The sequence below is a fragment of the Pseudomonas sp. JZ114 genome, from assembly GCF_051027705.1.
In the GTDB taxonomy this organism is placed as follows: domain Bacteria; phylum Pseudomonadota; class Gammaproteobacteria; order Pseudomonadales; family Pseudomonadaceae; genus Chryseomonas; species Chryseomonas luteola.
Map to the genome: position 1 here is coordinate 2,583,798 of NZ_CP069256.1, position 57,671 is coordinate 2,641,468.

Below are 57,671 nucleotides of genomic sequence, written 5' to 3' on the forward strand. Positions count from 1 at the left end.
TATTCCCGCATATGGCGTCCCCTAGGGGACTCGAACCCCTGTTACCGCCGTGAAAGGGCGGTGTCCTAGGCCACTAGACGAAGGGGACAAACCCTTGAAACATGCAAAGCATATTTCTATTAACACAAGCACCGCGCATGCCATGCTTTAAAACTTGGAGCGGGAAACGAGACTCGAACTCGCGACCCCGACCTTGGCAAGGTCGTGCTCTACCAACTGAGCTATTCCCGCATATGGCGTCCCCTAGGGGACTCGAACCCCTGTTACCGCCGTGAAAGGGCGGTGTCCTAGGCCACTAGACGAAGGGGACGCAGCCTTGGAGCTTTAACAGTTCCTACCTCTTTCGCTTCGCTTTCAGCTTTGCGTCTGAAGTGGCGCGCATTCTAGAGTGACTCCCGAGACCCGTCAACACCTATTTAAATTTTTTTAAATCAATGACTTTGCCATTAAAGAAGATGGCCGCGCTGCCAATATAGTAGTACTTGTTTTATTGACTCGCAGGCCAGCAGGAGGCCTTGATGTCTGTATCTATAATTGCCATTTTGGTTGTGACGGGAGCTGTGCTGTTGATTTTCATCAGCTTTCTCAACCAGAAGCTTGAAGCGCATCAGCTTGAAAAGACACGCTTGAAAGCGGAGCTGGTTAACCGCATCCGACGCTATGAGCAGCTGTCCGACACGTTACCGGGGCAATGGATGACCCCTGCCCTCAAGCTTTTACTATCAAGGCTTGAACTGACACTTCTTCAGCGCATGCCTAATAAGGAGAAGACTCCCGTATTGGCTGCACGCATGAATCATCTGGAAGCTGAGCTGGCCAAGGGTGATCAAATCGAGATCACAAACGCAGCCCAGGTTATCGCGAATGAAGCCAAGGCAAAGCAGGTTCGTGCGCAGCTTGAAAATTTACACGCACAAATCACCTACGCCATCCAGAATGGACTGATTGAGGCTAAAGAGGCTGGTTATTGGGACGAGGAAATAAGAGCGCTAATGACGCTACTTCACTTCGAATTCTTTGATCACCTGGGCCGTCAGTTTATTGATCAGGGACAACTGGCTCCTGCCAGACAGGCATTCGAGAAAGCCGCTCAATATATCCGCAAACAGCCTCACTCAGACAAGTTTAATGAACATCTTCAGTACCTTGATGAACAAGTCAGCGTCATCAAGGGAGAAATTGGTGCAGGGCAGCCGGTCCGCGAACCTACGCAACTATTAAAGGGGCTAGAGGAGATGGAGAAGGAAGATGCCCCTATGAAGTCACTCTACGACTAATAGCAATAAAAGCGCAGCCCCAAGGGCTGCGCTTTTATTATCAGCAATCACTTGCGGCTAGCAGTATTGCGGCCAATCGCTCGATACCTTTCTGATCATCCAGGCTGAACCTACCTAGCTTGGGGCTATCAAGATCCAGCACACCAATCAGACGTTCATTCTTTATCAATGGGATAACAAGTTCACTGTTTGACGCACTGTCACAAGCAATGTGCCCCGCGAATACATGTACATCCTCAACGCGCTGCGTCTCGCGCGTTTGCGCCGCTGTACCACAGACACCACGCCCAAAGGGTATGCGAACACAGGCAACCTTGCCCTGGAACGGACCAAGCACAAGCTCATTGTCTTTGCACAGATAAAAGCCCGCCCAGTTTAGGTCAGGCAACTCATGGAAAAGAAAGGCAGAACACTGCGAGGCGTTGGCGATGAAATCGTTTTCGCCAGAAAGAAGCGCTTCTAACTGTGCCGCTAGTAGCTCATAGCCACCCAAATCGTTTCCCACTTCACTCAAATCACGCATTTGCGACATCCAAAAGCTGTTTACCAACCCAATGACGGGCAAATTGATAGGCACAGCGGCCATTTCGATTACCTCGGCCGAGCGCCCAGCGAATAGCTTCCTTTTCAGTTTCCTCACTCCACTGCCACACAAGCTGCGCGCGGGTAGCCAATACCTCGACCCAGTGCTTGGTTACCTGAAGAAACTGATCCTGGGTAAAAGGATAAAAGGAAAGCCATAACCCAAATCGATCCGAGAGCGCGATCTTGTCTTCTACCGCCTCACTAGGGTGTAGCTCGCCATCCGCACTTCGCTCCCAGTCAGCGTTATCGCTTTGTCGCTCAGACACCAAATGCCGGCGATTTGAAGTTGCATAAAGCAGAACGTTATCAGGCGCCTGCTCAAGCGAGCCATCCAGTACGCTTTTCAGCACTCGATAGTCATCGTTGCTGGCATCAAACGACAAATCATCACAAAACAACACAAACCGCTGAGGCTGTTTACTGATTTGCGCAACCACACGTGGCAGATCTGTCAGATGATCACGCTCAATCTCTATTAGCCGCAATCCGCGCTGTGCATACTCAGCGAGCAATGCTCTGACCAGGGATGACTTGCCTGTACCGCGAGCGCCCCATAACAGAGCATGATTGGCGGGCATGCCGTCTACAAACTGCTGCGTATTCTGCCCAAGCAGGACCTGCTGTCTATCAACGCCCTGTAAATCAGATAATCGCAGATCCAGATTGACTTCAATAGGCTGCAGATAGCCTCCCTGCCCTTCACGACGCCAGCGAGCCGCAACGGTTTGAGACCAATCAATCGGCTCGCGCAGTGCTGGCAATAAAGGCTCCAAACGGGCCAGCACGCCTTCCGCACGTGCCAGAAATGTATCGAGTCTAGATTCCACGTACTTATCCTTACACAAAAACGGCGACTCACCTTTATATATAGCGAGAGCCGCAAGATTCAGCATGACATTCGAGTCACAGCGAGAGAAACCGCTCTACCTGTCCCTTTAGCGACGCAGGCTTCACTAGCGGCGCGAAGCGTTTGATCTTTTCACCATCACCACTAACCAGAAACTTTGTGAAGTTCCACTTTATACGCTGCGTACCTAGCACCCCCGGTGCCTTCGCCTTTAGTACCTCGAATAAAGGATGGGCATCGGCACCGTTGACCTCTATCTTTTGAGATACGTTAAAGGAGACACCAAAGCGGGCCTTGCAAAACTGTTCGATCTCACCATTGTCAGCAGGCTCCTGATGACCGAACTGATCACATGGAAAGGCCACAATTACTAGCCCTTGAGCCTTGTAAGCCTGCCACAACGTCTCAAGCCCCTCGTATTGAGGCGTGAATCCACAGCGACTGGCAGTGTTGACCAACAGATAGGCTTGCGCAGAAAGATCAGCCAGGCAGCACACTTTCCCATTCATCAATGTAAACGGAATCTGCAAAAGGCTTTTGCCTTCCGCAGCTTGAGCGTCTGTTTTATTCATCACGCGGGACAAGATCCAGCGCAACGGAGTTTATGCAGTAACGCAAACCCGTCGGTCGTGGACCATCCGGGAACACATGCCCCAGGTGCGCATCGCAACGCGAACAAAGCACCTCTATACGATGCATCCCATGACTAAAATCCTCTTCCTCTCGCAAAGCATCATTCGAGATAGGCTGATAAAAGCTGGGCCAGCCACAGCCTGAACTGTATTTGGTCTCCGAGTCGAAAAGCGCTTGCCCACAACAGACACACTGGTACACCCCAGGCGTCTTGGTATCACAGTACTTACCTGTATACGGCGCTTCCGTCGCCTTTAGTCTGCACACCCGAAACTGGTCATTATCCAGCTGGTCACGCCAAACATCTTCGGATTTGATGACTTTATCCATAGGATGAACACCTCCGCCATGGAAAAGGCCCCATCTGTCTCTTTTGAAAACGCAGGGGCAGTCGTATGATCTGCTTCCAGTCTGTCACTCGTTGAGGGCGCTGCCAAGCCGATAGGCACGCCTACCTACAGTCAGACATCGACCATGCACCTTTCGCAGGTCGCTCTTCGCTATTACCAACCGGGATCCGTTACACATGCAGGTCAGTAAATCGAACAAGCTAGCCAACGTCTGCTATGACATTCGTGGGCCAGTGTTAAAGCATGCCAAGCGTCTGGAGGAGGAAGGCCACCGCATCCTCAAACTCAACATTGGCAACCCCGCACCGTTCGGTTTCGAAGCACCTGAAGAAATCCTTCAGGATGTGATCCGCAACCTGCCTACCGCACAAGGTTACAGCGATTCCAAGGGCCTGTTCAGCGCGCGCAAGGCAGTCATGCAGTACTACCAGCAAAAGCAGGTAGAGGGCGTTGGCATTGAAGACATCTATTTGGGTAACGGTGTATCCGAGCTGATCGTCATGGCCATGCAGGCCCTGCTCAACAACGGTGATGAGGTTCTAATCCCGGCGCCAGATTATCCCCTCTGGACTGCAGCTGTCAGCCTGGCGGGCGGCAAACCTGTCCACTACCTATGCGATGAGCAGTCGGACTGGTTTCCGGACCTTTCAGACATGGCCAGCAAAATCACCTCCAATACCAAGGCCCTGGTGCTGATCAACCCGAACAATCCTACGGGTGCCGTGTACTCCAAAGAGGTGCTGGAAGATATCGTGGAGCTGGCGCGCCAGCATAACCTTGTCATTTTTTCGGACGAGATCTATGACAAGATCCTGTACGACGAAGCAGTGCATATTTCAACGGCTTCGCTTGCGCCCGATGTCCTGTGCCTGACGTTTAACGGCCTGTCGAAATCCTACCGCGTGGCAGGCTTCCGTTCGGGCTGGGTTGCCATTTCCGGTCCTAAACATAAAGCTCAGAGCTATATCGAAGGGCTTGATATCCTTGCCAACATGCGCCTATGTGCAAACGTGCCCAGCCAGCATGCCATTCAGACCGCCCTGGGCGGTTACCAGAGCATCAATGACCTGGTACTGCCCAACGGGCGCTTATTGGAACAGCGCAACCGTGCCTGGGCGCTATTGAACGACATCCCTGGCGTAAGCTGCGTAAAGCCTATGGGGGCGCTATATGCCTTCCCCAGGATCGATCCAAAGGTTTGCCCAATCCACAATGATGAAAAGTTTGTTCTGGATCTTCTGCTTTCGGAAAAACTGCTTATCGTTCAAGGCACCGCCTTCAACTGGCCTTGGCCTGACCACTTCCGTGTAGTGACCCTGCCACGCGTGGATGACCTTGAACAGGCTATTGGCCGAATTGGCAATTTCCTCAAACATTACCGGCAGTAGTCCCATGGACCTCCATATCGAAGACTTCTACAAGGATGCAGCGAAAGGCCTGCTGGCGCTTTATCAAAGCTTTCCACGCAAGGCGACGCTCTATGTCGAAGATCTGATTGGACGAGAGGAGCCCGACCAGTTCGGGCTTCCCAGTGTTAGACATCAGAGCTGCTTCAGCGCGCTGCTCTGGCTGGCTGAAGAGGACTATCTGCGCTACACCACTAACCTTGGTTATGATGCACTTGACCAAGCCATCCTGACCGAAAAAGCGTTTCTACGTCTTTCAGCGAGTCACGCCCATTTACTCAAGGAAGCAGAAGCGCTTCCGCCTAGCGTGAGACGCCAACGTTCTACCCTAGCCCAGCATCTACGGGACGCTCTGGCAGAAAGCGATAGCGAACGAGTGGTGCTGTTGACGCGTCTTTTACTCAGGCCTGCCAACAAAACGACATAGTTTGAAATAGTCGATTGATTGAAACCCTAACAACCGGACCTTATATACGCCGCTAGGAAATAGTCTTCCGGTTGTTAGGAGAAGCTTTACACCATGATGCGAATTCTGCTGTTCCTTGGCACCAACTTGGCCGTACTGCTGATCGCCAGCATTACGCTTAAAGTGCTGGGAGTAGATCGTTTTACAGGCCAGAACTACGGAAGTCTTCTGATTTTCTGTGCCGTCTTCGGTTTTGCCGGCTCGCTATTCTCGCTATTCATTTCCAAGTGGATGGCCAAGATGAGCACCGGAACCGAAATCATCAGTCAGCCCCGAACTCGTCACGAGCAATGGCTACTGCAAACTGTTGAGGATCTGTCTCGCGAGGCGGGCATCCGGATGCCTGAGGTCGGCATCTTTCCTGCCTATGAAGCGAATGCCTTTGCAACGGGCTGGAACAAGAATGATGCACTGGTTGCGGTAAGCCAGGGTTTGCTTGAGCGCTTCTCACCTGAAGAAGTGCGCGCCGTTCTGGCGCACGAGATTGGTCACGTAGCCAACGGCGACATGGTGACACTGAGCCTGATCCAAGGCGTCGTGAACACCTTCGTCATGTTCTTTGCTCGCATATTCGGCAATTTCATCGACAAGGCCGTCTTCAAGACAGAGGAAGGTCATGGGCCCGCCTATTACATTACCAGTATCGTCGCTGAACTGGTTCTGGGCATCCTGGCGACTATCATCGTCATGTGGTTCTCGCGATTTCGCGAATTCCGTGCCGACGAAGCAGGTGCACGCCTAGCAGGTACAAATGCAATGGTTTCTGCATTACAGCGCTTGCGTGCGGAACAGAACATTCAAGGACAAATGCCAGACACTCTGACCGCTTTTGGAATCAAGAGCAGCAAGGGCCATGGCTTTGCCGGTCTGTTCATGAGCCACCCTCCTCTGGAGGAGCGTATAGAGGCGCTACTGCGCCAACAGCGCTAAATCAAATAAAAAAGCCCCGACTTGCTCGGGGCTTTTTATTACGCAGCAGTTAAAAGACTTTATTCGTTTAAAAACTAATTTATTAAAACCAATGGATTAGCCAAGTCCCAAGCAGGAACTACGCTATTTCAAAGAGCCAATTGTTCAGAAAATAAACATTTGAAAGATAATCACTTCACTTATAAAGATTTGTGTAGTTATTCAAACAAACCTGGCAATGCGAAAGACCTCCCTAGCTGATATACTCCGTGACGATTTTTGGGCCCTAGAAGCCCGAGATCAATCCGGGACGGGTCCGGTGGGCCTGCCTCAGTGTGTGCAGGCTTGAAACCCGGCGCGTCGTTAACGGCAAACCTTTCTGGCCTGCTCAAGTGCCCGGAATTGTTCTCAAATCTCGCGTTTTCATCTGCGTCTACCGGTGCCTTGTCGGTGAACTAGCTGGTTCGGTGCCATTCAAATAGGCGCAATCGCTATGATACAGAGAGGTTAACGTAACAAATGTCTACAACGTCGAAGATCATCTATACGCTTACAGACGAAGCACCTGCCCTTGCCACCTATTCCCTGCTTCCTATCGTCAAAGCGTTTACCGAATCATCAGGCATTGCTGTTGAAACCCGCGACATCTCTCTAGCTGGCCGCATCATCGCTACTTTTCCTGAATATCTAAGCGAAGACCAAAAGATTTCTGACCACTTGGCTGAACTGGGCCAACTGGCTACTACTCCCGAAGCCAACATCATCAAGCTGCCTAACATCAGCGCCTCGGTTCCTCAGCTGAAAGCAGCTATCAAGGAACTTCAGGATCAAGGCTACACACTACCGAACTACCCGGACGAGCCAAAAGACGACACGGAAAAAGACGTCAAATCTCGCTACGACAAGATCAAAGGCAGCGCTGTTAACCCGGTTCTCCGCGAGGGTAACTCTGACCGCCGCGCACCTCTTTCCGTCAAGAACTACGCCAAAAAGCATCCCCATAAAATGGGTGCCTGGAGCGCAGACTCCAAGACCAAGGTCGCGCACATGAATGAGGGCGACTTCTACGGCAGCGAAAAGTCTGCGCTGATCGAAGCATCAGGCACGGTCAAGATCGAGCTGACCACTAACGATGGCAGCACGCAGGTACTGAAGGAAAAAACATCCGTAACAGCTGGCGAGCTGATCGATGCATCAGTCATGAGCAAGAAGGCTCTGGCCAGCTTTATCGAAGCCGCCATTGCTGACGCAAAGAACAGCGACGTTCTGTTGTCCCTGCACCTCAAGGCAACCATGATGAAGGTCTCTGACCCCATCATGTTTGGTCACGTAGTTTCGGTGTTTTATGCTGATGCGCTCAAAAAGCATGCTGACACACTGAGTCAGCTGGGTGTTGACTTAAACAATGGTATTGGTGATCTGTACGCCAAGATCAAAACCTTGCCGGAAGACAAGCAGGCAGAAATCGAAGCGGATATCAAAGCCGTTTACGAGCAGCGCCCCCAGTTGGCCATGGTGAACTCTGACAAGGGTATTACCAACCTGCACGTTCCAAGCGATGTGATTGTCGATGCCTCCATGCCCGCCATGATTCGTGAATCAGGCAAGATGTGGGGCGCCGATGGCAAGCTGTACGATACCCTGGCCATGATCCCTGATCGCTGCTATGCCGGTGTCTATCAAGCGGTTATCGAAGACTGCAAGCAAAACGGCGCTTTCGATCCGGCTACCATGGGTAGCGTACCTAACGTAGGTCTGATGGCTCAGAAGGCCGAGGAATACGGCTCCCACGACAAGACGTTCAAGATCCCCGCTGACGGCGTGGTTCGTGTTACTGACACCAACGGCAATGTTCTTCTTGAGCATACTGTCGAGGCAGGTGATATCTGGCGCATGTGCCAGACCAAGGATGCTCCGGTCCGCGACTGGGTAAAACTGGCAGTTAACCGCGCACGTGCCAGCAACACCCCGGCAGTGTTCTGGCTGGATCCTGCACGCGCCCATGATGCCCAATTGATCAAAAAGGTACAGACCTACCTGAAAGATCACGACACCGCTGGCCTGGACATCCAGATCCTCTCTCCGGTTAAGGCAACTCGCCTGTCCCTTGAGCGCATCCGTGCAGGCAAGGACACGATTTCCGTTACCGGTAACGTGTTGCGTGACTACCTGACCGACCTGTTCCCCATCATGGAGCTTGGTACCAGTGCCAAGATGCTGTCCATCGTTCCGCTCATGAACGGTGGCGGTCTGTTCGAGACTGGCGCGGGCGGCTCTGCACCCAAGCACGTTCAGCAGTTCGTACAGGAAAACCATCTCCGTTGGGACTCTCTAGGTGAGTTCCTGGCGCTCTCCGAATCGCTGGATCACTACGGCCATGCGACCAATAATGCCAAGGCCCGCCTGTTCGCTAAGACACTGGACCAGGCCAACGGTAAGTTCCTGGACAGCAACAAGTCACCTTCACGCAAGGTAGGCGAACTGGACAACCGTGGCAGCCACTTCTACCTAGCCCTTTACTGGGCTCAGGCACTGGCTGAGCAAACCGAGGATGGCGAACTGCAGGCGAAGTTTTCCAAGCTGGCCAAGCAGCTTGCCGACAATGAAGCCAAGATCGTTGCCGAATTGAACGAAGTACAGGGCAAGCCTGTGGATATTGGGGGTTATTACCACCCGAGCGCAGAACTTGCCAGCAAGGCAATGCGCCCAAGCGCGACCCTCAACGAAGCCCTGGCCACGCTGTCCTAATATGACACGCTAGTGCTTACAGAACCCCGGCCCAGTGCCGGGGTTCTGCTTTCAGCCTTTACCTCTATGCTTCACTGAAAACAGGGCCTCTTATGAAATGGGAACCCCATATCACCGTCGCAACCGTTATTGAAGATCAGGGACGTTTTTTGTTTACTGAAGAACTGATTGATGGCCAGCCACGTCTCAACCAGCCGGCCGGGCACCTTGAGGCCAATGAAAGCCTGCTCGACGCCGCCCGTAGAGAAACCCTCGAAGAAACCGGTTGGGAGGTTGAGCTTACAGGTGTCACAGGCATTTATTTGTATACCGCTCCCAGCAACGGCGTGACCTACCAGCGCGTCTGCTTTTCAGCACGCCCGCTTCGCCACCTACCCGAGCACCCACTCGACGAGGGCATTATCGGTCCTAAGTGGATGACACGAGAGGAGCTGATTGCAAATGAGGCCTCCTGGCGCAGTGAGTTGGTCCTGCGCTGCGTTGATGATTATCTCAGCACTGGCTCCTTCCCCTTGGAAGTGATCCGTCTCTAAGTCGCCGCGCCCTGCCCTACCCTGTTAAACTGTGCTTTTTCCTGAATACTTCTGCATATGCATACGCCCTCTTCAACACGCGTCATTGTCGGCATGTCAGGCGGAGTGGACTCCTCTGTTTCAGCGCTGCTCCTGAAGGAACAGGGATACCAGGTCGAAGGCCTCTTCATGAAAAACTGGGAAGAGGATGACGGCACTGAATACTGTACAGCCAAAGAAGACCTAGCTGACGCCCAGGCAGTGTGCGACCGGCTTGGTATCAAGCTGCACACGGCCAACTTCGCAGCCGAATATTGGGATAACGTCTTCGAACACTTCCTGGAAGAGTACAAGGCAGGCCGAACGCCCAATCCAGACATCCTGTGTAACCGGGAAATTAAGTTCAAGGCATTTCTTGACTACGCCTTAGTGCTGGGGGGCGATCTTATCGCCACGGGTCATTATGTTCGCCGTCGGGACGAAAACGACCAGACCCAGCTATTAAAAGGCCTGGATCCCAACAAGGACCAGAGCTATTTCCTCCACGCGGTGGGTGGCGAACAGCTGGCCAAGACATTGTTCCCCGTAGGCGAACTGGAAAAGCCCGAAGTTCGCGCGATTGCCGAAAAATACGGACTGGCCACAGCACGAAAAAAAGACTCTACCGGTATCTGCTTTATCGGCGAGCGCCGCTTTGCCGATTTCCTCAAGCAGTACCTGCCCGCTCAGCCCGGCAATATCGAAACCACCGAAGGCAAGATCATCGGCAAACATCATGGGCTGATGTATCACACCATTGGTCAGCGGCAGGGGCTGGGCATCGGTGGCATGAAGGATTCCGGAGATGACCCATGGTACGTCCTGAGCAAAGACCTGAAGCGTAACGTTCTGATCGTTGGTCAGGGTAACGAACACCCCTGGCTGTATTCTCAGGCGTTGACCGTCAACACTATTTACTGGGTCAACCCGGTCGATTTGACGTCCCCTCTCAAGCTGAAAGCCAAAGTACGGTATCGCCAGCAGGATCAGGCCTGCCGCCTTGAAAGAACAGCCACCGGTTATCGTGCTGTCTTTGAAGCGCCACAAAGGGCTGTCACCCCAGGTCAATCTGTCGTTTTCTATGATGGAGAGATTTGCCTGGGCGGTGGTGTTATCGAAGACGCTGAGCCTGCATATAGGGAGAGCCCTGCAGCATGACGTCGATACATGAGCAACTGGTAGCACTGGGTGCTGTCTTCGAGGCCGCGTTTCTAGTCGATCGCCTGGCCAAGACGGGACAGATCAGCGAGGCGCCACTGGCCTGCATGTTGGGCAGCCTGCTGGTTACAAACCCACAAACCACGCTTGAGGTCTATGGCGGGGACAGTATCGACCTGCGCGATGGCATGAGGGCGTTGTCCAGCGCCTTGGAGCGCAACCCCTCAAGCCTGCAGCGAGAGCCTCTTAAATACGCCTTGTCGATGATTGCTCTGGAACGACGGCTAGACCGGCGCGAAGATATGCTGGAACTGATTGGCAAGCGCCTTGATCAGGTGCAGCAGCAGGTTCAACACTTTGGTTTGACGCATGAAAACGTCATTGCCAGCTTTGGCAGTATCTATGAAGACACACTGAGTACATTTCGCCAGCGTATTCAGGTGCATGGCGAGATGCGTTACCTACAGATACCAGCCAACGCTGCCAAGGTTAGAGCATTGCTATTGGCCGGCATTCGTTCTGCCCGTCTCTGGCGACAACTCGGCGGACACCGCTGGCAGATGGTCTTTAGTCGACGCAAGATGCTTGATGAGCTCTATCCTCTCCTAAACAGCTGATCAGCCATCTCGCTCGCGCTCAGCCAAACATGGCGCTTTGGTGTATGCTATCGCGCCTTTTTCCTCTCATTGACTGTCGAGAATGCCCCATGCAGCTTTCCTCGCTTACCGCGGTTTCGCCTATTGACGGCCGCTATGCCAGCAAAACCCAAGCCCTGCGCCCGATTTTCAGCGAATACGGTCTGATCCGTTTCCGCGCCATGGTTGAAGTTCGCTGGCTCCAGCGTCTGGCCTCGCATGATGCCATCCCCGAAGTAGCACCTTTCTCCACGCAGGCCAATGAGATTCTGGAAAAGCTGGTAACCAGTTTTAGCCTGGAGCAGGCAGAACGGGTAAAGGAAATCGAGCGCACGACCAACCACGACGTCAAGGCTATTGAGTATCTGCTGAAAGAGCAGGCTGCAGCACTGCCTGAGCTCAATGCCGTCAGCGAATTCATCCACTTCGCCTGCACATCAGAAGATATCAATAACCTTTCTCATGCACTCATGCTTCGCGAAGGTCGTGATACCGTTCTATTACCACTGATGCGTAACATTTCGGGCGCCATCCGCGAGCTGGCACACCGTTTTGCCGACGTCCCGATGCTGTCGCGCACTCACGGACAGCCAGCCTCCCCTACTACACTGGGTAAGGAACTGGCCAACGTGGTGTATCGCCTGGATCGCCAGATCAAGCAGATTGCTGGTATCGAGCTGCTTGGCAAGATCAACGGCGCCGTAGGTAACTACAACGCACACCTGTCGGCCTATTCCCAAATCAATTGGGAGGCGAACGCACAAGCCTTCGTCGAGAATGACCTGGGTCTTACCTGGAACCCCTACACTACGCAAATCGAGCCGCATGACTATATTGCGGAACTGTTCGATGCCATTGCTCGCTTCAACACCATCCTGATCGATTTTGATCGGGATATCTGGGGCTATATTTCGCTAGGCTACTTCAAGCAGAAAACCGTTGCGGGCGAAATCGGTTCTTCGACCATGCCACATAAGGTCAATCCGATCGACTTCGAGAACTCCGAAGGCAACCTTGGTATTGCCAATGCGCTTCTGCAGCACCTTGCCAGCAAGTTGCCTATCTCTCGCTGGCAGCGCGACCTGACCGACTCGACGGTGCTTCGTAATCTGGGTGTCGGCTTCGCCCATAGTGTTATTGCCTATGAAGCCACGCTCAAGGGCATCAGCAAGCTGGAGCTGAATGCGCAGCGTATCGCTGACGATCTGGACAACTGCTGGGAAGTCTTGGCCGAGCCGGTTCAAACCGTCATGCGTCGTTACGGCGTAGCTAATCCGTATGAAAAGCTCAAGGAATTGACCCGCGGCAAAGGCATCAGCGCCGAAGCCCTGCAAACTTTTATTGAAGGGTTGGACATTCCTGCAGAGGCCAAGGCAGAACTCAAGGCGCTGACGCCTGCCAACTATATTGGTAATGCTATAGAGCAAGCCAAGCGTATTTGAATACCGAGCCTATTCTTATGCCCGGCTGCGCCGGGCTTTTTTATTTCAGAGACAGACATGAACGCAGACACTCCTTTGCAACTGTTGGGCGGCCTGACGGCTCGAGAATTCCTGCGCGACTATTGGCAGCGCAAACCCCTGTTGATCCGTCAGGCCATCCCGGATTTCGAAACACCGCTATCCCCTGACGAACTGGCTGGCCTCGCCCTTGAGGAAGAAGTTGAATCACGCATCATCGCGCCCGGAGAACAAGGCCTATGGCAGCTACGCCAAGGTCCCTTCAAGGAAGAAGACTTTTCTACCCTGCCTGAGCGTGAGTGGACACTGCTCGTTCAAGCGGTTGACCAGTTCGTTCCTGAAGTAGCCGAATTGGTCGAGCCATTCAAATTCCTGCCAAGCTGGCGCATCGACGACGTCATGATCAGCTATGCAGCACCAGGCGGCGGCGTTGGTCCCCACTACGACAACTACGATGTATTCCTTTTGCAAGGTTATGGTCGACGTCGCTGGAAGATCGGTCAGCGTTGCACCAGTGAAAGTCCTTTACAGGACAACCCGGACATCAAGATCCTGGCGGAATTTGAGCAGACCGATGAATGGGTGTTGGAACCCGGCGACATGTTGTATCTACCCCCTCAGCTTGCCCATGATGGCATTGCCGAGGATGAGTGCATGACCTATTCGATAGGTTTTCGCGCACCCAGTACCTCAGAGGTCTTGACGCACTTCACCGACTTTTTGACTCAGTTCATTCCGGAAGAAGAGCGCTATAGTGATGCAGGCACTGAACCTGTGCAGGCAGCAGACTCTGGCCAGATCAAGCAAGACGCTGTAGATCGCCTTAAAGCCCTTATACAAGAACACATCAATGATGAGCGGATGCTATTGGCCTGGTTTGGCCAATACATGACCGAGCCACGCTACCCTGAGCTGATCAGCGGCGAGTCTCTTCTAGAAGGTGATCTGGTCCAAGCTCTGGAAGATGGCGCCTGCCTTATACGCAACCCCAGCGCACGACTGGCCTGGTCACAAATGGGCGACGATGTGATGATTTTCGCGAGCGGTCAAAGCAGATTACTTTCCGGCCACCTTCAACCCTTGCTTGCGCTGGTATGCTCAGCTGACGCATTGCATCAAGAAAACCTGGGCAACTGGCTAAAGGATGAAGCCGGCCGGGAACTGATACGCGAACTCATTGAACAAGGCAGCCTGGTATTTGCTGATGAGTGATCTCTCTATCCGCGTCGCAGACTGGAAGCGTGACAACGAGGCCCTGAGACATATACGAGAAACCGTATTTGTCCAAGAGCAGGCTGTACCGCCAGAAATGGAATGGGACTCGGAAGATGAGCATGCCATACACTTTCTGGCTCAAGAGGGTCTTTATCCAGTAGGCACTGCTCGCCTACTGGAGGATGGCCGCATAGGTCGCGTTGCGGTTTTACGCGATTGGCGGGGCCTCAATGTTGGCTCAACCATCATGCATGCAGTGATATCCGAGGCCGAGCGACGCGGATTACATCGTCAGGTTTTGAGCGCACAAATCCAGGCCATTCCGTTTTATCAGCGCTTGGGGTTTACTGTCACCAGTGATGAATATCTGGAGGCGGGTATCGCCCATGTCGACATGACCAGACACTCTACGCTGGAGCAAACAGAGACCGTAGCAGCCGATGAAAAGCGTGAGATGCGCTTCGAGACTCCTGATGCTGCTGCTCTCCATATCGTTGAATTGCTTTCCCAGGCACGACGCAGCATCTGTATCTATAGTCCAGACTTTGAACCACAGCTATACAACCGCAGCGATGTAGAGCACGCCATTACACGTTTTTTACTGGCGCACCCTCGCAATCGCCTGCGTGTACTGCTCAAGGACTCAGGCCAAGCTGTACGTCAGAGCCATCGACTCATCAATCTGGCACGACGCCTGACCAGTAACTTTTTAATTCGCAGGCGCTCGCCTGATTATCCGGCAGACGACACCGCTTACGTACTGATAGACGATCAGGGCCTGGTGATTCGCAACAACCCACAGCTATATACCGGTACGGCCTATTACAACGCGAGAGCCACTGTTCGCTTGCAACAGAGCCGATTCGACAGCATCTGGCAAACCAGCCAATCGGACCCTAACGTGAGAAGCATGGTGTTATGAAGCCCTATCGCGCGTACTTGGCCTTATTTCTGTCCATGCTGATGACTGCTTTCGCAGCACAGGCGGCACCTCGTACTGAAGTGATTCCCCTTAATTACAGAACCGCCGATGAACTGCTGCCTATCGTGCAATCCACTTTGGGCTCAGAAGGCAAAGTCAGTACCTATGGCAATCAACTCATCGTTAATGCTGAGTCGAACAAAATCACTGAAATCAAAAGCCTGTTATCTCAATTGGATACAGAGCCGCATCGCCTTTTGATTACTGTCGATACACGCGATGCAGATGAGGGCGATGAGCAGGGTTACTCGGTTAACGGACGACTGGGTAATCATCCAGACACGCAGGTTCGCATCATCAGTAACAGCACCGGCACACAGCAAGACGGCACACAGCAGGTACAGGCAACGGAAGGCTCCCCTGCCTTGGTCAAGATTGGTCAAAGCGTGCCTATTTCCACCACTGAAATCGACCCTTACGGTCGCCCTTATACCCGTACTGAGTATCGCGATCTCAACCGTGGCTTTTACGTTACTGCCAGCCTTACAGGCAATCTTGTACATTTGACAATAGATGGCGGCAACAACAGCCTGGACAGAAATCAGCCCAACACTATCAATACTCAATCCACCAGCACCCGCGTCAGCGGCCGGCTAGGTGAATGGATTACGCTGAGCGGTTTTTCACAGAATGCTTCACGCTCTGAAGACGGAATTCTGTATGAATATTCAACTCGGGGCAGTCAGGATACTCAACTCAGGGTTAAGGTAGACCTTCTCGAATAAAAAACACCCTGGCGTATCAACCTTCAAGACGCACATATCTCATTAGCGTCCATGCGCTGACTGCACTTCACAACACGCTTCATCTGACATATTCGAATCCAGGTGATATCAATAAGATACTACCTGGACCCTTCATATTAAAACGCTCAACTTACGCAGCTTATTTATAAAGAACAATACTTCTAGCAATTGGGAGTGAGCCTGCTACGCTAATAACAAGAGCGATTTGCACGTATAAAACCAACTAAATCACTCAATTATTAGAGCGTCCAAACAGCGAATTTAGTTGAGAATAAATCTTAATAAACAAAGATTTAATCCACTTTACTTGAATACGATTGACGGAAATCATTTAAACAAATCTTTTTTCGTCAAAAATTTTACACACGCGTTATTCAGGAATAGAATTCCACCGCCGCTTGCGACGTCATGTCGCAGGATGAGGCAGGATTTTTACTAGCAAAAACGATAAGGACCATGAGCATGCCTGATACGACCGGTCTTCTAGCTCACAATTGGAGCTTTGCGATTTTCCTTTTGGGTGTAGTCGGTCTTATAGGATTCATGCTCGGCGTTTCCAGCCTGCTAGGCAGCCGTGCTGTTGGCCGTAGTAAAAACGATCCCTTCGAGTCGGGTATCGTTCCTACCGGTGGAGCGCGACTGCGCCTCTCCGCTAAATTCTATCTGGTCGCGATGCTGTTCGTGATCTTTGACGTCGAAGCGCTCTTTCTCTTCGCATGGTCCGTATCCGTCCGTGAGTCAGGATGGGCTGGATTCATCGAAGTTACAGTTTTCATAGCAATTCTGTTGGCGGGTCTTGTTTACCTATGGCGGATCGGGGCGCTCGACTGGGCTCCTGAAGGCCGCCGTAAGCGGCAGGCGAAGCTAAAACAATGAGGCTTTGGCGATGCAATACAAACTTACCAGGATCGATCCCGATGCGGTCGTAGAACGCTATCCGGCCGGGACACGGGAAACCGTTTCCGATCCGACTGAAGGGCAAGTCCATAAGAACATCTTTATGGGCAAACTCGATGACGTCCTGCACAACACCGTCAACTGGGGGCGCAAGAACTCCCTCTGGCCTTACAACTTCGGTCTTTCGTGCTGCTATGTGGAAATGACCACAGCGTTTACCGCGCCGCACGATATCGCCCGCTTTGGTGCTGAAGTTATCCGGGCCTCACCGCGCCAAGCGGATTTCATGGTGGTGGCAGGTACCTGCTTTATAAAGATGGCTCCGGTCATTCAGCGTCTGTACGAACAGATGCTCGAACCCAAGTGGGTCATCTCAATGGGCGCCTGCGCTAATTCCGGTGGTATGTACGACGTGTACTCGGTAGTCCAGGGCGTGGACAAGTTCCTGCCTGTAGACGTCTATATTCCGGGCTGCCCTCCTCGCCCCGAGGCATTCCTCCAAGGCTTGATGCTCTTGCAGGACTCGATTGGCGAAGAGCGTCGTCCACTCTCATGGGTTGTTGGTGAGCAAGGTATTTATCGTGCCGAAATGCCAGCCCAACGAGAGCAGCGACGCGAACAGCGTATTCAGGTAACCAACCTGCGCAGCCCCGACGAAGTGTGAGCCCTCAGGCTCACACGTGACGTTGACCGATAGCGACGGATAATCATGACTGCAGACACTGTTCTGTCCGCACCCCTGCACGCTGCCCAAGATGAAGGCGTGGTGGGTGAACTCAAGGCACGCTTTAGCGCGGATGCGCTAACTGTTCAAACCACTCGTACGGGCATGCCCGTAGTGTGGGTGCCCCGTGAAAAGCTTAAAGAAGTACTGACCTACCTGCGTAACCTGCCGCGTCCGTACGTCATGCTGTACGACCTGCACGGCATGGATGAACGGCTGCGTACCCAGCGCCGCGGCCTGCCGCCGGCCGACTTCACTGTGTTCTATCAGTTGATGTCCATCGAGCGGAATAGCGATGTGATGATCAAGGTCGCGCTGTCGATGAACGACCTGACCTTGCCCACCGTGACTGATATCTGGCCGAACGCTAACTGGTACGAGCGTGAAGTCTGGGACATGTTCGGCATCCGGTTCGACGGCCATCCCCTGCTCAAGCGGATGCTGATGCCTGACAGCTGGCAAGGCCACCCGCTGCGCAAGGACTATCCAGCCCGCGCGACGGAATTCGACCCCTACGCCCTGAATGCGGCGAAGCAGGATCTGGAGCAGGAAACCCTGCGCTTCAAGCCTGAAGAATGGGGCATGAAGCAGCAGAGCGACACGTCTGACTTCATGTTCCTGAACCTGGGTCCGAACCACCCGTCCGCCCACGGTGCCTTCCGTATCATTCTTCAGCTGGACGGCGAAGAAATTGTCGACTGCGTTCCCGAGATCGGCTATCACCACCGCGCAGCCGAGAAAACTGGCGAACGTCAATCCTGGCACAGTTACATTCCTTATACCGACCGGGTTGACTACCTGGGCGGTGTCATGAACAACCTCCCCTACGTACTGGCCGTTGAAAAGCTTGCCGGAATTACAGTCCCTGCACGGGTTGAGGTGATTCGAATCATGATGTGTGAATACTTCCGCATCATGAGTCATCTCCTGTTCCTGGGTACCTATATTCAGGACGTGGGCGCCATGACCCCGGTCTTCTTCGCCTTTACGGATCGTCAGCGCGCCTACAAGGTGGTAGAAGCCATTACCGGCTTCCGGATGCACCCAGCATGGTTCCGTATTGGCGGTGTGGCCCATGACCTGCCTCGAGGATGGGACAAGCTGGTCAAGGAGTTCGTTGACTGGCTACCCAAACGTCTGGATGAATACGAAAAATCAGCCATTCGGAACAGTATCCTAAAAGGTCGTACCGTAGGTGTAGCCCATTACAACACTGAAGAGGCGTTGCGCTGGGGCGTAACCGGTCCGAACTTGAGAGCCACCGGCCTGAACTTCGACATGCGCAAGGCACGGCCTTATTCGGGTTATCAGAACTTCGAATTCGAAGTCCCTATCGCGCACAACGGCGATGCCTATGATCGTTGCCTGGTCCGTATCGAAGAGATGCGTCAGAGCCTGCGCATTATCGATCAGTGTCTGAAGAACATGCCTGAAGGCCCCTTCAAGGCAGACCATCCGCTGACGACGCCGCCGCCTAAAGAGCGCACGCTGCAACACATCGAGACCCTGATCACTCACTTCCTGCAAGTTTCCTGGGGACCGGTCATGCCGGCCAACGAATCCATGCAGATAATCGAGGCGACCAAAGGGTTGAACAGTTATTACCTGACGAGCGATGGCAGCACCATGAGCTACCGGACTCGCATTCGTACGCCCAGCTTCCCGCATCTGCAACAGATCCCCTCGGTGATCCGAGGCAGCATGGTGGCGGACCTGATCGCCTACCTGGGCAGTATCGATTTCGTCATGGCCGATGTGGACCGCTGATCATGAGTACACTGATTCAAACTGATCGTTTCGAGCTGAGTGAAACCGAACGCTCTGCCATCGAACATGAAATGCATCACTACGAGGATGCCCGTGCGGCATCTATCGAAGCACTGAAAATCGTTCAAACGGAACGTGGCTGGGTCCCGGATGGCGCTATCTATGCCATCGGTGAAATCCTCGGCATTCCTGCAAGCGATGTGGAAGGCGTAGCTACCTTCTATAGCCAGATTTTTCGTCAGCCCGTCGGCCGTCATATCATCCGCGTCTGCGACAGCATGGTCTGCTATATCGGTGGCCATGAATCCGTACTGGGACAGATCCAGGAGCAATTAGGTATCGGCCTGGGCCAGACGACCGCTGATGGTCGCTTTACCCTGCTCCCGACATGCTGCCTTGGCAACTGCGACAAAGCCCCTGCCCTGATGATCGATGAGGACACTTACGGCAATATCCAGCCGTCCGGTGTCGCCAAATTGCTGGAGGGTTATGTATGACGCTTACCTCCGTGGGTCCTGCGAACAAAATCGCTCGTACACCTGAAACTCACCCGCTTACCTGGCGTCTGCGTGACGATGCCGCGCCGGTCTGGCTTGAGGAATATACGTCCAAAGACGGCTATAGCGCTGCGCGCAAGGCGCTGGCTGACATGGCATCTACGGATATCGTTCAGACTGTCAAGGACTCGGGCCTCAAGGGCCGCGGTGGTGCGGGTTTCCCGACTGGCGTCAAATGGGGCCTGATGCCTGCTGATGAAAGTCTGAACATTCGTTATCTGCTGTGCAATGCTGACGAAATGGAACCTAACACCTGGAAGGACCGCCTGCTCATGGAGCAGCTGCCGCACCTCCTGGTAGAAGGCATGATCATCAGCGCACGGGCCTTGAAGGCCTACCGCGGTTATATCTTTCTTCGTGGTGAGTATGTCGATGCCGCACGCAACCTGAATCGCGCCATCGAGGAAGCCAAGGCCGCTGGCTACCTTGGCAAAAACATCTTTGGCAGTGGCTTTGACTTCGAGCTGTTTGTTCACACCGGTGCAGGCCGCTACATCTGCGGTGAAGAAACCGCCCTGATCAATTCGCTTGAAGGCCGCCGGGCCAACCCACGTTCCAAACCGCCTTTCCCTGCTGCTGTTGGCGTCTGGGGCAAGCCAACTTGCGTAAATAATGTCGAAACCCTGTGCAACGTGCCAGCCATCGTCGCCAATGGCGTCGATTGGTACAAATCATTGGCGCGCGAGGGAAGCGAAGACATGGGTACAAAACTCATGGGCTTCTCCGGCAAGGTCAAGAATCCCGGGGTGTGGGAGTTGCCGTTTGGCATACCCGCTCAAGAGCTATTCGAAGACTATGCTGGTGGTATGCGCGAAGGCTATACCCTGAAGGCCTGGCAGCCAGGTGGTGCAGGCACGGGCTTTCTGCTGCCGGAGCATCTTTCGGCACCTATGTTTGCTGGCGGTATCGCCAAAGTGGGTACCCGTATGGGTACCGGCCTCGCCATGGCGGTAGACCATACCGTTAATATGGTTTCGCTGCTGCGCAACATGGAAGAGTTCTTTGCCCGTGAGTCCTGTGGCTGGTGTACGCCCTGCCGCGACGGTCTGCCATGGAGCGTCAAGCTCTTGCGCGCGCTGGAAAAAGGCGAAGGTCAAAGCGGCGATATCGAGACGCTACTGCAGCTATGCACCTTCCTTGGCCCAGGCAAAACGTTCTGTGCTCATGCCCCTGGTGCGGTCGAGCCACTGGCCAGCGCAATCAAGTATTTCCGCAGCGAATTCGAGGCGGGCGTGAAGAAGGCTCCCAGCGAGCCCCAGCCTTCCGTTGTAGAAACAGTCATTTGATTTGTGTGCCGGCTCGCTGAGCTGGCCACTGTCGCCGCCTGAACGCATGTGTAAAGACGGCGACACCGTGATTCCAATAGCCACGCCGCGGTAAGGCTATGGAGAGGCTAAAGCCTGTCCAGGTCCCCCGGCAAACGAAGACTGAAGAACCATGGCCACTATCCACGTAGACGGCAAAGAGTACGAAGTCGACGGTGCGGACAACCTCCTGGAGGCTTGCCTGTCCCTCGGTCTCGATATTCCCTATTTCTGCTGGCACCCGGCGCTCGGTAGCGTCGGTGCCTGCCGACAGTGTGCGGTCAAGCAGTTTGCTGATGAGAACGACACCCGTGGTCGCCTCGTCATGTCCTGCATGACGCCTTCGACGGACAAGACCTATATATCCATTGATGACCAGGAAGCCAAAGACTTCCGCAGTAGTGTCATTGAATGGCTGATGACCAACCATCCGCACGACTGCCCGGTTTGTGAGGAAGGCGGTCATTGCCACTTGCAAGACATGACCGTGATGACAGGTCATAACAAGCGCCGTTATCGCTTCACCAAGCGCACCCACCAGAACCAGGACCTGGGCCCGTTCATTTCCCATGAGATGAACCGCTGTATCGCCTGCTACCGCTGCGTGCGCTATTACAAGGATTACGCGGGCGGCACTGATCTGGGCGTTTATGGCGCCCACGACAATGTGTATTTTGGCCGCGTCGAGGAAGGCACGCTGGAAAGCGAGTTTTCCGGAAACCTAACTGAAGTCTGCCCAACCGGCGTCTTTACCGATAAGACCCACTCCGAGCGCTACAACCGCAAGTGGGACATGCAGTTTGCACCAAGCATCTGTCATGGCTGCTCGTCTGGTTGCAACATCAGCCCCGGTGAGCGCTATGGCGAGCTTCGTCGTATCGAGAACCGTTACAACGGCTCGGTTAACCATTATTTCCTGTGCGACCGTGGCCGCTTCGGGTATGGCTATGTGAACCGCAAGGATCGCCCTCGCCAGGCGCTGCTGCGTAACGGCTCGCTCAACGCAGGGGTAGATGCTGCACTGGATAAGGCTGCCGAGCTATTGCGTGGGCGCAGGGTAATCGGTATCGGCTCTCCCCGTGCCAGCCTGGAAAGCAACTATGCACTACGTGAACTGGTAGGTGCAGAAAACTATTACAGCGGCATGGCCAAGCATGAGCTTGAACATGTCCGCCTTGTATTGGATGTCTTGCGTAACAGCCCTCTTCCTGTACCCACCATCCGCGACATCGAGCACCATGACGCTGTGCTGGTGCTAGGCGAAGACCTGACCCAGACCGCAGCCCGTGTCGCCCTGGCAGTCCGTCAGGCAGCCAAAGGCAAGGCAACCGATATTGCAGCGGCAGCTCGTATTCCTGAGTGGCACAAGGCGGCTGTCCAGACCATCGGGCAGTCCAGCAAAAACCCCGTGTTTCTGGCCAGCCTGGCTGAGACACGTCTGGATGACATCGCTGCGCAGACTATCCACGGTGCGCCGGAAGATCTGGCTCGCTTCGGCTTTGCACTGGCCAACGCTCTCGACGCTTCCGCTCCGGCAGTAGAAGGTCTGAGCGATGAAGTAGCGCAGCAGGTCAAGTTGGTGGCCGACACCCTGCTCAATGCCAAGCGTCCGCTCATTATCTCGGGTACTTCACTGGGATCACGCGCGCTGATCGAGGCTGCTGCCAACATTGCCAAGGCACTGGCGCTGAAGGAAAAGAACGGCTCGCTGAGCCTTGTCGTTCCCGAAGCCAACAGCATGGGCCTGGCCATTTTTGGCGGCGAGTCGGTAGATGATGCGTTCGACGCGCTGACAGCGGGTAAAGCCGACGCGCTGGTCGTGCTGGAAAACGACCTGTTCCGTCGCGCCGACTCTGCACGCGTAGAAGAAGCACTCAAGGCAGCCAAAACGTTGATCGTACTGGACCATCAGCGTACAGCTACGGCAGAGCGTGCCGACCTGATCCTGCCAGCCGCAAGCTTTGCGGAAGGTGATGGCACCCTGGTAAGCCAGGAGGGCCGTGCCCAGCGTTTCTTCCAGGTGTACGAGCCTACTTATTACGATCCGAGCAGTCTGATTCGTGAAGGCTGGCGTTGGCTACATGCACTGCATAGCACCTTGCAGGGCAAGGCCGTGGACTGGACGCAGCTGGACCAGGTTACTGAAGCCTGTGCAGCAAGCCATCCAAGCCTGGCTGGCATTCGGGATGCAGCGCCCAGCGCGTCCTTCCGTATCAAGGGCCAGAAGCTTTCCCGTGAGCCTCACCGTTACAGCGGTCGTACTGCAATGCGCGCCAATATCAGCGTTCACGAGCCGCGTACGCCACAGGATATAGACTCTGCCTTCGCCTTCTCCATGGAAGGCTATTACGGCAGCGCCGAACCCCGTCAGCAGATCGCATTTGCCTGGTCTCCTGGCTGGAACTCGCCGCAAGCCTGGAACAAGTTCCAGGACGAGGTAGGCGGACATCTGCGTGCGGGCGATCCTGGTATTCGTCTGATTGAGTCTTCTGGCGATCGCCTGAGCTGGTTCAACGCCATTCCGGCAGCCTATTCCGCTCAGGCGAACCAGTGGAAAGCCGTACCGATCCATCATTTGTTCGGCAGTGAAGAGACCTCGGCTCGCTCGGAGACTTTCCAGGAGCGTATCCCCGAAGTTTACGTCGCGCTTGCAAAAGCTGATGCAGACCGTCTGGGCGTCAATCCTGGTGCCAAGGTCAGCGTTACGGTTGCTGGTCAGGCGCTGAGCCTGCCGCTGATGGTCAAACCTGGTCTGGCTGCTGGCTTGATCGGCTTGCCGGTGGGGTTTGAAGGCATCCCAGCCCGCCTGGCGGGTCTTACCATCGATCGCGTCCAGGAGGCTGCGCAATGAGTTGGTTAACCCCTTCCGTCATCGCCATTATCCTGGCCGTCGTGAAGGCCATCGTGATCCTGTTGGCCGTCGTTATCTGCGGCGCGCTGCTTAGCTGGGTCGAGCGCCGTCTGCTTGGCCTTTGGCAGGATCGTCACGGGCCAAACCGTGTCGGTCCTTTCGGTGCCTTCCAGCTGGGCGCCGACATGATCAAGATGTTCTTCAAGGAAGACTGGACGCCACCGTTCGCGGACAAGACGACGTTCATGCTGGCACCCGTCATTGCGATGAGCGCCTTGCTGATCGCGTTTGCCGTGGTACCGATCACACCTACCTGGGGTGTGGCGGACCTGAACATTGGTCTTCTATTCTTCTTTGCGATGGCTGGCCTTGCAGTCTATGCAGTGCTGTTCGCAGGCTGGTCTAGCAACAATAAGTTCGCCTTGCTGGGTAGCATGCGCGCTTCAGCCCAAACCGTCTCCTACGAGGTGTTCATGGGGCTTTCGCTCATGGGCGTCGTCGCGGTGACCGGCTCTTTCAACATGCGAGATATTGTTGAAGCGCAGCATCAGGGCTTGTGGTTCATCATCCCTCAGTTTTTCGGCTTTTGTACCTTCCTGATCGCAGGCGTTGCGGTGACTCACCGCCACCCCTTTGACCAGCCGGAGGCAGAACAGGAGCTGGCAGATGGTTACCACGTTGAATATGCCGGCATGAAGTGGGGCATGTTCTTCGTAGGCGAATACATTGGCATCGTGCTGGTGTCTGCCCTGCTCGTCACGCTGTTCTTTGGTGGCTGGCATGGTCCGCTGTTGCCACCTTTCATCTGGTTCGCCCTGAAGACTGCATTCTTCATCATGCTGTTCATTTTGCTGCGTGCGTCTATCCCACGTCCGCGCTATGACCAGGTGATGGCGTTCAGCTGGAAGGTGTGTCTGCCGCTGACCCTGATCAATCTGCTCGTTACCGGTGCGGTGGTTTTGTATAACGCCACCCCGGCCGTGGTTCACTGAGGAGAGCCGCCATGTTCAAAGAAATAGTCAATGTCGTGCATGGCACATGGACTCAGCTACGAAGCGTGCTGATGATCTTTTCCCATGCCTTTAGAAAGCGCGACACCCTGCAGTACCCCGAGGAGCCGGTTTATCTGCCGCCTCGTTATCGAGGCCGGATTGTCCTGACCCGTGATCCCGATGGGCAGGAGCGCTGCGTGGCGTGCAACCTGTGTGCGGTAGCGTGCCCGGTAGGCTGTATTTCCCTGCAGAAAACCGAAGCAGAAGACGGTCGCTGGTATCCGGAGTTCTTCCGTATCAACTTCTCCCGCTGCATTTTCTGCGGCATGTGTGAAGAGGCTTGTCCTACCACCGCTATCCAGCTGACACCGGACTTTGAGATGTGCGAGTACGAGCGTCAGAACCTGGTGTACGAGAAGGAGCATCTGCTCATCTCCGGACCCGGCAAGTACCCGGACTACAACTTCTATCGCGTCGCCGGTATGTCCATTGCGGGCAAACCTAAGGGTGCTGCGAAGAACGAGGCCGAGCCAATCAACGTCAAGAGCCTGCTGCCGTAAGGACGGAAAGATGGAATTTGCTTTCTATTTCGCTGCCGGTGTCGCCGTACTGGCCACGTTCAGGGTGATTACCAACCGTAATCCGGTACATGCCCTGCTCTACCTCATCATCTCGCTGCTAGCGGTCTCGATGACCTTCTTCAGCCTTGGCGCTCCATTCGCCGGTGCGCTTGAGGTCATCGTATACGCTGGCGCCATCATGGTGCTGTTCGTATTCGTCGTGATGATGCTCAACCTCGGCCCTGCCGTGGTTGAGCAGGAACGCAAGTGGTTAACGCCTGGCATCTGGGTTGGCCCTTCGATTCTTTCCATCGCGTTGCTGGTCGAGTTGCTGCTGGTGCTGGGCAGAATGCCCGGCGGTGCAAGCATCGGTCATACCACGGTTGATGCAAAAGCGGTTGGTATCAGCCTGTTCGGCCCCTATCTGCTAGCGGTCGAACTGGCGTCGATGCTGCTCCTGGCTGCGCTGGTTGCGGCCTATCACCTAGGCCGGCAACAAGACGTCAAAGGCGTCGGCGAGTAACTCGTTAAGGAATGGACCTATGAATGCGATACCTCTGGAACATGGTCTGGCACTTGCCGGCGCGTTGTTCGCCCTGGGTCTGGTTGGCCTGATGGTACGGCGCAACATCCTGTTCATATTGATGAGTCTGGAAATCATGATGAATGCTTCCGCCCTGGCTTTTGTGGTCGGTGGAAGCCGTTGGGGGCAACCGGATGGTCAAGTGATGTTCATTCTGGTACTGAGCCTTGCTGCTGCCGAGGCGAGTATTGGCTTGGCGATCCTGCTGCAACTGTATCGCCGTTTCCAAACCCTCGATGTCGATGCTGCCAGCGAGATGCGCGGATGAACCTGTTACCTCTTACCTTCGTCTTTCCCCTTATCGGGTTTGTGCTGCTGGCGTTTTCCCGTAGCCGCTGGTCCGAAAACCTATCTGCCCTGATTGGAGTAGGCTCGATCGGGCTATCTGCTCTTACAGCCGCCTGGGTTAGCTGGCAGTTCCTGTCCAGCCCGCCGCCTTCCGGCGCTGTCACCCAGGTGCTGTGGAACTGGATGACCGTTGATGGCTTTGCACCCAACATCGCGTTGTACCTGGATGGTCTCTCGGTAACCATGCTGTGTGTGGTCACCGGTGTAGGCTTTCTGATTCACCTGTTTGCCTCCTGGTACATGCGCGGTGAAGCAGGCTATGCACGCTTTTTTGCCTATACCAACCTGTTCGTGGCAAGCATGTTGTTCCTGGTACTGGGCGATAACCTGCTCTTCCTCTACTTTGGTTGGGAAGGTGTAGGCCTGTGCAGTTACCTACTGATCGGGTTCTACTACAGCGAACGTGCCAACGGTAACGCCGCACTCAAGGCCTTTATCGTAACCCGCGTGGGCGACGTGTTCATGGCCTTCGGTCTGTTTATCCTGTTCATGACACTGGGCACGCTGGATATCCAGGAACTGCTGACTCGTGCGCCAGATGTGTTCACGATGAACGATCCGCTGCTGATGCTGGCTACGCTGATGCTGCTGGGTGGTGCGGTAGGTAAATCTGCCCAGCTGCCTTTGCAAACCTGGCTGGCCGATGCGATGGCAGGCCCGACCCCAGTATCGGCGCTGATCCACGCAGCGACCATGGTGACTGCCGGCGTATACCTGATCGCCCGTTGTCATGGATTGTTCGAGCTGACGCCTTCGATTTTGCATCTAGTGGGTATCGTGGGTGCGGTTACGCTGGTACTGGCAGGCTTTGCTGCACTGGTACAAACCGACATCAAGCGTATCCTCGCGTACTCCACCATGAGCCAGATCGGCTACATGTTCCTGGCCCTGGGTGTAGGCGCCTGGAGCGGTGCGATCTTCCATCTGATGACCCATGCGTTCTTCAAGGCACTTCTGTTCCTTGCGTCCGGCTCTGTCATCCTGGCTTGTCATCACGAGCAGAACATCTTCAAGATGGGCGGTCTTTGGAAAAAGATTCCGCTGGCCTATGCAAGCTTCCTGGTTGGTGGCTCAGCGCTGGCAGCGCTACCGCTGATTACGGCTGGCTTCTACTCAAAAGACGAGATCCTCTGGGAAGCCTTTGCCAGTGGCCATCAGAATCTGCTGATTGCAGGCCTAATAGGTGCCTTCCTGACCTCGATCTACACCTTCCGCCTGATCTTTATCGTGTTCCACGGTGAAGCCAAGACTGAGGCCCATGGTGGTCATGGGATCGCACATCACTTGCCACTAATCGTACTGATCGTATTGTCCACCTTTATCGGCGCCTGGATCACACCACCGCTGGCGGGTGTACTGCCTCAGTCGGCTGGCCATGCAGGTGGCGAAGCCAAGCACAGTCTGGAAATTGCCTCAGGCGCCATTGCATTGGCCGGCATCCTGTTGGCGGCCCTGCTCTTCCTGGGCAAGCGTCGCTTTGTCAGTGCACTTGCCAAGAGTGCTCCGGGTCGATTCTTTGGTACCTGGTGGTATCACGCCTGGGGCTTCGACTGGCTCTACAACTGGATCTTCGTGAAGCCTTACCTGGCGATTACCCGACTGCTGCGTAGCGATCCGATCGACAAGGCGATCCTGATTGTCCCGATCCTCGCGCGTGCCGGTAACCTCACGCTGAGCCTTACAGAGAACGGCCGCCTGCGTTGGTATGCTGCCTCCATCGTGGGTGGTGCAGTGCTGCTTCTGGCCGCCCTGCTTCTGGCCTGACTTGAATCTACGAAAGGAATTGAGCCCGTCATGATTCTGCCTTGGCTAATCCTGATCCCCTTCATAGGCGGTCTGCTGTGCTGGCTGGGAGATCGCTCCGGCAATCTCCTGCCACGCTGGATTGCTTTATTAACCATGCTATTGGAGCTGGTGCTTGGCCTATGGGTCTGGTGGCACGGTGACTTCAGCCTGGCCCCCGCTCCGGGTAGCGAGCAGAACTGGACCGTTGAATTCCAGTATCCCTGGATTGAACGCTTTGGTATCAGCCTGCACTTCGCCATGGACGGCCTATCGCTGCTCATGGTGTTGCTGACCGGCCTGCTAGGCCTTCTGGCCGTCATCTGCTCCTGGCGCGAGATCCAGAAGCACGTTGGCTTCTTCCACCTGAACCTGCTATGGATTCTAGGTGGTGTGGTTGGTGTGTTCCTGGCTGTCGACCTGTTCCTGTTCTTCTTCTTCTGGGAGATGATGCTGGTGCCGATGTATTTCCTCATCGCACTCTGGGGTCATAGCTCTGCCGACGGCAAGAAGAGCCGAATTACCGCTGCTACCAAGTTCTTCATTTTCACCCAGGCCAGCGGCCTGATCATGCTGGTGGCCATCGTGGCCCTGGTGCTGGTGCACTATAGTGCAACCGGCGTGCTGACATTTGAATATGAAGACCTGCTGAAAACGCAGATGGATCCAACGACTGAATACCTGCTGATGCTGGGCTTCTTCATTGCCTTTGCCGTGAAGCTGCCTGCCGTGCCGGTTCACTCCTGGCTTCCCGATGCACACGCACAGGCACCAACAGCCGGTTCCGTAGACCTTGCCGGTATTCTGTTGAAAACAGCCGCTTACGGTCTTCTACGCTTTGCCGTACCGCTGTTTCCCAATGCCTCGGCCGAGTTTGCGCCCATTGCCATGTGGCTCGGGATCATCGGAATCTTCTACGGTGCGTTCCTGTCCTTCGCACAGACTGACATCAAGCGTCTTGTGGCCTATTCCAGCGTTTCGCACATGGGCTTCGTCTTAATCGGTATCTACTCCGGCAGCCAGCATGCACTGCAGGGTGTCGTGGTACAGATGATCGCCCATGGTCTTTCGGCAGCAGGCTTGTTCATTCTGTGCGGTCAGCTCTATGAGCGTCTGCATACACGCGACATGCGTGAGATGGGTGGACTCTGGGGTCGCCTCCCCTACCTGCCGGCCCTCAGCCTGTTCTTCGCTTCGGCGTCTCTGGGCCTGCCGGGTACCGGTAACTTCGTAGGCGAGTTCCTGATTCTAATGGGTGCGTTCCCGATGGTGCCGCTGACCGTTGTGATAGCTACATTCGGTCTGGTTGCGGCTTCGGTGTACTCATTGATCATGATCCACCGTGCGTACTTCGGTCCTGCGAAGTCTGAAGGGGAATTGCCGGGGCTCAATGCACGCGAGCTGTCCATGGTACTGCTTCTGGTCGGTCTGCTGATCCTCCTGGGTGTTTATCCGCAGCCCATTCTGGATACGTCGGCAGCCAGCATGAGTGGTGTACACCAGTGGCTGGGTACAGCTTTCTCTTCCATTGTTTCTGCCCGGTAGTAGCGCCATGACCTTTACAACGGAACATCTCATCGCACTTCTGCCGCTCCTCATCACCGGTCTGACCGCCGTTGTGGTGATGCTGGCGATAGCCTGGCGGCGCAACCACACCGTGATTCCGACACTGTCGGTAATCGGTTTGAACCTGGCCCTGCTGTCCATTGTGTACTCGATGCGGGTCGTCGATATCGACGTCACCAGCCTCATGCGCATGGATGGCTACACCTACTTCTATACCGCACTGATCCTGATTACCACATTGGCATGCATGACGCTGTCGCATGCTTACATGGAGGGATACTCCAGCAATCGTGAAGAGCTTTACCTACTGCTTTTACTGTCCTGTACGGGCGGTATCGTGTTGGTAAGCTCGCAGCACCTGGCTTCGCTGTTCATTGGCCTTGAGCTGCTGTCCGTACCGGTGTATGGCCTGGTGGCCTATTCCTACTTCAATCGCCGCTCCCTTGAGGCTGGCATGAAGTATCTGGTGCTATCTGCTGCTGGCTCGGCCATTCTGCTGTTTGGCATGGCCCTGCTGTATGCACAGTCCGGCACCCTGAGCTTTAGCGGAATCGGTGCGCAGCTGACTCAGCAAGCCTCGGCCGGCCTGCTGCTGGAACTCGGTATCGGCATGATGATCGTAGGTCTGGGCTTCAAACTGTCGCTGGTACCCTTCCATTTGTGGACGCCAGATGTCTATGAAGGCGCACCGGCACCGGTGGGCGCTTATCTGGCTACTGCGAGCAAGGTTGCCGTTTTCGCTGTCGTGGTTCGTCTGTTCCAGACCATGCCCGCTGCGCTGAACGATACATGGTTGCATAACCTGATCGCTTTCATCGCCATCATCTCCATTCTGGTCGGCAACCTCTTGGCCCTGATGCAGAGCAACCTCAAGCGTCTGCTGGGCTACTCTTCCATCTCACACTTTGGATACCTGCTCGTAGCCCTCGCTGCCAGCAATGGTATTGCGGTAGAGGCGATTGGGGTGTACTTGGCGACTTATGTCGTTACCAGCCTGGGAGCCTTTGGCGTGATCGTGCTCATGTCCAGCCCAAGCAATGGCACACGCGATGCCGATGCGCTGTTTGAGTACCGCGGACTGTTCTGGAGACGCCCGTATCTGACCGCCGTTCTAACAGTGATGATGCTGTCGCTTGCAGGTATTCCGCTGACAGCGGGCTTTATCGGCAAGTTCTACATTATTACGGTGGGTGTCGAGTCCCATCTGTGGTGGCAGACCGCGGCGGTCGTTATTGGTAGCGCCATCGGCCTGTTCTATTACCTGCGTGTCATGGTAACGATGTATCTGGTACAACCAGGTCTTAGCCGTCACGATGCACCCATGAACTGGGGTGAGCGTGCCGGCGGTATCATGCTTATCGCCATTGCAGCCCTGACGCTGCTGTTGGGTGTTTACCCGCAGCCCTTGTTGCAAGTGCTTCAACATACAGGCCTGTAAGGGCCTCTCATAAAAAAGCCCCAGTGATGGGGCTTTTTTATTGCTTGAACTTTTTATTCCTCCTCACGGTGCATGAAGAGGTCCCATACCGACATGAAGAGCGCCGCCACCAATGGGCCAATGACGAACCCATTGAGACCAAACAGTGCCATTCCGCCTAGTGTGGAAATCAGTACCACGTAGTCGGGTAGCTTGGTGTCCTTGCCCACCAAGATAGGACGCAGAATGTTATCCACCAGGCCGATGACAATAACGCCGAACAGGATCAGTACAACCCCTTGCCATATCGAGCCTGTCAGCAGGAAGTAAACCGCAACCGGCCCCCAGATCAGCCCAGCGCCTACCGCTGGCAACAATGACAGGAACGCCATTATCACGCCCCAGAGGACGGCAGCCTCGACACCGAGCACCCCCAGGATGAAGCCTCCCAGAGCGCCCTGAACAATCGCTACAATAATGTTGCCCTTGACGGTGGCCCGGATAACAGCCGTGAACTTGCGTAGCAGGCTGCGCTTGTGAATCTCGCTTAAGGGAATGGCTTTGCGGATCAGCCCTACGAGGTATTGCCCGTCTCGAAGCAGGAAAAACAGCAGGTACAGCATGATGCCAAAGCTGATGACCAACTGAAACGTCCCCTGCCCTACCAACAAGGCCCTGCTTGCCAATGCCTGACTACCTTGGGCAACGCTTTGCGTCAGACGCTCGCGAATACTTTCTGGGTCAGTGATATCGAATCGGTGCAGTACACTTTTGATACCGTTCGGTAGTGCCTGCCACATATGCTGAAAATATTCGCCGAAATTTAGCTGGCCGCTGTTGATTCGCTGATACAGCGCACTGCCTTCCTGAACAAGAGAAATACTAATCGCCGTGACCGGCAGAATCACGATGAGTAAACAAACACCCAAGCTGCTCAGCGCGGCAAGGTTTTTACGATTGTTGTAGCGCCTGAGAAACCAGCGCTGCATAGGGGCGAAAATAATCGCCAGGATCGCTCCCCAAAAAACCGCGCCGTAATAGGGCAACAGAATCCAGGCAAATGCGATCGAGACAATAATCAGAAGAAAGATAAATGTTCTATTTTCAAGTCGCGTGCTTTTCATCAGGGTTCCAAAGTCCATTCAAGAGCAACGAGCGTCGCTTTTGGTTAGAACACTGGATACCACGCACTTGTTCCTGAGGGCTCAGCCAGAGCCCTCAGGAATGTCGATTTAAACGCGGAACTGCTTGACTAGGCCGTGGAGGCGATCCCCTAGCGAGACTAGCCCCTGGGTAGTGGTCGCACTCTGCTCAGCCCCTGCCGTCATGGTTTCAACCGCGCCAGCAATCTCGTGGACGCTACGGTTGATTTCCTCGGAGACCGCCGTCTGCTCTTCGGCTGCACTGGCTATCTGGGCGTTCATGGCATTAATCGTACCGATCAGCTGGCTGATGGTATCGAGCGAGGCGCCTGCCTGACTGGCCTGGACAGTCGTACTTTCACCTGCCGCACCAGAGCGACGCATCGACTCAACCGCCTTTTGCGTACCCTGTTGCAGGCGATCGATCATTCCCTGGATCTCCTGGGTACTCTGCTGAGTACGGCTTGCCAGGGCACGAACTTCGTCGGCCACGACCGCAAAACCACGACCCGCCTCACCAGCCCGAGCCGCCTCGATAGCAGCGTTCAAGGCCAGCAGGTTGGTTTGCTCGGCAATGGAACGGATAACATCCAGTACGCTGACAATAGACTGTACGTCCTGCTGCAGACTGTCGAGCGACATGCCGCTGTCACGCACTTCATCGACCAGAGAATGGATGCCTGCCACACTACCCTCAACCACACGCTTGGCTACACGCCCTTGCTCATCGGTCTCACGGGCAGCTTCTGCCGCTTGCTGGGCACTTTGCGCCACTTCATGAGCCGCTGCGGACATCTCGTTGATAGCCGTGGCAACCTGATCGGTTTCGCTACGCTGGCGCTGCATGGCCTGCTCGGTACGACGAGCCTGGGCAGCCACCTCATCCAGCAAACCGGTGAGCTGCTGAGTGATGTCGATTACCTGCTGTACGGTTCCATGAATCTTGCCAACGAATCGATTGAACGAGCCAGCAAGCCGGCCCAACTCGTCGTTACTCTGCACCGGCAGTCGACGTGTCAGATCGCCTTCGCCATCAGCAATGTCATCAAGGTTTGCACGCATGAGCTCAAGCGGACGCAACACTCGCATGGCAAATAGATGAGCCGCAATGGCGATGATGACCAGCACTACCAGCGAGACGCCGATGATGGAGAACAGCTGAGTCAAGGTCTGCGCACGTACATCGGCCTCGATCTTGCCCAGCCGCTCCTCAACGCCATCCAGGTTGATGGCAGAGCCCAGGACCAGGTCCCACTTGGGCAGGTACTCGGTATAGCTCAACTTGGGAACCAAGGTAGTTTTACCAGGCAATGTAGAGGAATAGCGGACATAATGAGTGCCATCCTTACCTGCACGGACCAGCTCCTGGTTCAGGTAAACGCCGTTCGGATCCTTGTTATCACGAAAGCTCTTGCCTATGCCTTCAGCGTCGTTTCCCTTGAAAAGGCGGATGACATTTGAGTCATAGCCAAACATATAGCCGTCTTTGCCATAGGTGATGCCAGACAAAATCCTGATTGCCTCGGCGCGGGCCGCCTGATCACCATCAGCTGAAGCATCGTAGAGCGGCTTGACCGCTGTCAGGGCAACCTGCACGTAATTCTTCAGGGTTACGTTGCTTTGCTCCATCAAGCGATCACGCGTTGTCTGTATATCGCGCTCGGCTTTATTGCTCAGCATCACATAGGAAATACCGCTGATGATCAGGGTAGTAATCACAACAGGTAGGAGCGCCAGCAGGAGCACCTTGGCTTTTAAACTCATCACTGAGACCTCTTAGGTTGTTATCTAAGTAGGTTTTCGGCCAAGCGAAACGAAAATGAAGGTCGATCGATAGTGCTCTATCCGTATGGTCTCAATCACCGGGAGCAGATCGGGAGGCTCGGAGCGGCAGCCGGACCAAAACTTTCAGCCCGCCCAGGGAGCTGCTTTCCAGGCTGAGCGTACCTGCGCAACTGTCCACAATGTCACGCGCAATACCAAGGCCCAAGCCATGTCCCATGACTCGCTCATCCAGACGCGCACCTCGCTCGAGAATATCCTGTCTGGATTCAGGCGCGATACCTGGCCCATCATCATCAATACTGATCTCATAACAGGCATCTTTCTTCAGTACCGTCAGCTCTACCTGGCTGCTCGCCCATTTACAGGCGTTATCCAACAGCGTACCCAGCAATTCAAGCAGGTCTTCGCGATCCCAGGGCAGTTTCAAACCGGAAGGCACATGACAGGAGATCGTCAGGTCGTTGTCATGGATCTGCTTGAGCATGGCGCAGAGCGAAGGCAATTCAGCCTCGCAGTCCAGATAGACACCGGGAAGCTGGTCACCGGCCAGGCGAGCACGGCGCAGCTCCCGCTCAAGACGCTGCTGGATCTGCTCAAGCTGATCGCGCAGGATGTTTTGCAGTTCAGGATGCGCACTCAGTTCTTGCCGCTCCGCAAGGCTTACCAGCACGGCCAGAGGCGTTTTCAATGCATGCCCCAGATTACCGATGCCATGGCGGGCACGCTTGAGATTATCCTCGGTATGACGCAGCAGATGATTGATCTGCTCCACCAGCAGCTCAAGCTCTTGGGGAACCTGCGTATCCAGCTGGCTGCGCTGCCCCTGTTGCAGTTGAGCCACTTGTTGCCGGACCCGTTCAAGTGGCTTTAAGGCGCGCCTTACCGTAATCCGTTGTAGAAAAAGGATTACGATTAACGCAACCAGCCCAATACCGGCACCTATACGTAGCATTCGACTGAAACTGGTCAGGAGCGGGTTGTAATCCTGTGCAACGACAATGCTGAGCTTTTGCCCCAACCGCTGATAATCCGCGCGATAGACCAGGAGGCGCTGATCTCCGGGGCCATTGACGAGATGTCCGGTCAGCCCTACGTGCGTAGGTCTCTCAAGCACATGATCCCATAGCGACCGGGAGCGCCAGCGAGGTTCTCCTATGTCGATCTCGAAATAACGCCCGGAAAATGGCCGTTGATAGGCGGGATTAAGGCGCTGCTCATCCAGCTGCAGCCCGTTTGGCCCCCGCGCAATAGCCACCAGGAGGTTTTCGCTCTCTGTCTGAAGTCCGCTTCCCAGATAATCCCGTAGCGCCGTATCAACCAGCCAGCGTGCGCCCAGTATCAATAAAAGTCCGGATATCAGCAGAGCGGAGGCCAAGCCAATGCCCAATCGCTGCTGAATGGACTTCATGCAGATTTCCCGAAGCGGTAGCCCTGTCCTCGCCGTGTCTCGATAATATCGCGCCCCAATTTACGCCTGAGATGGTTCACGTGCACCTCGATGACGTTGGAGTCACGCTCGCTTTCACCGTCGTAGAGATGTTCACCCAAATGACTTTTGGACAGGATCTGCCCTGCATGCAACATGAAATACCGCAGCAGCCTGAACTCTGCGGCGGTCAGCTCGATGCTTTCATCCCCGCGATTAACACATTGCCGTGACTCATCCAGGCTCAGACCGGAAGCCTGCAATGTCGGCTGATTCACCAGCCCGCGGGCACGCCGCAATAATCCTTGAATCCGCAAGGAAAGCTCTTCAGGGTGGAACGGCTTGGTCAGGTAATCATCGGCGCCAGCCTTGAGCCCATCGATACGCTCGGCCCAACCACTACGCGCCGTCAGAATCAGTACCGGCGTAGAAAGTCCCTGCGTGCGCCACTCTCTGAGCACATCCAGCCCAGAACGCCCCGGCAGTCCCAGATCAAGTACGATAAGGTCATAAGGTTCGACTGCCCCCTGGTATGCCGCATCACGGCCATCAGCCAGCCAGTCTACGGCATAGCCTTGTCGTGTCAGGCTGGCCATTAACTCATCCGCCAGGGGAACACTGTCCTCTACCAACAACAGACGCATCAGTCGTCTACCTCGTCCTTCAAAATCGTACCGTCAGTGGCGCTGATTTCCAGCTCGCGCACAACGCCCTTGTCTACCAGAAACTCGATCTCATAGACATAAACACCATCTTCCTCCTCAAGCTCCGCCTCCAGCAATGTTGCCTTTGGATAGCGCGCATAAGCCTGGTTGATAAGCTGCTCAAGAGGACGAATTCTTCCTTCCTGACGAAGCCGCAACGCCTCATCCTGGTCAAGGTCGCGAGCGATTGAAAGCCCGCTGGCTGACAGCAATGTCAATACCAGCAGGCCTTTCATCATGCTGCTACCCAGGCTCAATCGTCCTGTACATCCTTGAGCACTTCGCCCGTTGCGGCATCGAGTTCCAGATCCCATGTCACACCTTTCTGGTCACGTAACTCAACCTGATAGATATAGCGGCCATATTCTTCTTCCAGCTCAGTATCGTGAGTCGTCGAGCCAGGATGCTTGGCGATAGCCGCCTTGTTCAATACGTCGAAGGATTTGATGGTACCTGCATCACGCAGCTTGAGCGCTTCGTCAGGTCCCAGGTCGCGGGCTTGGGCCGCACCGGCCAGGGCGGTCAGGCTGGCAGCGGCAATCAATGTAGTCAGTGCTTTCATGCGTATGTCCTCACGGGTTATTCAGTGAGTTCACCTTAACGAGGCAGCCTTAATTCAGCCTTAATCTCATTTTGGAACTACATGGTCAGCCCAACGGTCTTTCGCAATCAATGCCATACCTGCTCCGCATCGCGGCGGTGCGTTTGTATACTGGCTGTCCGTATGGAGTCCTCATGACAGCTATTCACATCAAATCTCCTTCCCTCGTTATCCGCGCGGGCACGCAGGCGCTGGCGCATATTCGCCAACAGGGCCTGTCACCTGCGGACGTAGGTATTATCCCGGGCGCAGCAGGCGGCCCGAAAGCACTAGGCTTGCAAGGGCTGGACATCGCGCTTTTTGGTGAATGGCTGCCTCGCTCACCACGGGTGCGCGCATTGGTTGGCGCATCCATTGGGGCCTGGCGCTCCGCATGTGTCTGCCTACCGGATCCGGCAGACTCATTACGCCGGCTGGGCGACCTTTATACCGGATTGCATTTTCCCAAAGGTATTGGAATCAGGCAGATCAGTCAGATTTGCGAAAGCATGCTGGATGAACTGCTGGGTGGGCGTGACGAGGCGATTCTGACCGCCCCAGGCTATCGCCTGAACATCATGATTGTTCAGGCATTGGGCCCTCTGGCCAGTGACCAGCGCCGAACATTAAGCCTTGGCCTGGGCGCTGTGATCCGCGACAACCTGATAGCACGGTCTCGTCTGATTCGCCATTTCAGCCGTATCGTGGCCCATGATTTGCGCCAGGCGCCGCCGCTGGATGAACTGAATGATTTCCCAACGCAGTACCATGCGCTTCGCCCCGACAACCTTCGCCAGTCGTTGCTGGCGTCAGGCTCCATTCCACTGGTCATGGAGGGCGTAACAGATATCCCTGGCTTTGGCTCCGGTACTTACCGTGACGGGGGACTGCTCGATTACCATCTGGATCTTCCCTATCGCGGGAATGACATTGTGCTCTATCCACATTTTATCGATCGCATCATTCCTGGGTGGTTCGACAAGGGCATCTTCTGGCGCAAGGCCAATACACATAACCTGCGAAATGTGGTGCTACTGGCACCCTCACGGTCTTACCTTGAGCGGCTACCTGGTCGAAAGCTTCCCGACCGCAAGGATTTCACCCGTTATGCAACCGACCCTGCTACACGGCAACGTCACTGGCATACAGCCATGGCGGAAAGCCAGCGGCTAGGTGATGAGTTTTTGGAGCTTGCCGAAAGCGGTCGGTTAAAGGATCAGATATTGCCTCTCGTCTAGAGCGACGAACCGGCTACTAGCCCTGCGGTCTTCATAGAAAGCAGTCCACAGCCGGTGTTTTCATGTCAGAGAGTGCCTCATTTATTCCCCCGACCGCCGAGGGTACGCTGCCCGCCCCTGGAGACGAGCGCGACGATACAGGTACAGCCCTGTGCCCCCCGCTACCCTCGGACCTTCACTATGTGGATGACACGCAGCCGGGCCTGCGGCGAAAAAAGCTGCGCGGGAAGTTTATCTACCTGGATGCCCAAGGCGAACGTATTCGCGATCAGGCTGAAATTGACCGCATCAACAAACTGGCCATTCCACCCGCCTATACGGATGTCTGGATCTGTGCCGATCCTTGTGGCCATTTACAGGCAACGGGGCGGGACGCCCGAGGACGCAAGCAATACCGATATCACCCACGTTGGCGCGAAATCAGAGACACTGACAAATACGAACGGATGCTGGAGTTCGGCAATGCCCTTCCCAAACTGCGCAAGCGGATAGAAGAGCATCTGGCGCAACGCAAGCTGAACCGGGAAAAAGTCATGGCGACCGTTATCAGCCTGCTGGACGCCACCTTGATTCGCGTAGGCAATCAGCAATATGCCAAAAGCAATAAATCGTACGGCCTGACAACCCTGCGTAACCGACATGCAGACGTTACCGGCAATACGATTCGCTTTCACTTCCGCGGCAAAAGCGGCGTTGAGCACAACATCAAGCTGACAGATCCGAGGCTTTCACGTACCGTCAAGCGCTGCCTTGAGCTACCCGGCCAACACTTGTTTCAGTATCTGGATGAAGATGGCGATCGGCATACAGTCACTTCGTCAGACGTAAACGCCTACCTGCACGAACTCAGTGGTGCTGATTTTACTGCCAAGGATTACCGCACCTGGGCAGGCAGTGCCTTGGCTCTGTCTACGCTCAAGTCACTGCGCTACGAAACTCAAACTGAAGCCAAAAAGCACCTTCAGGAGATGGTCAAGCAAGTATCCAGTATGCTGGGCAACACACCAGCAGTATGCCGCAAGTGTTATATCCACCCGGGCGTCATGGATGCATTTATAGCTGGCGAACTCGGCTCGCTACCCAAGCCGCGCAAACGCAAGGGACTTCGCGAAGAGGAAGTCGCCCTGCTCATGTTTTTGGAGCGCCTGGTCGAGAAGACGCAGGCAGCTTAGGTATTCGAGCCGCCTACTAGAGGCGGCTCTGGAACAGCGATTGATGCTCCTGGCACTGCTTGGCAGACAGCAGAAAGACCCCGTGACCGCCCCGCTCGAACTCGAGCCACGTAAAGTCGACTTCAGGATAAAGCGCTTCGACGTGTACCTGACTATTGCCCACCTCAACGATCAACGTGCCGGTGTCAGTGAGGTGATCCGCGGCTTCAGCCAACATTCGGCGCACCAGATCCAGCCCGTCTGAGCCACAGGCAAGGCCCATTTCCGGCTCGTGGTGATATTCAGCCGGCATATCGGCAAAATCTTCTGCGTCCACATAAGGTGGATTTGACACGATCAGGTCGAAACGCTGCCCTGGCAATCCAGTAAACCCATCCCCCTGCACGGTATAAACCCGGTCTTCAAGGTCATGCCGCTCTATGTTCTGCCAGGCGACCTCCAATGCATCAAAGGAGAGATCGGCCAGCGCTACCTCTGCATTAGGGAACGCATAAGCACAGGCAATACCAATGCATCCCGAGCCGGTACAGAGGTCCAGGATTCGAGCAGGCTCATGGGGTAGCCAAGGCGCAAAGCGGGCATCGATCAATTCGGCAATCGGTGACCTTGGCACCAACACACGTTCATCAACCATAAACAGCAGCCCACAAAACCAGGCTTCGCCTAACAGATAAGCCGTCGGAATGCGCTCCTGAATCCGTCGGTGAAGCAGGACGCTCAAGTCGTAGCGTTCATCATCTTCCAACCGACAATCCAGGTAGCTGTCAGACATTTCCCAAGGCAGATGCAAGGCGCCTAACACCAGCTGCCTGGCTTCATCCCACGCATTGTCGGTGCCATGGCCAAAATAAAGCCCTTCGGCGTGGAAGCGGCTCACCGCCCAACGGATATAGTCACGAAGAGTGCGTAAACGGGATTCGGTCATCTAGGGCTCCTTTTCAGCGGCATAGTGTAGCCTTGCAGCTCTGCCCACGAAACGTCAGATGCACTCCTCCAGTCTAGCGGCGCGTCCTGGCAATCAGGCCACCCAGAACGCCCGTTACACAGCCGGCCAGCAGACCTCCTACATGAGCGCCATTGGCAATGGCACCAAAGCCAAGCACATCAATGGCGCCGGTCAGACATATACCCAGCCAGGCAAGCATCATGATGACAACGCCCTTTGGCATTCGATACGCCGGGGTGGGTGCCAACAGCTGGAATAACCAGCAATGGCCCAGCAGGCCATAGAGCACACCTGACAATCCGCCAAACAGTGCCGGGCCACTCCACCAGTACTGCACAAGGTTGGCTGCCAGTGAAAAGAGGAAGGTTAACGCCAATAGCATCCACCCCTTTTGACGAAACTCAATGCGGCGCCCCAGCTCCCAATACCACAGGGAATTCATGGCCAGATGCAAAACACCAAAGTGCAGAAACATGGGTGAAACAAACCGCCACCACTGATTTTGCTCAAGAGTATAGGAGACGGGATAGAACTCGATGTACGTATCGTAAAGCCGAAAGTCTAGAAAGGTAAGCCAGCGAACAGCCTCATAACGATCGCCCAACAAGGTAATCGCAGCCACGATCAGTGTGATGAGCAGGACGCCTGCAGTTACAGGACTTGCCCGTAGCTGCTCCTTGAAGCCAGGCCGAGTTACAGCAGGCCGAACATCAGAGATCTCACCGGCCGTGTCCCCTTGCGGATAGCGTGCATACAGGTTACGCACCTCGTCTACCAGTCCCGGATCAGTAACCCACACCACTTGTGCATCGCGTTCTTCAGTCACTCGGTGAGGAATATGCAGACGACGGAGTAATTGCGTAAACCCTAGCAGGTCCGTTTCGAGTCCTACACGTAACGCAGGCTGTGAATTCATTCCGCCCCTCCTGTTGACGGCACATCGACCCAGACGAATTTCTTTGGATCCAGACGATGCTCCTCATCCAGCCGATACGCCACCAGCTTTCCGTTGTTCACGGCACTGTAATCCAGACAGGCGAGATTAGGCCGTATCGGTTCAGGATGACCGTCGAGCCAGTAATGCCCTACAAACAGCAGCGGCTCATCGATGCCATAACACATCAAGCTGGACTTCTCGGTTTCACTCAGCCGCTCGCAGGCCACATCATCCGGCAAACCATCTGGCTGAAAGACAATATCGCCGTATGTCTGCGGGTCTTCCTCCCAGAATTTGGTTCGGAACCGACCGCGTGTGAAGCCATCACGCCCCGTCATTTTCATGCCGTTGGGCAGCGGCAGGGAAACGCCATTGAGCAGCCGAGAGCAGGCGCGATTAGCCAGGCTCCCCGGAATGGCCGACTGCTGAATGAATCGCTCATCGATATACCCACCCGGATAGACCTCATCAATGGCAGCAATCAGGGACGAATCCCAATAGGCATGTACCAGCCTGAAACGTCCAGCATCGATATACAAGGGCAACTCATACAGCCATGTGAGAAAGTCATTCCACTCCGTAGAATGGTGATCGAACTGCACCAAGGTCGTCTGGATCACCCGCTCGTAACGAGAGGTATGCTCACGAACGTATCGCTTGTGACTTTCTGGCGGCGCCGGCGTGTGCCAGCTCAAGGCATTGATTTCATGGTTACCCAGCAGGCACATTGCCTGGCCTGCCTCCACCATGTCACGAATGCAATGCAGCGACTCTCGCACATGAGGCCCACGATCAAGGATGTCCCCTAGAAAGAGCGCCATCCTTCGCGGATGCTGCCAGACACCGTTGTGTCGGCGATAGCCCATTTGGTCCAGCAAACGTTCAAGCACATGAGCGCAGCCGTGAATATCGCCTATCAGGTCATAGCCACGATCAGGGTCAAGCATCAATCATTCCCCAGACGGCTGCTCCAGCCGAGCTTCGTCCGGCAAACCTCGTAATAGTTATGATCCAGTGGGTGGATGAGTCGCAGTTTGTGCGGCTTTTTCTGGATGGTTACGACGTCACCAGGCGCGCAATTAAGATGATTCTGTCCATCACATGAGACCTGCGGATAGATCTGCATGTTCGGCGAGACCACGATTTTCAGCTCGCTGTCGCCACTGACTACAATGGGGCGGCTGGACAAGGTATGTGGGTACATCGGCACGATGACAATTGCATCCAGTTTGGGATGCATGATGGGCCCTCCGGCTGACAGCGAGTAGGCTGTCGAGCCTGTGGGTGTCGCGACGATAAGCCCATCGGCCTTCTGAGCGCAGACGAACTTGCCATCGATATGCAGGGCAAACTCGATCATGCGGGTCGATTTGCCCGGATGCAGGACAACATCATTCAGGGCATCGGCCTGACCAATCGTTTCTCCCTCGCGACAAACAAAGGCGTCCAGAAGAAAGCGTGTCTCGACGATATATTGTCCCTCAAGCACCTCGGCCACCTTGGTCTCAAGCTCATCGGGACGAATATCGGTCAGGAAACCCAGATTGCCACGGTTAATACCCAGAACAGGTACACGCGGGCGCGCCAGTACACGTGCCGCCCCCAGCAGACTGCCATCGCCTCCTACCACAATAACCAGATCGCAGACCTCGCCCATGGTTTTACGAGAGCAGGTTTCCAGGCCGTGACCGGGCATGACCTCGGCGATGATGTCTTCTAAGATCACATGCAGGCGCCGCGCCAATAAGAATGTTTTGAGCCGGCGAATGGTATCCAGCACTTGAGTGCTGCCCAGACGGCCGATAATGCCGATTTTCTGAAAAGAGTCCATACGCGGCCGTAGCCCTTCTATGGCAGGAATGTCGATAAATTATGCGGGCAAGCGGCAAGGCACAGCAAACCGTACACCCTTGTCCAACTCGGCGTATGCTTGAATGATGAGCAATCCATTCCAAGCACTGGCCGTACTGCCTTACACGCTTCGCCACCCAGCGGTGCGTGATCTGGCCTGGGTAATCACCTCTCCGCCCATCCTGGACCGAGCGGAACAACGTCACCCCTTGGCTGCAAGCAATTGGACAGCAAAACCTGACAAATTAGCCGATTGGCTCCATGAGCTTGATCGAAGTCCTGCATTGCTGACAGGCTGGCTTACCCAGGGAAGCGACCGCCGCCTTGGGCGGTACTACGAATTGCTCTGGCAATTTGCCCTCACCCATGCCCCTGGGGTTGAGTTGCTGGGAGCCAATCTACCGCTCCGTACGGCGACTCATACGCTGGGCGAGCTTGATCTCCTGATCCGAGATGATGAAGGCGTTCATCACCTTGAAGTAGCGGTTAAATATTATCTGGCAACGGGCCTTCCGCAATCACCGGAATGGTTGGGCCCAGGTGGCGAAGATCGACTCGAACGCAAGCTGAGTCATTTTCTAAACCGGCAGTTACCCTTGTCGCAGTCTCCGGAAGCACGCGTTCTGTTTAAAACACTCGGTATCGTCTCTGTCCAGCCTTGGCTATGGATGGGCGGTTATCTGTTTTATCCACCCGCGGGTGCCACACCATTTCCCAGCTGCTCCCCACATCATTTGCGGGGTTTGTGGCAACGCTTTGATAAAGCGAAGCCTGAAGAGGAAGGCGCATGGAAACTACTTCCCAAGCAGCGCTGGCTTGCGCCTGCACACCGACACGATGGACATGCTCTATTCGACTTCAACGTCGAGCCACATTGGCCTCGGTTACTTGTGCACTTTGACGAGGAAGGTCAGGAAGACCACCGTTTATTCTGGATACCTGAGACATGGCCTTTTATACCAGAAAGGGCCGAACACTGATCTATGACTTCAGCAGCTTTAACAGGTTGTCCTGCATCGCCCGACGCCCCTGTAGACCGCCCGTATGCAGCGCTATAATGCGCTGTCCGGCTGGAATATCTCCCGCCTCAACCGTACGGCGAAGCGCCAGCAATAGCTTGCCTGTATAAAGTGGCTCGAGTGGTATTTGTGTTTCGGTCTCGAACGAGGCCATAAAGCTGGCCAATTCGGCATCAATACGTGCAAATCCTCCTAAACTCGCATCGAGCCAACGGATATCTGCATCAGGTTGACCCGCCTCGCGCACCCAACGCGCCACCTGATCGGGAACGTTGTAGCGCAGCGGGACAGATAGCGTCCCGATGACAGGATGTCTGCCAGCCTCTCCTACAGCCAGACCGGCCAGTGTCGTTCCCGTACCAGCAGCCACCCACAGCGCATCATAATCAGACCAGCCAATCGTGTTCAGCTGCGTCTTAATATAAGCAACCAGAGGTATACACCCCTGCATGCCCAGCGAGCCACCGCCCCCTTCGGGAATAGGCAAATAGCCTGGGTAACGTGCCAGCCATTCACCCCAGAACTCGTCATCGCGTCGGGCCCGATAACCTCCGTAACCCAACCAGTGCAACTCCATTTTCCATTTGCGCAGGTCATCAACTGTTGGCGTACTCTGCGGCTCGCCTCTCAGGAGCCCTACAGTTTTCAAGCCGAGCCGTTGTCCGGTAGCTGCAAGTGCATGCAGATGATTGGAGTGCGGGCCACCGAGGCTAATCAACCCTGAAGCCCGTTCGATATGCGCCTGCTGGAGGTAAGCCGCCAGCTTATAACTCTTGTTGCCGGAAACCAGAGGGTCCACTTCATCAAGGCGAAGCAGTGCCAATCGGACTCCCGCCTTGCTCAGCCATGTGGTTGCAACTTCTTCCAGCGGTGGACTTTTTAACAACAAGTCCAATGTTAACCTGCCTGGTTTTTCAAAAACGCCGCTGTTTGATGCTGAAGACAGCAGTCAGACTCGCCTCGAATGAACTGGCGAGGTGAGTCAACACGTTGGAGCGGCTTACTACACGGCATGCCACCCGGTAATGCCCTTTGGCAAACAGGATGCTTGTAATGAGAAAGCCATTGCTCGTAATGCGGTTGTGTCACCCGGCAGTGCATAGCTGTGTAAGCCAATGGGCTTTCAACAAACCGCATGACATCCGCGCGTGACAGTGTCATGTGCCCTGCACCAGGCTGGTAAGTCACGAATATGACGCCACTGTCTGCCATTCTTTCAAGCAGCTTGCTGCTACTCCCCGCTTCAAGCCGTGCACATTTCGCCTTGAGCTGCTCGAGCTCTTCTTCCAATTGCGAATCCAGCTCCTCCCGATAAGCCAGCTCAACTTCCCGGATGGCCAATTGTTCCTTGTAGTCGGCTACTGCCGTTTCGATACGGGCCTGCTGCTCGGCCTCGAATTGAATCTTGAACGCCTCGAGCTTGTATTCGCTGTTTTTCTCCAGGGCTCGCAATTGCTGAGTCAGCTCATTTCGAGTCGAACGATACTGACTGGCCTCCTGCTCCAGCTTTTTCATCAGCATACCGTTCATCCGCTCCTGCTCAGCCAAGGCAGTCTGCAGGTGCTCGGCTTCCTGCTTGAGCTGAACCAGCTCCTCTTCATGCTTGCGCGTCAGGGCGAGGATACGCAGCCGCTGCTGGCGCACAAGGTGATCCATCTTTGCCTGATGCTCTTGTTCGAGATTGGCCAGATCAACATGTACAGTCGACGCAGAGGGCTCTTGAACATACCACTGATGCTCTTCTGCCATATGAAGCTGTTCAGGTTTGACTTCGTCAACGACAGCCTCGGTACGGGCCAGCCCAAGCTGATTACGCTTGATGCATTCTCGAAGCTCAATCAGGTCATTTCGACCTGCGACAAGTTCAGGGTCCCACAGGCTGGGCTGATGCCAGGAAATCGGACACTGACTGCGACAGGCAAGCCTGATAGGTCCTGCACCCAGATCCGGGCCACGCCCGGCGCGCTCGGCCATTTCGCGTAGCGGAATGTTCCAATTGGGGTCTGCAGCCCCCGTACGGGTGAAATCCAGATAGAAAAATACACCTGATCGGATGCACAGCTGTAGATCGATCGTCACATAGGCCAGCCGAACTCGCCGCTGGGCGAATTGGGGCAATGCAAAGAAGGCATCCAGCAATGCTTCGAATTCGTGATAGAGCATTTCTTTGATGACTGATCCTTCTTCATCAAAGAACAGCACCGCTTCGGCTCGTTGAGCCTTATTCAATGTATTCATGGGGCAGTCCTCGACCCATTGGAAAAGCGCATGACTCATAGGCGCCTTGGCACCGGACGTACAACCGGACAGCACAACACTTTTATTTAAGGCACATCGGCCCTAAACCCATTGCTACAGTCTAGGGCCTTTCAGTTAAAAGACTAGGTGGCTTATGTGAACGACTCAGCACCTATGCACATTATTGTTTGGCAAGCTGTTTCAGTGCATGCAGTCAGGTTTCATAACATCGCTGCCAGGCGGGCACCCTGATTGATGGCCCGCTTGGCATCAAGCTCTGCAGCCACATCCGCCCCTCCAATAACATGCACACGCTGTCCCGCCGAAGACAGGGCATCCATCAGGTCTCGCTTGGGCTCCTGCCCAGCGCAGACAATGATGGTATCAACGGCCAGAACCCGAACGTCTTCACCAATTCGGATATGCAACCCTTGATCATCAATACGGAGATACTCCACCCCGTTCAGCATTCTTACCTGACGGTGTTTCAAGCTGGTGCGGTGAATCCAACCTGTTGTCTTGCCCAAGCCTTCGCCCATCTTGGTCGCTTTACGCTGCAACAGATAAACCTCTCGAGCAGGGGGTGTAGGCTCAGGCGAAATACCTGTAACTCCCCCTCTGGCCTGTAGGGTCGTGTCGATTCCCCACTCTCGCCAGAAGGCTGTCGGACTCAAGGTATCCAGATGCGCCTGATGAGTGACAAATTCAGCCACATCAAATCCTATTCCTCCCGCACCAATAACCGCTACCCGTGCACCAATGTCCTTATGTCCGTATATGGCGTCCAGATAGTTGATGACAGACGGATGCTCAATACCCGGGATGGATGGCGTACGCGGTACGATTCCTGTCGCTAAAACGATATCGTCATAGCCTCCCTGAATCAGCTCTTCAGCCCGTACCTCGTGCCCCAGCCTTACGGTAACGCCTGTAAGCTCAAGACGTTTACCAAAGTAGCGAAGCGTCTCGTTGAACTCCTCCTTGCCCGGTATACGCCTGGCAACATTGAACTGCCCTCCGATAATTTCGGAGCGCTCAAACAGAGTCACTGAATGGCCCCGCTGTGCTGCTATGGTGGCTGCCGCCAAACCCGCCGGTCCTGCACCAATGACTGCGATACGCTTGGTCTTACTGACAGGGCTGTAGTTGAGCTCGGTTTCATGGCACGCCCTTGGATTGACTAGACAGCTGGTCAGTTTGCCCGCAAAGGTATGATCCAGGCAGGCCTGGTTACAGGCGATGCACGTGTTGATCTCATCTGCCCGTCCTGTAGCAGCCTTTATAACGAACTCAGGATCAGCCAGGAACGGGCGCGCCATGGAGACCATGTCCGCCTGCCCTTCTGCCAGTATGCGCTCTGCCATATCCGGCATATTGATGCGGTTGGTAGCTATCAAGGGGATATTCACTCTACCCTTCAGCTGAGCAGTTACCTGACTGAATGCTCCCCTTGGCACCAGTGTCGCAATCGTGGGAATGCGCGCCTCATGCCAGCCAATGCCGGTATTGATCAGCGTGGCGCCAGCCCGCTCGATCGCCTGGGCCAGTTGCACAATTTCTTCCGGACCACTGCCGTCCTCTACCAGATCCAGCATAGACAGACGGAAGATTACGATAAACGCCTCACCCACTGCTTCTCGAATCTGCCGTACCACTTCTACAGCCAGGCGGATACGGTTCTCATAGCATCCGCCCCACTCATCCTCACGGTGGTTGGTTCGCGCCACGATAAACTGATTGATGAAGTATCCTTCCGACCCCATCACCTCTACACCGTCGTAACCCGCGAGTTGAGCCAATCGGGCACACCGGACGTAGTCATCGACCTGCTTGTAGACTTCCTCGGTAGTCAGTGCCTTTGGCTTGAAAGGGTTGATAGGTGCCTGAAGAGCCGAAGGGGCGACAAGCTTTGGGGTATAGGCATAACGTCCTGCATGAAGAATCTGCAGGCAGATCTTTCCATCACAGTCATGAACCGCCTGAGTGACTGTTTTGTGGCGGTAAGCCTCTTCCTCAGTAGTAAGCTTGGCCGCACCGCTATACACCGCACCCTCCTCGTTGGGCGCAATCCCTCCAGTCACGATCAGACCAACTCCACCGCGGGCACGCTCGGCAAAATAAGCCGCCATGCGCTCAAAGCCATCCGGCCGCTCCTCAAGCCCTGTATGCATGGATCCCATTAGTGTTCGGTTTCGCAGCTGGGTGAAACCCAGGTCTAGCGGCTCAAGCAAGTGAGGGTAATGAATAGCAGTCACGGGAATCTCCAAGGCCAATGGCTAAAAGCCTGTTATGGACGTTATGGGAAAAACATAAGCTGCCTGTCCCGCAGACTCAATCACCGTAAATGACAACTCATTAACCATGGTGCACACCCCCGGCTTGGCTTTTAAAGGCATTTTCCCTACCCTGACGTGGAATTTTCAGCCAGAGTGTTCAAGCCCTTGGGCACGCCTGGTTCAACGCGGAGCTTTAATGCGCAAGTTTGTATTTCTATTCATCATCTGCATCTTCGCTGCAGTCGCAGGCTGGATAGCCCAACGGCCGACCTTTCATTATTTATCGGATTTGCGAAGCGAGCTGGCAATCAATGCAGGCGAAGCCAAGGGCCACGGCAACCTGCTGGCGATTCAGCCGGAGCTGTTTGCACTCGACTACCAGACCCCTGAGCGTCTGCGACTGAAGCTTGAAGGCTACCTCGCCAAAGCCCAGCGCGAGGGATTGCTCAATGACAAGACGATTGTGGTATTCCCCGAGCATATTGGAACAGGGCTTATGCTTACTGGCGAGAAACCTATCGTTTACAACACTGCCCAGCTAAACGAAGCTCGCCAGTGGCTAGCCCTCAGCAACCCCGTCAAGTTCACCCGTGCCTGGCTTGCATCAAAAAGCGATCAGCGATTCGATGAAGCCCTGCTGAGAATGAAAGCCTGGGATATGGCAGGAAATTATCAGATCCTGTTTGGCGGGCTGGCTCGCCAGTTTTCGGTTACTGTTGTGGCGGGCTCGATCGTTCTACCCTCTCCACGCATGAAGGAAGGCCTGTTACGGGTTGGCACAGGTAAGCTCTACAACACCTGCGTAGTGTTTGATCCAACGGGCCATCCACTGGCAAAACCGTATCGCAGCCCCTGGCTATCCGGCAAAGAACATCCTGGCATCACGCCACAAGTCATCGAAACTGCTGCCGGTAAGCTAGGCGTCATCCTAGGCAGCGACTCAATTGACATGCAGGCGAACGTAAAGACGGACCTTTTGGTCATACCCGCCCTGAGCGAGCGCAGCACGCTGGACATACGCCAGGCACTTCAGGCTACCGGGGCGCATGCTGGCGTTCAGGTGTTTGCCAGCGGTCAAGCATGGGGGCTTCGCTCAACGCCTCAGAGCAAGCTTATGCTCAAGGAGCAACCGATTCTCACGCCACTCGATACCCCACAGGGCGGCGCCAAGTTGCTAAACCTCTGGCTATGAATCGAAAGCGCCTGCGCCTGGGTGATTTATCAGTAGGATTTGTCCACGCCCTGGCCAACGCGGTACGTGCCAGAGGCCACGATCCAACGACGCTGTTGCTCCGCTTCGGCATTGATGACTCGACGTTTGCAACACCAAATGCACGCCTGTCCATTCCCCGATACATGCGACTGGGACATGCTGCCATTCAACTTACCCAGGAGCCTGCTCTAGGACTGGATATCGGCCAGCAGAGCCTGCCTGTCCATCTGGGCCTTGCCGGCATAGCCAGCCTGCATGCACCAACACTGGGAGACGCCGCTCGTACGCTGCTGGATTATGAATTGTTGTACGGCAGCAATTACCGTGGACAGTCTCGCTTCACTCGCCAAGACAGCCATGCCTGGATGCATTTCTACTCCATCAGTCCTTACAACGATTACAACCGATTCGTGGTAGACCAAGTACTGTCTGGATGGATCGCAATGCTAGGAAACATCACAGGTAATCCTGTAAGGCCAACCAGGGTCCTGATCGAATATCCCCGCCCCTCCTGCACGGCATCTTACGACGAACGCTTTGGCTGCATGGTGGAGTTCGGTGCAGAAACCAATGCAATCATGCTTGATGCCAAGACGTTGGCCTTTCCAGGTCTTAGTTATTTTCCAGGCACCTGGAAAGCGCTTCTGGACATCTGCAGAACTGAGCTGCAGCAGATTACACGGCAACACAGTCTAACCGAGCGTATCGTATCTATACTCGGCCCTCTGCTAAAAAACGGAGAGCCTTCGCTTGAAGAAATTGCAAAGCGTCTACAGATGCCTGCCTGGACACTGCGACGAAAGCTGGCAGATGAGGGAACACGTTATCTGGATATTTTGAACGATACGCGTCGAGAGCTTGCTATAAGCTATATTCGCGATACAGATTTAAGCTTTGGAGAAGTGGCGTACGTGCTTGGCTTTGCCTCTGCCGCTGCGTTTCAGCGAGCGTTCAAGCGTTGGACACTCCTGACTCCAGGAGATTTCCGCAAAGCTATTCGCAAGGAAGGTTAAGCGTTTATGTTTGCAGTAGTGCTTGCTCACTAAACCTGACAGTTAACGAAGCAAGCTTTTGAGATAATCATCCAAGTGGCATGTCATGCTTCGAGTTGCTCGGAGATGGCACAAGGATGTTAATGAGAGCAAAGATAAAATGGCGCAGCGGACGGGACTCGAACCCGCGACCCCCGGCGTGACAGGCCGGTATTCTAACCGACTGAACTACCGCTGCGCGTCGGTCGGGCTAACGCCCGGAAGAATCAAGAGGTCACCCTCTTGGATGGCGCGCATTTTGCGCATACCTCTTTGATCCGTCAAGATTTATTTATCATTTAATCCAAATAAATCATTTTCTTGGTCATTCCACCGTCAACGGTAAATTCCTGACCGGTAACAAATTCAGCTTCCTCTGATGCAAGCCAGGCTACCAGCGCTGCCACATCTTCTACGGTGCCTACCCTTCCTACCGGATGCTGCTCATGATCCAGCTCCGTCAACGGCTCAGCCTGTTGCTGAGAAAGATCCCGGGAATCAATCCAGCCAGGGCTGACAGCGTTCACACGAATATCTGGTCCAAGGCTCATGGCCAGCGCATGGGTAAGTGCAACAAGACCTCCTTTGCTGGCAGCATAGGCTTCGGTGGATATTTCTGACTGCTGCGCGCGCGTCGATGCCACATTGACGATGGAACCACGATTGGCACGAAGATAGGGAGCGGCATACTTGGCTGTCAGCATAGCGCCCGTCAGATTAACCGATAGCACCTGATTCCAGCGTGCCAATGTCAGTGTTTCCAACGGCTCGTTATGGGGGTCGGAGAGGCCAGCATTATTCACCAGAAGGTCAAATCGGCCAAACTGACCCACCACCTCGGCAATGACGGCCTCCACCTGACTTTCGTTCGCCACGTCCATTTCCATGAACCAGGCACGATTGCCAAGCGCTTCCACCACACGCGTCCCACGGCTACGGTCGATATCAGCCAGAACCACCTGCCATCCTTCGGTAATGAGCCAAGCCGAGACACCCAGCCCTATACCACGCGCCGCCCCTGTAACCAGCGCTACCTTGCTACCGGTCAACATTTGATATGCCTCATTCACAACGCTGCTATACCTCGAGCCAAATCGGTCTTGATATCCTCAATGTCTTCCAGCCCAACGGCAATGCGAATCAAGCTGTCGCTGATACCCGCATTGGCCCGCTCAGCTGGTGATAAACGACCATGCGACGTGGTAGCAGGATGAGCAATGGTCGTTTTGGTGTCGCCCAAGTTAGTGGTTATGGAGATTATGCGCGTAGCATCAATGACACGCCATGCGGCCTCTTTGCCACCTGCTACCTCGAAGCTGACCACGGCACCAAAGCCGCTTTGCTGGCGCTTGGCGAGCTCATGCTGTGGATGACTTTCCAGGCCAGCGTAAAACACTCGCTCAATACCGGGCTGCGCTTCCAACCAGCGCGCCAGCTGCAGTGCTGACTGACTGTGCGCCTGCATGCGAATCTTCAGCGTTTCAAGTCCCTTGAGGAACAGCCATGCATTGAAAGGACTCAGCGTGGGGCCTGCTGTACGCAAAAAGCCCACCAGCTCCTTCATGTGCTCGGCACGTCCTGCGACCACCCCCCCCATGCTACGACCCTGTCCGTCGATATACTTGGTTGCTGAATGCACCACGATATCAGCGCCCAACGCCAACGGCTGCTGCAGTACGGGCGTACAGAAACAGTTATCGACCGCTAATAGTGCACCCTGGGCATGGGCTACTTCAGCGAGCGCTGCGATGTCGACCAACTCGGCAAGCGGGTTAGAAGGTGACTCGACAAAGAAAAGCCTAGTGTTCGGCTTGCAGGCACCACGCCATGCCTCGATATCTGATAACGGCGGATAATCCACCTCAACACCAAAACGCTTGAGGTACTTCTCGAACAGGCTGATGGTGGAGCCAAACACGCTGCGCGAGACCAGCACGTGATCACCTGCACTGCACAGACTCATCACCAACGCCAGAATGGCCGACATACCGGAAGCGGTAGCCACTGCCTGCTCTGCCCCTTCAAGCGCTGCAATTCGCGTTTCAAAGGTCCGTACCGTAGGGTTGGTGTAACGCGAGTAAACGTTACCCGGTACTTCGCCAGCGAAACGTTTGGCCGCATCGGCTGCACTTCGGAAGACATAACTCGATGTCAAAAACAGCGCCTCACCATGCTCACCCTCAGGCGAGCGGTTGTAGCCTGCGCGAACGGCAAGGGTATCGAAACCTACACCGTCCAGGTCGCTATCAAGCCGCCCGGCGTCCCAGTCATGACTCATGCAAAAGCTCCTCAGTCGTTGTACAGGTCGATGATGGCATGCACCGCATGTGACGTGGTTTTAGCGGCATCATTACGGGCCTGCTCGATATTGAGCAGGTATGCCTCATCGACATCGCCTGTAATGTACTGACCATCAAACACTGCGCAGTCGAAGTTTTCGATACTTGGATTGCCACCACGAACGGCATCGACCAGATCATTGAGATCCTGATAGATGAGCCAATCCGTACCGATCAGGCGCGCAACATCTTCTGTAGAGCGACCGTGTGCGATCAGCTCATGGACGCTGGGCATATCGATACCATAAACATTGGGATACCGCACCGCAGGCGCCGCTGAACAGAAATATACATTCTTTGCGCCAGCTTCACGGGCCATCTGAATAATCTGCTTGCAAGTAGTACCCCGAACGATGGAGTCATCAACCAGCATGACATTCTTGCCTCGAAACTCCAGCTCAATGGCGTTCAGCTTCTGGCGAACCGACTTCTTGCGCGCAGCCTGCCCCGGCATGATAAACGTGCGGCCGATATAGCGATTCTTGACGAAGCCTTCACGAAATTTGACGCCCAGGTGATTCGCCAGCTCCAGTGCTGCAGTGCGGCTTGTATCCGGAATGGGAATAACTACATCGATATCATGATCAGGGCGTTCCCGCTGAATCTTCTCAGCCAGTTTTTCACCCATGCGCAACCGCGCCTTGTACACAGAAATACCATCGATAATGGAGTCCGGACGAGCCAGGTAAACATGCTCGAAAATGCACGGCGCATATTTGGGATTTGCCGCGCACTGGCGCGTGAACAAGCGACCGTCTTCAGTAATGTAAACCGCCTCGCCAGGAGCCAGGTCACGAATGAGGGTGAACCCCAGTACATTCAGCGATACGCTTTCCGAGGCGATCATGTACTCGACGCCTTTTTCGGTATGACGCTGCCCAAACACGATTGGCCGAATGGCATGGGGGTCCCGGAAACCTACCATGCCATACCCGGTTATCATGGCGATAACGGCATACCCTCCCCGGCACCGCTCATGTACGCCAGAGACGGCAGCAAATACATCATCTTCAGTGGGTTGCAGCTTGTTACGCACTGCCAGCTCATGTGCAAAAACATTGAGCAGCACTTCCGAGTCGGAATTGGTGTTTACGTGACGCAAATCCGACTCATAGATCTCTTGAGAGAGCTGAGCCACATTGGTCAGGTTGCCATTATGCGCCAGTGTAATACCGTAGGGCGAATTGACGTAAAACGGCTGGGCCTCAGCAGAGGATGAACTGCCGGCAGTGGGATAACGGACGTGGCCGATACCGATGTTGCCAACTAGACGCTGCATATGTCGCTGTTGAAACACATCCCGAACCAGCCCGTTGTCCTTACGCAGATAGAGCTTTCCGTCCAGGCTGGTCACTATGCCAGCTGCATCCTGACCACGATGTTGTAGGACGGTGAGCGCGTCATACAACGCCTGGTTGACGTTTGATTTGCCCACAATGCCAACGATGCCACACATGTGACGGAACCCCACTGTTAAGACTAGTTCGATTGGATGCGTGAACGCATCGTTTACTTGGCAATACCACCCAGCTCATTAAGCGTGTGCGGCACGGCTGCCTGAGTCATCCAGTTCCCTGCAAACCCCAACATGAAGTTCTTGGACCAGTCAGCCACCAAAAGAAAATGGGGAAGCAATACGGATTGCTTCCACCAGGGATCCTGCTGTACTGGAGCCAGGCTCAGCAGCCCTACCAGTACCACGATCAACAAGCCGCCACGTGCGGCCCCGAAAGCCATTCCGAGAAAACGGTCAGTACCTGAAAGCCCGGTGACCCGAATCAGCTCTCCCAACAGGAAATTGACCAGAGCACCGACCATCAACGTAGCAATGAATAGCAGCGCGCATGCAGCAATGATACGCCCTGAAGGAATCTGGATATAGTCGTTGAAGTATTGAGACAGCGCACCGCCGAACAGCCATGCTACAGCACCTGCCACTATCCATGTCAGCAATGAAAGCGCTTCCTTTACAAAGCCACGCTTCAAGCTAATCAAACTGGAAATAGCGATAACGCCAATGATCGCCCAATCCGCCCAGGTGAAGCCCACGGTGAGACCCACAACTAAAAAAGGCCCTGCATATTAGCAGAGCCTTTCGATTTGGTTAACCGCGTTCCGGCTGGAAACGCACTACAAAGCCATTTACCTTTTGCTGACGGCTTAACTGGTCGCGTAAGCGGTCTGCCTCCCCTCGGTCAACGACAGGACCTACAAACACGCGATTCATCCCATCCACACTGCGTACATACGCATTGTAACCCTGACTGCGCAGCGTGTTTTGCAGCTCACTTGCACGAGCCTTGTTAGACAGGCTGGCTAATTGCACGGACCAGCTTACAGGCAGATCATTGTTGTCCAGCCGCTTCTCCTGCTGAGCGGCGGGCGCTGGCTGCGTAGACGGAGGCGCCGCTGGTGCAGCCTTGGCCTGGGGCGCCTGCGCTACAGCAGGTGCGCTGGTCTGAGAGGCAGGAGCAGTGGGTTGTGAAGATTGAGCAACTGGCGCATCAGCATTGGAAATCTCCGGCACGGATGCAATTGGCGCACTGGGTAACGAAGCTGCATTTTCAGGCTTGTCCGGTATCACCTCTGGCGTCTCTACCGGCTTTACAGCTACTTCAGGCATTGCAGGGGCCTGGGGTCGAGGTGCCGGCTCTACAACCACCTGGCGGGTCTCATCCTGACGAGTAAAAAGCATTGGTATGAATACAATGGCCAGGGCAACCAGCACCAAGGCACCAACGATACGCTGCTTGAGCACTCGATCCATTTTTTATTCCCCTTGTGCTTGGCTATGCAACCAGCCTAGCGCCTCTGCCACGCTGTAGAAAGAACCCAATACGATGATTTCATCGTCTTCCGTAGCCATTTCAGCCGCTGCACTTAATGCATTTCTTATAGTGTCGTGACAATGCACGGCCTGCCCCTGATTGCGCAACGCAGCATGTAGCTCTTGCGCAGAACGGCTCCGAGGCGTTGGCAGCTCAGCCACAAACCATTCGCCGATCACTGCAAGCAGTGGTGTAATAACGCCGTGCAAATCCTTGTCAGAAAGCAGGCCAAATACAGCCAGGCGACGCCCGCTGGGTTTGCGTACAGATAATCGCCGAGCCAAATACTCTGCTGCGTGGGGGTTATGCCCCACATCCAGAAGCAAGTGAATTTGCTTGTTATCGATACTTACCTGACGGCGATCCAGCCGCCCTACTACGGCTGTGTCCACAAGAGCCTGGACTATCTTTTCAGGCACCCACTCGATATCTAGCAACGCATACGCCTGCAAAGCCAGCGCAGCGTTTTCCATAGGAAGATCAAGGAAAGGGATGCCGGGCAACGTCAACACCTCGCCATCAGCGGCTACGCCCTTCCAAAACCAACTATGGGACTCCATAAGAAGATCAAAGTCTTTACCCCGGCAAAACAGCGGAGCATTCAGACGCTCCGCCTGCTCCAGCAGTGGAACAGGCGGATCAAGGTCGCCACAGAGGGCAGGTTTTCCCGAACGAAAAATACCCGCCTTTTCAAACGCAACGCTTTCTCGCGTGTTACCGAGCCATTCGGCGTGATCCAACCCAATGCTGGTGACAAGGGCCAAGTCAGCGTCGACCAGATTAACTGCGTCCAGGCGACCGCCAAGCCCAACCTCGAGAATGACCGCATCGAGCTCCGCACGCGCGAACAGCCAGAAGGCAGCAAGCGTGCCCATTTCAAAATACGTTAGCGAAGTGTCTTGACGTGCCGCCTCAACGGCAGCAAATGCCTCACATAACGTCTGATCGTCTACGTCCTGCCCATCAATGGAGACACGCTCGTTATAGCGCAACAGATGCGGCGAACTGTAAACCCCGACACGCAACCCCGAGGCACGTAACAGTCGAGCCAGGAACGCACATGTCGATCCCTTGCCGTTTGTTCCTGTAACCGTAACGACTCGAGGCGCCAGATGCCCCAGCGCAAGTGCCTGAGCCACCTTGCGCGAGCGGTCCAAGCCCATGTCAATGGCAGTGGGATGCAGTTGTTCGAGGTAACTCAGCCAATCGGCCAGGGACTTGTTGTTCATCAGGCCGCCGGGCTAGGAACGTTCTGCAGGGTAGCCAGTAACTTGGAGAGACGACTGCGCAGCTCAGCGCGCGGCACAATGATATCCACCGCACCATGCTCAAGCAGGAACTCACTGCGCTGGAAACCTTCCGGAAGCTTTTCACGCACAGTCTGTTCAATGACGCGAGGGCCTGCAAATCCGATAAGTGCCTTGGGCTCAGCAACAATCACATCACCCAACATGGCAAGACTTGCCGAAACACCACCATATACAGGGTCTGTCAAGACGGAGATAAAAGGAATCCCCTCTTCACGCAAGCGCGCCAATACTGCAGATGTCTTGGCCATCTGCATCAGCGATATCAGCGCTTCCTGCATACGAGCTCCACCCGACGCCGAAAAACAGACCAGCGGACAACG

52 protein-coding genes, 5 tRNA genes and 3 pseudogenes (2 of these 60 cut by a window edge) are annotated in these 57,671 nt (G+C 54.8%); 30 read left to right on the forward strand and 30 right to left on the reverse strand.

Features of this window, described 5'->3' with window-relative positions:
* The 4 genes from JQR90_RS12060 to JQR90_RS12075 all read right to left on the reverse strand — a co-directional run.
* Positions 1-9: transfer RNA gene (locus JQR90_RS12060), tRNA-Gly, on the reverse strand; it reaches 67 nt to the left of the window's first position.
* A 3-nt stretch (positions 10-12) separates the two neighbouring features.
* Positions 13-88: transfer RNA gene (locus tag JQR90_RS12065), tRNA-Glu, on the reverse strand.
* A gap of 67 nt (positions 89-155) precedes the next feature.
* A tRNA-Gly gene (locus JQR90_RS12070) sits at positions 156-231 on the reverse strand.
* 3 nt (positions 232-234) lie between these two features.
* Positions 235-310: transfer RNA gene (locus JQR90_RS12075), tRNA-Glu, on the reverse strand.
* A 208-nt stretch (positions 311-518) separates the two neighbouring features.
* On the opposite strand from JQR90_RS12075, the gene JQR90_RS12080 reads away from it, so the two are divergent.
* Positions 519-1,277 carry a hypothetical protein gene (locus tag JQR90_RS12080; RefSeq protein WP_010794886.1) on the forward strand — a complete coding sequence of 253 codons (759 nt, stop codon included), beginning with the start codon at positions 519-521 and terminating at the stop codon, positions 1,275-1,277.
* 40 nt (positions 1,278-1,317) lie between these two features.
* Here the strand turns inward: JQR90_RS12080 and JQR90_RS12085 are convergent, their stop codons facing one another.
* The 4 genes from JQR90_RS12085 to msrB all read right to left on the reverse strand — a co-directional run bounded on the left by JQR90_RS12085 (position 1,318) and on the right by msrB (position 3,672).
* Positions 1,318-1,800, reverse strand: coding sequence for a GAF domain-containing protein (locus JQR90_RS12085; protein WP_010794887.1), 483 nt, complete (start codon positions 1,798-1,800; stop codon positions 1,318-1,320).
* Entirely contained in the window at positions 1,793-2,689 is an 897-nt protein-coding gene (locus tag JQR90_RS12090) for an ATP-binding protein (RefSeq protein WP_019365804.1), read from the reverse strand. The genes JQR90_RS12085 and JQR90_RS12090 overlap by 8 nt, the downstream gene beginning before the upstream one ends.
* A 76-nt stretch (positions 2,690-2,765) precedes the next feature.
* A complete protein-coding gene (locus tag JQR90_RS12095; RefSeq protein WP_010794889.1) occupies positions 2,766-3,281 on the reverse strand; it encodes a glutathione peroxidase in 516 nt (171 codons plus the stop codon).
* Positions 3,274-3,672: a peptide-methionine (R)-S-oxide reductase MsrB gene (msrB, locus tag JQR90_RS12100; RefSeq protein ID WP_010794890.1), complete on the reverse strand. Its 399-nt coding sequence runs from the start codon at positions 3,670-3,672 to the stop codon at positions 3,274-3,276. The genes JQR90_RS12095 and msrB overlap by 8 nt, the downstream gene beginning before the upstream one ends.
* A 196-nt stretch (positions 3,673-3,868) precedes the next feature.
* Between msrB and JQR90_RS12105 the strand changes: the two genes are divergently transcribed.
* The 24 genes and pseudogenes from JQR90_RS12105 (at position 3,869) to nuoN (ending at position 31,337) form a co-directional block, all read left to right on the forward strand.
* Positions 3,869-5,080, forward strand: coding sequence for a pyridoxal phosphate-dependent aminotransferase (locus tag JQR90_RS12105; RefSeq protein WP_010794891.1), 1,212 nt, complete (start codon positions 3,869-3,871; stop codon positions 5,078-5,080).
* A 4-nt stretch (positions 5,081-5,084) separates the two neighbouring features.
* Positions 5,085-5,525: a hypothetical protein gene (locus JQR90_RS12110; RefSeq protein ID WP_010794892.1), complete on the forward strand. Its 441-nt coding sequence runs from the start codon at positions 5,085-5,087 to the stop codon at positions 5,523-5,525.
* Between the two features lie 93 nt (positions 5,526-5,618).
* Positions 5,619-6,494 (forward strand): protease HtpX, encoded by an 876-nt coding sequence (htpX, locus tag JQR90_RS12115; protein ID WP_010794893.1) that lies wholly within the window; start codon positions 5,619-5,621, stop codon positions 6,492-6,494.
* A 498-nt stretch (positions 6,495-6,992) separates the two neighbouring features.
* Positions 6,993-9,221 carry an NADP-dependent isocitrate dehydrogenase gene (locus JQR90_RS12120; protein WP_434140027.1) on the forward strand — a complete coding sequence of 743 codons (2,229 nt, stop codon included), beginning with the start codon at positions 6,993-6,995 and terminating at the stop codon, positions 9,219-9,221.
* A gap of 92 nt (positions 9,222-9,313) precedes the next feature.
* Positions 9,314-9,754 (forward strand): NUDIX hydrolase, encoded by a 441-nt coding sequence (locus tag JQR90_RS12125; RefSeq protein ID WP_286787643.1) that lies wholly within the window; start codon positions 9,314-9,316, stop codon positions 9,752-9,754.
* A gap of 57 nt (positions 9,755-9,811) precedes the next feature.
* Complete coding sequence (gene mnmA, locus JQR90_RS12130; protein ID WP_434140028.1) at positions 9,812-10,930, forward strand: tRNA 2-thiouridine(34) synthase MnmA; 1,119 nt, start codon at positions 9,812-9,814, stop codon at positions 10,928-10,930.
* Positions 10,927-11,547 carry a high frequency lysogenization protein HflD gene (gene hflD / locus JQR90_RS12135; RefSeq protein WP_125888303.1) on the forward strand — a complete coding sequence of 207 codons (621 nt, stop codon included), beginning with the start codon at positions 10,927-10,929 and terminating at the stop codon, positions 11,545-11,547. The genes mnmA and hflD overlap by 4 nt, the downstream gene beginning before the upstream one ends.
* 89 nt (positions 11,548-11,636) lie before the next feature.
* Complete coding sequence (gene purB / locus JQR90_RS12140; RefSeq protein ID WP_074823921.1) at positions 11,637-13,007, forward strand: adenylosuccinate lyase; 1,371 nt, start codon at positions 11,637-11,639, stop codon at positions 13,005-13,007.
* 57 nt (positions 13,008-13,064) lie between these two features.
* Entirely contained in the window at positions 13,065-14,237 is a 1,173-nt protein-coding gene (locus JQR90_RS12145) for a JmjC domain-containing protein (RefSeq protein WP_434140029.1), read from the forward strand.
* Positions 14,230-14,649: pseudogene (locus JQR90_RS12150) on the forward strand (GNAT family N-acetyltransferase); the annotation flags it as partial. The gene JQR90_RS12145 and the pseudogene JQR90_RS12150, both read left to right, overlap by 8 nt.
* Before the next feature lie 509 nt (positions 14,650-15,158).
* The gene (locus tag JQR90_RS12155; RefSeq protein WP_019365792.1) at positions 15,159-15,947 is read left to right on the forward strand and encodes a secretin N-terminal domain-containing protein; all 789 of its coding nucleotides are present in this window, start codon (positions 15,159-15,161) and stop codon (positions 15,945-15,947) included.
* A 483-nt stretch (positions 15,948-16,430) separates the two neighbouring features.
* Positions 16,431-16,844 (forward strand): NADH-quinone oxidoreductase subunit A, encoded by a 414-nt coding sequence (locus JQR90_RS12160; RefSeq protein WP_010794902.1) that lies wholly within the window; start codon positions 16,431-16,433, stop codon positions 16,842-16,844.
* Positions 16,845-16,854: 10 nt separating this feature from the next.
* Positions 16,855-17,529 carry a NuoB/complex I 20 kDa subunit family protein gene (locus tag JQR90_RS12165; RefSeq protein WP_010794903.1) on the forward strand — a complete coding sequence of 225 codons (675 nt, stop codon included), beginning with the start codon at positions 16,855-16,857 and terminating at the stop codon, positions 17,527-17,529.
* A 45-nt stretch (positions 17,530-17,574) separates the two neighbouring features.
* Complete coding sequence (gene nuoC / locus JQR90_RS12170; protein ID WP_010794904.1) at positions 17,575-19,356, forward strand: NADH-quinone oxidoreductase subunit C/D; 1,782 nt, start codon at positions 17,575-17,577, stop codon at positions 19,354-19,356.
* Positions 19,353-19,853 (forward strand): NADH-quinone oxidoreductase subunit NuoE, encoded by a 501-nt coding sequence (gene nuoE, locus JQR90_RS12175; protein ID WP_173869050.1) that lies wholly within the window; start codon positions 19,353-19,355, stop codon positions 19,851-19,853. Before nuoC ends, nuoE begins: the two co-directional genes overlap by 4 nt.
* Complete coding sequence (gene nuoF / locus JQR90_RS12180; protein ID WP_019365789.1) at positions 19,850-21,199, forward strand: NADH-quinone oxidoreductase subunit NuoF; 1,350 nt, start codon at positions 19,850-19,852, stop codon at positions 21,197-21,199. Before nuoE ends, nuoF begins: the two co-directional genes overlap by 4 nt.
* Before the next feature lie 151 nt (positions 21,200-21,350).
* Positions 21,351-24,068, forward strand: coding sequence for an NADH-quinone oxidoreductase subunit NuoG (nuoG, locus tag JQR90_RS12185; protein WP_074823906.1), 2,718 nt, complete (start codon positions 21,351-21,353; stop codon positions 24,066-24,068).
* On the forward strand, positions 24,065-25,060 hold the full coding sequence (nuoH, locus tag JQR90_RS12190) for an NADH-quinone oxidoreductase subunit NuoH (protein WP_074823903.1): 996 nt from the start codon (positions 24,065-24,067) through the stop codon (positions 25,058-25,060). Before nuoG ends, nuoH begins: the two co-directional genes overlap by 4 nt.
* 11 nt (positions 25,061-25,071) lie before the next feature.
* The gene (gene nuoI / locus JQR90_RS12195; RefSeq protein WP_010794909.1) at positions 25,072-25,620 is read left to right on the forward strand and encodes an NADH-quinone oxidoreductase subunit NuoI; all 549 of its coding nucleotides are present in this window, start codon (positions 25,072-25,074) and stop codon (positions 25,618-25,620) included.
* Between the two features lie 10 nt (positions 25,621-25,630).
* Positions 25,631-26,143, forward strand: a complete 513-nt coding sequence (nuoJ, locus tag JQR90_RS12200; protein ID WP_010794910.1) for an NADH-quinone oxidoreductase subunit J — start codon at positions 25,631-25,633, stop codon at positions 26,141-26,143.
* A 19-nt stretch (positions 26,144-26,162) separates the two neighbouring features.
* Entirely contained in the window at positions 26,163-26,471 is a 309-nt protein-coding gene (nuoK, locus tag JQR90_RS12205; RefSeq protein ID WP_010794911.1) for an NADH-quinone oxidoreductase subunit NuoK, read from the forward strand.
* Complete coding sequence (gene nuoL, locus JQR90_RS12210) at positions 26,468-28,315, forward strand: NADH-quinone oxidoreductase subunit L (protein ID WP_150347060.1); 1,848 nt, start codon at positions 26,468-26,470, stop codon at positions 28,313-28,315. Before nuoK ends, nuoL begins: the two co-directional genes overlap by 4 nt.
* Before the next feature lie 30 nt (positions 28,316-28,345).
* Positions 28,346-29,878 (forward strand): NADH-quinone oxidoreductase subunit M, encoded by a 1,533-nt coding sequence (gene nuoM, locus JQR90_RS12215; protein WP_150347059.1) that lies wholly within the window; start codon positions 28,346-28,348, stop codon positions 29,876-29,878.
* Between the two features lie 7 nt (positions 29,879-29,885).
* Complete coding sequence (gene nuoN / locus JQR90_RS12220) at positions 29,886-31,337, forward strand: NADH-quinone oxidoreductase subunit NuoN (RefSeq protein WP_010794914.1); 1,452 nt, start codon at positions 29,886-29,888, stop codon at positions 31,335-31,337.
* A 53-nt stretch (positions 31,338-31,390) separates the two neighbouring features.
* Here nuoN and JQR90_RS12225 read toward each other — a convergent pair whose 3' ends face one another.
* The 7 genes and pseudogenes from JQR90_RS12225 to JQR90_RS12255 form a co-directional block, all read right to left on the reverse strand.
* Positions 31,391-32,440, reverse strand: a complete 1,050-nt coding sequence (locus tag JQR90_RS12225) for an AI-2E family transporter (protein ID WP_019365785.1) — start codon at positions 32,438-32,440, stop codon at positions 31,391-31,393.
* A 108-nt stretch (positions 32,441-32,548) separates the two neighbouring features.
* Positions 32,549-33,064, reverse strand: a pseudogene (locus JQR90_RS12230) (methyl-accepting chemotaxis protein); the annotation flags it as partial.
* Between the two features lie 390 nt (positions 33,065-33,454).
* Positions 33,455-34,222 (reverse strand): annotated as a pseudogene (locus JQR90_RS12235) (cache domain-containing protein); the annotation flags it as partial.
* Between the two features lie 91 nt (positions 34,223-34,313).
* Positions 34,314-35,651: a sensor histidine kinase gene (locus JQR90_RS12240; RefSeq protein WP_434140030.1), complete on the reverse strand. Its 1,338-nt coding sequence runs from the start codon at positions 35,649-35,651 to the stop codon at positions 34,314-34,316.
* The gene (locus JQR90_RS12245; protein WP_010794918.1) at positions 35,648-36,313 is read right to left on the reverse strand and encodes a response regulator transcription factor; all 666 of its coding nucleotides are present in this window, start codon (positions 36,311-36,313) and stop codon (positions 35,648-35,650) included. The genes JQR90_RS12240 and JQR90_RS12245 overlap by 4 nt, the downstream gene beginning before the upstream one ends.
* Entirely contained in the window at positions 36,313-36,612 is a 300-nt protein-coding gene (locus tag JQR90_RS12250) for a PepSY domain-containing protein (protein WP_374940317.1), read from the reverse strand. The genes JQR90_RS12245 and JQR90_RS12250 overlap by 1 nt, the downstream gene beginning before the upstream one ends.
* Before the next feature lie 14 nt (positions 36,613-36,626).
* Complete coding sequence (locus JQR90_RS12255; RefSeq protein ID WP_019365781.1) at positions 36,627-36,935, reverse strand: PepSY domain-containing protein; 309 nt, start codon at positions 36,933-36,935, stop codon at positions 36,627-36,629.
* 173 nt (positions 36,936-37,108) lie between these two features.
* Between JQR90_RS12255 and JQR90_RS12260 the strand changes: the two genes are divergently transcribed.
* Together JQR90_RS12260 and JQR90_RS12265 are read left to right on the forward strand one after the other, a co-directional pair.
* The gene (locus tag JQR90_RS12260; protein ID WP_434140031.1) at positions 37,109-38,191 is read left to right on the forward strand and encodes a patatin-like phospholipase family protein; all 1,083 of its coding nucleotides are present in this window, start codon (positions 37,109-37,111) and stop codon (positions 38,189-38,191) included.
* A 62-nt stretch (positions 38,192-38,253) separates the two neighbouring features.
* Positions 38,254-39,363: a DNA topoisomerase IB gene (locus JQR90_RS12265; RefSeq protein WP_010794922.1), complete on the forward strand. Its 1,110-nt coding sequence runs from the start codon at positions 38,254-38,256 to the stop codon at positions 39,361-39,363.
* A gap of 16 nt (positions 39,364-39,379) precedes the next feature.
* On the opposite strand, the gene prmB is transcribed toward JQR90_RS12265, so the two are convergent.
* From prmB to JQR90_RS12285, 4 genes are all read right to left on the reverse strand, one after another.
* Positions 39,380-40,288, reverse strand: a complete 909-nt coding sequence (prmB, locus tag JQR90_RS12270; RefSeq protein ID WP_010794923.1) for a 50S ribosomal protein L3 N(5)-glutamine methyltransferase — start codon at positions 40,286-40,288, stop codon at positions 39,380-39,382.
* Positions 40,289-40,361: 73 nt separating this feature from the next.
* On the reverse strand, positions 40,362-41,225 hold the full coding sequence (locus JQR90_RS12275; RefSeq protein ID WP_010794924.1) for a rhomboid family intramembrane serine protease: 864 nt from the start codon (positions 41,223-41,225) through the stop codon (positions 40,362-40,364).
* Complete coding sequence (locus tag JQR90_RS12280; protein ID WP_010794925.1) at positions 41,222-42,193, reverse strand: metallophosphoesterase; 972 nt, start codon at positions 42,191-42,193, stop codon at positions 41,222-41,224. The genes JQR90_RS12275 and JQR90_RS12280 overlap by 4 nt, the downstream gene beginning before the upstream one ends.
* Positions 42,193-43,077: an NAD(+) kinase gene (locus JQR90_RS12285; RefSeq protein ID WP_010794926.1), complete on the reverse strand. Its 885-nt coding sequence runs from the start codon at positions 43,075-43,077 to the stop codon at positions 42,193-42,195. The genes JQR90_RS12280 and JQR90_RS12285 overlap by 1 nt, the downstream gene beginning before the upstream one ends.
* Before the next feature lie 103 nt (positions 43,078-43,180).
* Here JQR90_RS12285 and JQR90_RS12290 point away from each other — a divergent pair, with 103 nt between their 5' ends.
* Complete coding sequence (locus tag JQR90_RS12290; protein WP_010794927.1) at positions 43,181-44,077, forward strand: DUF1853 family protein; 897 nt, start codon at positions 43,181-43,183, stop codon at positions 44,075-44,077.
* A 1-nt stretch (position 44,078) separates the two neighbouring features.
* Here the strand turns inward: JQR90_RS12290 and JQR90_RS12295 are convergent, their stop codons facing one another.
* The 3 genes from JQR90_RS12295 to JQR90_RS12305 all read right to left on the reverse strand — a co-directional run bounded on the left by JQR90_RS12295 (position 44,079) and on the right by JQR90_RS12305 (position 48,609).
* The gene (locus JQR90_RS12295; protein WP_051370204.1) at positions 44,079-44,984 is read right to left on the reverse strand and encodes a 1-aminocyclopropane-1-carboxylate deaminase/D-cysteine desulfhydrase; all 906 of its coding nucleotides are present in this window, start codon (positions 44,982-44,984) and stop codon (positions 44,079-44,081) included.
* A gap of 29 nt (positions 44,985-45,013) precedes the next feature.
* Positions 45,014-46,354 (reverse strand): hypothetical protein, encoded by a 1,341-nt coding sequence (locus JQR90_RS12300; protein WP_010794929.1) that lies wholly within the window; start codon positions 46,352-46,354, stop codon positions 45,014-45,016.
* A gap of 221 nt (positions 46,355-46,575) precedes the next feature.
* Positions 46,576-48,609: an NADPH-dependent 2,4-dienoyl-CoA reductase gene (locus tag JQR90_RS12305; protein WP_010794930.1), complete on the reverse strand. Its 2,034-nt coding sequence runs from the start codon at positions 48,607-48,609 to the stop codon at positions 46,576-46,578.
* 217 nt (positions 48,610-48,826) lie between these two features.
* On the opposite strand from JQR90_RS12305, the gene JQR90_RS12310 reads away from it, so the two are divergent.
* Together JQR90_RS12310 and JQR90_RS12315 are read left to right on the forward strand one after the other, a co-directional pair.
* Positions 48,827-49,822, forward strand: coding sequence for a hypothetical protein (locus JQR90_RS12310; RefSeq protein ID WP_010794931.1), 996 nt, complete (start codon positions 48,827-48,829; stop codon positions 49,820-49,822).
* A complete protein-coding gene (locus JQR90_RS12315) occupies positions 49,819-50,856 on the forward strand; it encodes an AraC family transcriptional regulator (protein WP_010794932.1) in 1,038 nt (345 codons plus the stop codon). The genes JQR90_RS12310 and JQR90_RS12315 overlap by 4 nt, the downstream gene beginning before the upstream one ends.
* 140 nt (positions 50,857-50,996) lie before the next feature.
* Here the strand turns inward: JQR90_RS12315 and JQR90_RS12320 are convergent.
* The 8 genes from JQR90_RS12320 to accD all read right to left on the reverse strand — a co-directional run.
* Positions 50,997-51,073 (reverse strand) — tRNA-Asp (locus tag JQR90_RS12320).
* A 100-nt stretch (positions 51,074-51,173) separates the two neighbouring features.
* Positions 51,174-51,926 carry an SDR family oxidoreductase gene (locus tag JQR90_RS12325; protein ID WP_010794933.1) on the reverse strand — a complete coding sequence of 251 codons (753 nt, stop codon included), beginning with the start codon at positions 51,924-51,926 and terminating at the stop codon, positions 51,174-51,176.
* 14 nt (positions 51,927-51,940) lie between these two features.
* On the reverse strand, positions 51,941-53,152 hold the full coding sequence (locus JQR90_RS12330) for an O-succinylhomoserine sulfhydrylase (RefSeq protein WP_010794934.1): 1,212 nt from the start codon (positions 53,150-53,152) through the stop codon (positions 51,941-51,943).
* Positions 53,153-53,163: 11 nt separating this feature from the next.
* Positions 53,164-54,669, reverse strand: a complete 1,506-nt coding sequence (purF, locus tag JQR90_RS12335; protein WP_010794935.1) for an amidophosphoribosyltransferase — start codon at positions 54,667-54,669, stop codon at positions 53,164-53,166.
* A gap of 53 nt (positions 54,670-54,722) precedes the next feature.
* Complete coding sequence (locus tag JQR90_RS12340; protein WP_037030388.1) at positions 54,723-55,262, reverse strand: CvpA family protein; 540 nt, start codon at positions 55,260-55,262, stop codon at positions 54,723-54,725.
* 55 nt (positions 55,263-55,317) lie between these two features.
* Positions 55,318-55,980 carry an SPOR domain-containing protein gene (locus JQR90_RS12345; RefSeq protein ID WP_010794937.1) on the reverse strand — a complete coding sequence of 221 codons (663 nt, stop codon included), beginning with the start codon at positions 55,978-55,980 and terminating at the stop codon, positions 55,318-55,320.
* A gap of 3 nt (positions 55,981-55,983) precedes the next feature.
* Positions 55,984-57,270, reverse strand: coding sequence for a bifunctional tetrahydrofolate synthase/dihydrofolate synthase (gene folC / locus JQR90_RS12350; protein ID WP_010794938.1), 1,287 nt, complete (start codon positions 57,268-57,270; stop codon positions 55,984-55,986).
* On the reverse strand, positions 57,270-57,671 hold the final stretch of the coding sequence (gene accD / locus JQR90_RS12355; protein ID WP_010794939.1) for an acetyl-CoA carboxylase, carboxyltransferase subunit beta. Its footprint extends 468 nt past the window's final position; the window shows 402 of its 870 coding nt (coding positions 469-870); its start codon lies beyond the right edge, outside the window; it ends in the stop codon at positions 57,270-57,272. Before accD ends, folC begins: the two co-directional genes overlap by 1 nt.

Coding starts and splice junctions, on each gene's coding strand:
- JQR90_RS12165 (WP_010794903.1), top strand. CDS start 16,855: ATGCAATACAAACTTACCAGGATCGATCCCGATGCGGTCGTAGAACGC.
- JQR90_RS12315 (WP_010794932.1), top strand. CDS start 49,819: ATGAATCGAAAGCGCCTGCGCCTGGGTGATTTATCAGTAGGATTTGTC.
- msrB (WP_010794890.1), bottom strand. CDS start 3,672: ATGGATAAAGTCATCAAATCCGAAGATGTTTGGCGTGACCAGCTGGAT.
- JQR90_RS12245 (WP_010794918.1), bottom strand. CDS start 36,313: ATGCGTCTGTTGTTGGTAGAGGACAGTGTTCCCCTGGCGGATGAGTTA.
- JQR90_RS12225 (WP_019365785.1), bottom strand. CDS start 32,440: ATGAAAAGCACGCGACTTGAAAATAGAACATTTATCTTTCTTCTGATT.
- JQR90_RS12290 (WP_010794927.1), top strand. CDS start 43,181: ATGATGAGCAATCCATTCCAAGCACTGGCCGTACTGCCTTACACGCTT.
- purB (WP_074823921.1), top strand. CDS start 11,637: ATGCAGCTTTCCTCGCTTACCGCGGTTTCGCCTATTGACGGCCGCTAT.
- JQR90_RS12250 (WP_374940317.1), bottom strand. CDS start 36,612: ATGATGAAAGGCCTGCTGGTATTGACATTGCTGTCAGCCAGCGGGCTT.
- JQR90_RS12310 (WP_010794931.1), top strand. CDS start 48,827: ATGCGCAAGTTTGTATTTCTATTCATCATCTGCATCTTCGCTGCAGTC.
- JQR90_RS12095 (WP_010794889.1), bottom strand. CDS start 3,281: ATGAATAAAACAGACGCTCAAGCTGCGGAAGGCAAAAGCCTTTTGCAG.
- JQR90_RS12145 (WP_434140029.1), top strand. CDS start 13,065: ATGAACGCAGACACTCCTTTGCAACTGTTGGGCGGCCTGACGGCTCGA.
- nuoJ (WP_010794910.1), top strand. CDS start 25,631: ATGGAATTTGCTTTCTATTTCGCTGCCGGTGTCGCCGTACTGGCCACG.
- JQR90_RS12240 (WP_434140030.1), bottom strand. CDS start 35,651: ATGAAGTCCATTCAGCAGCGATTGGGCATTGGCTTGGCCTCCGCTCTG.
- nuoK (WP_010794911.1), top strand. CDS start 26,163: ATGAATGCGATACCTCTGGAACATGGTCTGGCACTTGCCGGCGCGTTG.
- prmB (WP_010794923.1), bottom strand. CDS start 40,288: ATGACCGAATCCCGTTTACGCACTCTTCGTGACTATATCCGTTGGGCG.
- JQR90_RS12345 (WP_010794937.1), bottom strand. CDS start 55,980: ATGGATCGAGTGCTCAAGCAGCGTATCGTTGGTGCCTTGGTGCTGGTT.
- JQR90_RS12330 (WP_010794934.1), bottom strand. CDS start 53,152: ATGAGTCATGACTGGGACGCCGGGCGGCTTGATAGCGACCTGGACGGT.
- nuoH (WP_074823903.1), top strand. CDS start 24,065: ATGAGTTGGTTAACCCCTTCCGTCATCGCCATTATCCTGGCCGTCGTG.
- JQR90_RS12260 (WP_434140031.1), top strand. CDS start 37,109: ATGACAGCTATTCACATCAAATCTCCTTCCCTCGTTATCCGCGCGGGC.
- JQR90_RS12160 (WP_010794902.1), top strand. CDS start 16,431: ATGCCTGATACGACCGGTCTTCTAGCTCACAATTGGAGCTTTGCGATT.
- nuoI (WP_010794909.1), top strand. CDS start 25,072: ATGTTCAAAGAAATAGTCAATGTCGTGCATGGCACATGGACTCAGCTA.
- JQR90_RS12125 (WP_286787643.1), top strand. CDS start 9,314: ATGAAATGGGAACCCCATATCACCGTCGCAACCGTTATTGAAGATCAG.
- folC (WP_010794938.1), bottom strand. CDS start 57,270: ATGAACAACAAGTCCCTGGCCGATTGGCTGAGTTACCTCGAACAACTG.
- JQR90_RS12285 (WP_010794926.1), bottom strand. CDS start 43,077: ATGGACTCTTTTCAGAAAATCGGCATTATCGGCCGTCTGGGCAGCACT.
- JQR90_RS12280 (WP_010794925.1), bottom strand. CDS start 42,193: ATGCTTGACCCTGATCGTGGCTATGACCTGATAGGCGATATTCACGGC.
- JQR90_RS12085 (WP_010794887.1), bottom strand. CDS start 1,800: ATGCGTGATTTGAGTGAAGTGGGAAACGATTTGGGTGGCTATGAGCTA.
- htpX (WP_010794893.1), top strand. CDS start 5,619: ATGATGCGAATTCTGCTGTTCCTTGGCACCAACTTGGCCGTACTGCTG.
- JQR90_RS12265 (WP_010794922.1), top strand. CDS start 38,254: ATGTCAGAGAGTGCCTCATTTATTCCCCCGACCGCCGAGGGTACGCTG.
- hflD (WP_125888303.1), top strand. CDS start 10,927: ATGACGTCGATACATGAGCAACTGGTAGCACTGGGTGCTGTCTTCGAG.
- JQR90_RS12325 (WP_010794933.1), bottom strand. CDS start 51,926: ATGTTGACCGGTAGCAAGGTAGCGCTGGTTACAGGGGCGGCGCGTGGT.
- nuoN (WP_010794914.1), top strand. CDS start 29,886: ATGACCTTTACAACGGAACATCTCATCGCACTTCTGCCGCTCCTCATC.
- JQR90_RS12080 (WP_010794886.1), top strand. CDS start 519: ATGTCTGTATCTATAATTGCCATTTTGGTTGTGACGGGAGCTGTGCTG.
- JQR90_RS12105 (WP_010794891.1), top strand. CDS start 3,869: ATGCAGGTCAGTAAATCGAACAAGCTAGCCAACGTCTGCTATGACATT.
- nuoF (WP_019365789.1), top strand. CDS start 19,850: ATGACGCTTACCTCCGTGGGTCCTGCGAACAAAATCGCTCGTACACCT.
- JQR90_RS12120 (WP_434140027.1), top strand. CDS start 6,993: ATGTCTACAACGTCGAAGATCATCTATACGCTTACAGACGAAGCACCT.
- JQR90_RS12275 (WP_010794924.1), bottom strand. CDS start 41,225: ATGAATTCACAGCCTGCGTTACGTGTAGGACTCGAAACGGACCTGCTA.
- nuoM (WP_150347059.1), top strand. CDS start 28,346: ATGATTCTGCCTTGGCTAATCCTGATCCCCTTCATAGGCGGTCTGCTG.
- JQR90_RS12110 (WP_010794892.1), top strand. CDS start 5,085: ATGGACCTCCATATCGAAGACTTCTACAAGGATGCAGCGAAAGGCCTG.
- nuoC (WP_010794904.1), top strand. CDS start 17,575: ATGACTGCAGACACTGTTCTGTCCGCACCCCTGCACGCTGCCCAAGAT.
- nuoL (WP_150347060.1), top strand. CDS start 26,468: ATGAACCTGTTACCTCTTACCTTCGTCTTTCCCCTTATCGGGTTTGTG.
- purF (WP_010794935.1), bottom strand. CDS start 54,669: ATGTGTGGCATCGTTGGCATTGTGGGCAAATCAAACGTCAACCAGGCG.
- mnmA (WP_434140028.1), top strand. CDS start 9,812: ATGCATACGCCCTCTTCAACACGCGTCATTGTCGGCATGTCAGGCGGA.
- JQR90_RS12300 (WP_010794929.1), bottom strand. CDS start 46,354: ATGAATACATTGAATAAGGCTCAACGAGCCGAAGCGGTGCTGTTCTTT.
- JQR90_RS12255 (WP_019365781.1), bottom strand. CDS start 36,935: ATGAAAGCACTGACTACATTGATTGCCGCTGCCAGCCTGACCGCCCTG.
- JQR90_RS12155 (WP_019365792.1), top strand. CDS start 15,159: ATGAAGCCCTATCGCGCGTACTTGGCCTTATTTCTGTCCATGCTGATG.
- nuoG (WP_074823906.1), top strand. CDS start 21,351: ATGGCCACTATCCACGTAGACGGCAAAGAGTACGAAGTCGACGGTGCG.